The sequence below is a fragment of the Terriglobales bacterium genome, assembly GCA_035487355.1.
In the GTDB taxonomy this organism is placed as follows: domain Bacteria; phylum Acidobacteriota; class Terriglobia; order Terriglobales; family Acidobacteriaceae; genus QIAW01.
Map to the genome: position 1 here is coordinate 1 of DATHMF010000035.1, position 50995 is coordinate 50995.

Genomic DNA, 50995 nt, shown 5'->3' on the forward strand with positions numbered 1-50995 from the left:
GCACGAAAGCCATCAGCCCCTACTCCCCGGCCAACAAGCAAGACACACCAGAAGACAAACCAGATCTAGCCCGGCAAAACACCGTCAGCCCCGAATCCGCCGCCGGTGCAAATCAGCAAACGCCCCAGCGCTATGAACGGATCCTGCACGGAAATTCTCCCTCTCCCCCGTTCACAATCCCAAAGCCGGAGAATAAAGCCCCGCAGCGAGAAGGCCTACGCCACCCCGACCGGAGTGACATGCGTACGCTTTGAGAAAAAAAGGCAGATTCAACAGGTTTTAAAAAAAAGCATTCCCAGGAATGCAGGGCCAAAGATTAAGGATGAGGCCCTTCGGTCTTTGAAAATTCATAAGAGCAGTATCCCGTCGCTAGAGCGATTTGCCTATGCACGCCTCCGCGTCCTCTGCGGTGAGTTTTTGTTTTTGGCTAAAAGCTAAGAGCCAAAGGCTAAGGGCTTCTTTTCCGCGACCCAAGCAAGCAGGGTGGCCCCCCTAATTGAATCCGCGAAATCTGCGGCGAGCTTTTTGTTTTTGGCTAAGAGCTAAAGGCTAAGAGCTAAAAGCTTCTTGAGCTGAGTGCTAATTACAACTCCCTGGCTGCTTTTTGCAGCTCCCGCCGCATTTCATCCAGCGAGCGCCGCAGCTCTTCCATTTGGGGTTTAAGTTACTTTTCCATCTCTACCTTGGTTTGCTCGCTGGCTTTGCGGATCTCTTCCCGCGCCTGGTCGCGCATCTGGGTTGCCTTCTGGCGGGCTTCGGTGCTGATGCGTTGCAGTTCGCTGCGGTTGATTTCAATGTCCAAATCTTCCAAATGAATTCCATCCCCTGGCCCCCAGAGGCTGGAGTGGTCTTTCGACCGCTCGGGAAGGGTCAAAGAGAAGCTTTGCTCGTGTTTATCGCGGATAACCCCAATCGTGATCTTGCCCGTGCTATGGGCGCGCAAGGCCATGCTCCAGTCACCGCGGTTGGCGATTTTTTCGCTTTCAACGCGCACAATCACGTCTCCGGCTCTTAATCCGGCACTCTCGGCTGGGCTGCCTTTATCTACTGAGCGTACCAGGATGCCGCCGCCATCTTTGACTCCAAAGAATTCGCCTAGTTGCGGGGTGAGACTCTCAACCTGCAATCCTGAGCGTACGGTGCGGATGACAAAGATGTCATTGTCCGGCGGTATGGAGATTTCCGGCATAACCGGTATCTGGGGCGGCGTTATCCGAATGTGCGGAATAACGATCTGTGTCATGGCCTTGGTGCGGTTTGCCAACTGAACTTGTAAGGTAAGCGGTTGCCCATCGCGGCTGAGGCCTAAGGCTACAGTCCGCCCTGAGGGAATCTCATGGATCAAGCGGCGCAGTTGTTCAACCCCTTCGACCCGCGTGCCGTTGAATTCCAGGATAACGTCGTGCTCTTTAATGCCGGCTTTGCCGGCGGGGGCATCCTGGTCTACCATCACCACTTCTACTCCGCGCTCTTCTTTCAGTTTGAGCGGGCCGACGCGCTCGGAGGTGATGTCCTGGGTATCAATGCCCAGATAAGAGCCACCGTAGTAGCTGGTACCTCCAGAACCCGGCTCGCCCGGTTCTGTAAGCTCCTGTATATCAATGCCCACATGGGAGCCGCTGCTCTGGGAACCGCCGCTTGCGGCAGAGCCCGCCTCGCCTGGCTCGTGACGGTATTCATCGTCCGCGGCCCAGGCCGAAAGGGATACGGCCATCACCATCAGTAGAATCTTGCTCAACAAGCTACGCATAAAACTTCTCCTGAAGAAGTCGGAATGAAGTAGAAGCTTACTTCATCCTTTATACTTCTTATTTCTCACTTCTCACTTCTTACTTCCGAAACCGTTATCTCGGCCTACGATCACTCGTAGACACGGTTCGTTTCAGCAACTCGATACTGCCGGTGCTGGTATGAATATGAAGCACCTTGCCGCCGCCATTTAAATTACCCTGGCAGTAGGTTTCTTTGGGGCCAAAATCGGGCCCCTCTGAGGAAATTTGCAGCTCCGGGAATTCGGAGCGGATCTTTTGCCACGAGGCTATATCAATGGCTGCCTGCACGGTCACCGGAAGGTCTGCGGGAAGATAGACCCGAATATCGCCTGCGCCGGTTTCCAGGCGCGAATCGGTGAAGTTGACGCCTTGTCCTATAAATTCAGCCGTAATCTGGCCTCCGGCCGTCTCAATCTGAGCGCCGCTCATCAGCTTGTAAAGCTCCACGCCGCCCCCGCTGGTCCTTGCCCTGACTGGGCCATTAGCAGAACTCAACTTGATCGGGCCTCCGCCCGTCCTCAGCGTGGCGCTGCCGCCTACGGTGCCGGCGCTAATGTTGCCGCCCCCGGTCTCTGCTGTCAGGTCGCCGCCACAGTTAGCAACCACAATCGGCCCGCCCCCCGTGTTCAGGTAAATGCTTTGGCTGCCCGAATCAACGTGGATGGCTCCGCCTCCACTATGGGCATGCACGGCTCCCTTGGCGGAGCGCAGGCTGATCTTGCCACCGCCGGTCTCCAGCTTGACCTCCGAACCCGCCGTCCCTACATCAACGGAACCGCCTCCGCTCGAGGCGTCAATGGCGCCGCCAATGTTATCAAGCGAAACGTTGCCCCCGCCAGTATCCGCGTCTACCCGCCCGTTGATGGAATTAACAGTAAGACTCCCGCCACCCGTGTGCGCGTTCACCAGATCAAGCGCCTGTGGAGTATGGATGTCAAAATCAGCGCAATACGAGCGCCCGCGGCCATAGTTCCTGGGACCCTGTCCGTAGAGGGTCACGGTATCGCCTTGCGTGCTGGCGGTGACCCGGATGAGATCAAACACGCGCTGTGCCTCCTGCTTCGATGCACTGTAGACCCGCTTCTTCACCGTATAGGAGATGTTGTTTGCCGTGCCGCCCTGGATGTGCACCGACCCCAGGTTTGTAATCAGCTTCAGATTGCGCTGCGCCGGCAGGCTTCCCGTGGTTTCTTCCACCCAGGCTTCGCCTTCGCGGTAAACTTTTGCCTCTTGCGCGACGGCTGCACCAACCAGTGCGAGGGCGGTCAGTGCGATTTGTATTCTCTTCTTCATGACGTTGGTTCCCTATTTAATGGTCGTGCTTTCCCTGTCTCTTTTGCTAATCAATATTCGGAAGCGAGGCCAGTGTACGCTCTGATTCGGAGCGGATGTACTCGTTATCGTGCCGCTTGGAGAGACGCTCGAAGGCGCTGCGCACCGTGCTGTCTGCCTTGACCGGTTGTAACAGCCGGATCGCCTCGGTACGCACCCCGGGATTGGTGTCATTCAGCAGAGCCTGGACAACAGCATCGCGGACCTGGACATCTTCTTTTACGTATTCCTCGAGCCCCTCCAATGCCTGCAAACGCACGCCGGGATTGTGGTCATCCAGCAATGCACGCATCATGGCCTGGCGCACCTGTGCTTCATCGCACTTTTGCGACAGGATAGCAACCGACTCTACCCGCACACCGGGGTTCTCCTGGGTGTGAGCGGCGTACAGCAGCAGCTTCTCAATGTCTGGATTGTTAATCGAACCTTGCGCGGATGAGGGTAGAAGCTTGTCGTAGCTGATTTGAACGCTGTTGGTGTTGGGGTCTTGGGTGATGCCACGAATTCCGGCAATGGAGGCTTCGGCAGATTGGCCATTTCCAATTTGGGCAATACCGCTAACCGGAGGCGTCTTAATTTTGAAGGCTGTCAGCACCCCTCCGGCAAAGCCCACAATCAGGATTGCTGCTGCCAGCGCGGGGGAAAATCTGATCTGCCGCAGCCAATCCACCGGGTCCCAAACCAGATGAAAGACCCATGCGCGCCAGCCGCGAGCAGTCTCGGCGGTTTCCAGGGCCTCTTGCAGGCTCATGCGCGAGGCCGCCAGCAGGTTGGGTGTTGGCTCGAGGGCCGGGGCAGCGCTTACATCTTTCCGAAACTGCTGCGCCGACTCGAGTTCCAGATTGCAGGCCGGGCAACGCTCGGCATGCTGCCGCATTTCAAAGAGTATGTCGTCAGGCAGCTCATCATAAACCAGCAAAATAACGTTTTGTTTAAACAACTCGCAGTTCATCGTTGACTCTCACTTTAGAGACGTAGCATGCTACGTCTCTACATAATTCATCTCATTTCAGACAGCGCACCACGCAACTTTTGTGTAGCGCGGAAGAGCGTATTCTTGGCTGTCTCTTCCGTCGTACTCAACATTTCGCCGATGGTGCGCAGTTTAAGCCCCTGGTAATGCTTCAGCTCAAATACCATGCGCTCGCGCGGCGTGAGCCGGTTTAAAGCCAGTCCAATCTTGTGGCCTAGCTCGCGGCGCATCAAGTCGCGTTCAGGATTGCTGTGCGAGCGATCATCGGCCACCTGGTCGATCAGGCTCAGCTCAGTGCCATCCTGCATGGTGGTCACCGGCGCTTCTTCTTTGCGCACGTTTTTCTTACGCAAGTGATCCAGGCACAGATTGGTCACGATGCGGTAGATCCACGTATAAAATGAACACTCGAAGCGGAAGCTGACCAGGTTGCGGTAGGCCTTGAGAAAGGCTTCCTGGTAGATGTCTTGCGCGTCTTGTTCAGAGGCGGTCAGTCGCAGCGCCAGGCGCAATACCGCATGGTCATATTGGCGCACCAATTCCTCGAAGGCTGCGCGATTGCCGCGCTGCGCCTCGCGTATCAGGACGTTATCGTCTACGCGCCTCAGAGCCTGGCTGACCATGGTTCCCCGTACGGGGGATGTATCCGCGGGACTGCTTATCACGCCCACCACATTTTCCATAACACTCATGGGTGGGGTTCCTGTCCGCCAACCTTCAATCCTAAACCCAAGATTGTCTCGGCCGGCATTTGTCTCAACCTGTGCTCCACCTTTCAGAAGACATCCAATTTTCGGTGTCTCTACTGGGCACTTGAATAGACGGCAGCAGAGCAGTTTCGTAAGCAAATTATGACAGGGAAAAACCTCTTATGGGAAGCGGTGGGAGAGGGCGTTGCGGTCCCGCCGAGCGGGATTTTGCTACCGAACTCCATAGATGGAAAGCCACCAGGGCGAATGTGGAAGCATAAAAGTAAATCGGGTGATTGAGCAATGACCCAATCACCCGATGACTCAATCGTTCAATCTATTCAGTGTCTGGCTTGATGGTGACTTTGATGGGTGCAGCGATGTCACGGTGCAACCTGATCTGCACGTCAAAATCGCCCAGCGTCTTCAATGGTTCCTCGAGCTGGATCTTGCGGCGATCAAGGTTAAAGCCGCGGGCTTCCATCTCCTGGGCAATGTCGGCCGAGGTCACGGAACCGAAGAGGTGGTCACGTTCACCCACCTTGCGCAGAAATGTAAGATGCACCGTCGCAAACTGTTTAGCCAGCGCCTCGGCATCGGACTTCTCTTTCACGGAACGGCGCACGGCCGCAGCCTTCATCTGCTCAATCACGGCGCGATTGGCCGGCGTGGCTTCAATCGCCAATTTGCGCGGCAACAAAAAATTTCTTCCGTATCCGTCGGCCACTTTCACGACGTCCCCGCGATGGCCGAGTTTTTGTACGTCTTCTTTTAATATGACTTCCATGCTGAACCTCCTATAAATTTCTTCGTTGGCCCACGTACACTCCATGCTGAGCGACAGCCGGGAGCCGAAGAGAATGGGCCGCTAGAATCTTGCTGCAAAGGGCAGCAACGCGATATTGCGGGCCTGCTTGATGGCCGCGCTCAACCGGCGCTGGTGCGGCGTGCAAACCCCGGTCAACCGGCGGGGAACAATCTTGCCGCGCTCGGCCACAAACTGCGAGAGCAGGCGCACGTCCTTGTAATTGATGGAATCAATTTTTTCCACGCAGAATTTGCACACTTTCTTGCGGCGGAAAAACTTGCGGCCGCCTTCGCCGCGTCCCGCTCCGCCGCCGGGCCGGCGTTGCGGACCGGGTTTGCTTTCAACTTCTGGTGCCTGGGTTGTCTGTACTTCTTCGTCTGCCATAACTTTTCCTCAATTCTATTCAAAAATCTGCCAAGCCTCTGCTGCCTGGGACGATTGGCAACGCCTGGCGTTAGAAGAGACGTAGCAAGCTACGTCTCTACGAAAAACCCTTGCAAATCCTAAACCGTAGCCGTTGCGGGCGCGCTGCCGGCTTCGGCCGCGGGCTCCGCTGCCGGGGCCGCAACCACACTCGCGGCCGGAGCCGAAGCCGAAGCAGGACTGCGCTTCACACGGCTGGCCCGAAGGGCCTTGATCTTGTCCAACCGCTTGTGCTCCTCATCCACGCGCACGCTGATGAACTTGATTACCGGTTCAGCGACGCGCAGACGGCGTTCGACCTCGTGGATCATCTCGCCGGTGCCTTGGAGCGTCAGCAGGATATACAGGCCTTCATTGAATTTGCGTACCGTGTAAGCCAGGCGGCGCTTGCCCATGCGTTCGGTGTGCTTCACCGTTCCGCCGGCTGTGGTCACGTTGGATTCCAGCGTGCCAATGAGCTTATCCACATCTTCGTCGGCCATATCGGGCCGGACAATAAACATTAATTCGTAAGTGCGTTGCATTTCGTATCTCCACGCTTCCCGAAAAACTGGAAGCTAAAATTCTGTCTGTACCTCAATACCGGTTTCACTTTGGCCCGGCGCCTCATCCGTCAACTAAACTTCATCGTCCTTTTCCCGCTGATTAAAGCGGTTCATGGCGCGGCCGACGCCTTCCTTGAGGATGACCTCAACCGCGTCAGCGGCGCGGTCTAAAACCAGGTCTATGGTTTCGTACTGCGCCTTCTTAAACTGCGAAAGCACGTAACCTGCGCCATCGCGAACTTTGTGCTCGGGCCCAATCCCTAAGCGGACTCGCACAAACTCCTGGGTGTTCAACGCGCCCATAATGGATTCCAACCCATTATGGCCGGCGCTCGATCCACGCTCTCGAATGCGCAGCGTACCCAGCGGAAAATCCAGTTCGTCATAGAGCACGACCAGATCTTTTGCCGGGTCAGCCTCGTACTTGCCCACCAGTTCACGCACCGCCATACCGCTCAGGTTCATGAAGGTTTCCGGCTTGGCCAGCAGAGCTTCTACTTCGCCGACCTTGACCTTCGCGGTAAGCGAATGGCAATGCCGGTTGATGACCCGCACACCATGTTTTTCGGCGATCCTGTCAATGGCCAGAAAGCCCATGTTATGCGGCGTGAACTGATATTCAATACCCGGGTTGCCGAGCCCGACGATCAATTTCATGTTCTATAAAGGCCCCGCAATCACGGATACGTAAACGCCTACTACTTCTTCTCTTTCTTCTCGCCCTTTTCCGGCTTGGCTTCGGCAGCCGGTGCAGCGGCAGCGCCTTCCTCGGTCTCCTGCTTGCCCTTCTTGATGACCTCGGGCTCGGCAGGAGTAGCGGCAGCAGCCTCGGCAACGGCGTCTGGCGTCGGCGCCGCTTCTTCTTTCACTGCGGTGATGTGCGCCACCGGCTGGTTTTCATCGGTCACAAATTTCATGTCTCCGGCGTGCGGAAGATCAGAGACGCGCAGCACTTGTCCGAAGACCAGCGCGGTCACATCGGCATCAATGTGGCTGGGGATGTTCGAAGGCAGACACTCAATTTCCACCTCGCGCAATATCTGCTCCAGGATTCCGCCCTGTGTCTTCACGCCTTCGGCGGTCCCCGTGAGATGGATCGGCACCTTGACCCGCAGCTTCTGGTCCATGGCGATGCGCTTCATGTCAATGTGCATCAACTTGCCTTTGATCGGTTCGTATTGCCAATCTACGATCATGGCCTTGGTGCTCTCGTCGCCGAGTTTCAGGTCGAAGATGGTGTTGTGTCCGGTCTCGGATTGCAGGATGTAGGTGATCTCTTTGGGATCAACGCTCACGGCCACGGTTTCTTTCTTGGCGCCGTACACCACCGCGGGAATCTTGCCGCTCACCCGCAGCCGCCGCGCTTCATTCTTGCCGCGCGATTCCTGGGTGCGGACCTGAGCTTCTATTGTTTTTTCGTTTTTTGCTGTTGCAGTTGCCATAAAAATTTAGCCTCTAGCTTCTAGCCACTAGCTGTGTCGAATTCTGGTGGCTCAGACAGAAATCCTTTCCTTCAAAATCTCGGTTCAAAATCTTCAGCCTGCGTCGCCCAAGCTCTAATACAGCTAGAGGCTAGAAGCTAGCGGCTGTCTTCTAAGTAAACAATGTGCTCACCGAAGTCTCTTCGTGTATAGACTGGATCGCCCGCGCCAGCAGGCCGGCGATGGAGAGCACTTTAATCTTGGGTTCGTTCTTGCCCGCGTTGGTCAGCGGAATGGTATTGGTCACCACGACCTCTTCCAGATGAGACGTGGAGATGCGCGCGATGGCCTCCCCCGACAGCACCGGATGCGATGCGCAGGCATACACCTTCATCGCCCCATTCTTGATGAGGGCTTCAGCCGTTTTCACCAGAGTGCCGGCGGTATCAATAATGTCATCCAGAATCAGGCAAGTACGGTCATGCACATCACCGATCACGTGCATCACTTCGGTCACATTCATGTCGGTGCGGCGCTTATCCACAATGGCCATCGGAGCTTCCATCTTTTTAGCGAAGAAGCGCGCGCGTTCCACGCCCCCGGCATCAGGTGAAACCACGGTCAGGTTTGGCAAATTCAGCTTGCGAAAGTGATCTACCAGCACCGGCGAAGCGAACAGATGATCCACCGGAATGTTGAAAAAGCCCTGAATCTGCGGAGCATGCAGGTCCACCATCAGCGCCCGGTTGGCTCCAGCGGTGGTTAAAAGGTCGGCCACCAGCTTGCTGGAAATTGGAACACGCGGCTTGTCCTTGCGGTCCTGGCGCGCATATCCGAAATACGGGATCACCGGCGTGATGCGCCGCGCCGAGGCGCGCTTCAGTGCATCAATCATCAGCAACAGCTCCATTAAGTGCTCATCTACAGGAAACGATGTGGGCTGAATCACGAAAACATCGGCTCCACGAACATTCTCCAGGATTTGTACGTAGACTTCACCATCGGAAAAACGCGTCATGTGCGCTTGCGCGCGCGGTAGATCCAGAAAATTGCAGACCTCATCGGTCAAAGCCTCGTTGGCCGAGCCGGAAAAAATCTTGAACTTGTCGTCGCGGCGTGCGCGCTGCGGCTTGCGCTCACTCTTAGGCTGCACTTTTGCCTTCTCCGTCGCTGTGCTTATTGTTGTTGCCATAGTTAATACTCAGTACTCGGTAGTACTCAGCCTCCAGGTTTCGCGATTTTGGGGGCTATATTGTCCAGCAACTCAACGTCGCTTGCAACACATTTAGTACTCAGTTTTAGTACTCAGTACCCGGTACTCAGTACTCAGAAGCCAACTTCGTCAGACCCTCTCATCTCAGAAATCCTGCTACGATTTAACTGAGTACTGACAACTGAGTACTTGTATTCTTGGCTGGGCGGCTAGGATTCGAACCTAGACAAAGTGCTCCAAAGGCACTTGACCTACCATTAGTCGACCGCCCAGTAGTTCACACCCAACTCCTTCGACTAACGTACAAAATTTCTGTGCCGGGGTCCCCGCCGCACGCTTCGTGCGGTGGGGTGGAATGGCACTTGACCTACCATTAGTCGACCGCCCAGTGGTCTTCATCAACTTCGACTAACGTTCATGAATTCTGTGACGAGGTTCCCACCGTGATCGTTTACCAGCAACCCTGCTGACAAACGACTACTTAAAAATTTTTCGCCAATATTCTCGCCGTGTCAACGTCATGGTTGCTTGCGCCGGAATGCCGTTTGCCGCCAGCTTTTGCGCGCCTTTTTGGGCAGCGGCCTTGCTGGCAAACAGTCCGTAGACCGTTGAGCCCGAGCCGGAGAGCGAGGCATACTGCGCACCCGCACCTTCAAGCACACGCTTCACGTCACGCAATTCGGGATGCTGAGGAAATACGACCCGCTCGAAGTCGTTTTCGATCCCGGCACGGACAAGGTCGAGAAGAGGTGCCTCGGCCCGGCCTCCGCCCTTTGCGGAGACGCCGGTTGCAGAACTACACAGCCAGGAAAAAACACCCAAGCTGAACCTATTTATTCTATCGAAGCTGTTGTTCTCAGTCAATTTTGGGGTAGGGGCAGTATAAGAAGTAGCAATATAAGAAGAAGGCTTACGCCGCCCGGATGGTGATGTATCCGCTTCCGCCATGAGTTTGTCCCAATCGGCAAATGCCTTTGGGGTGGAAACTCCAATCGCGGGGGTGGCAATCACGCAGGGGATGGCAGGCAAATCTGCCAACGGATAAACCTGTTCACCCCGGCCCAGCCCGAGAATTGTCCCGCCCACAAGAAATAAAGGGACATCAGATCCCACTTCAGCCGTAATGCGCAATTTCTCTTCGGGAGCAATCCGCGCTTTGAGGGCTTGTTCCATCGCCAGCATGGTGGCCACGGCATTCGATGAAGCTGCTCCCATGCCGCCCTGCACCGGAAGTTTTTTTTCGATGCTGATTGTGATTTTGGCCCGGGTTTTCAGGGAGCGCAGCACGCGCTCGGCAATGCGGTAACAGGTGTTGCTCTCATCGCAGGGAACTGCCGTATTGTGACAGCGGATTTCAATTCCCACACCGCGCCCCGCCTCAACCCGAACCACGTCATGCAGGGCAACGGTCTGATAGACGGTGTGCAAATCATGAAATCCGTCTTCGCGCCTGGCGCCAATGCACAGTCCCAAATTAATTTTGGCGAATGACCTGACCGCAACGGACATGAACTCATTCTAAACTGACTCATTGAGTCATCGGGTCATTGAATCATCGGGTCATTGCAGAATTGAGTAATTGTGTAATCGGGGAATTGCGGAATTGTAGTTGTGATTTGTGCATCGGCTCAATTACACCAATTACCAAATCCTGTAATGACTCGATGACCCAATGACTCAATGAATCAATTGTCATAGCCACGAGTAGCATCAGCAAAAGAAGGATTTTCAACTGATGTGGGTAATGCAGTTATCGAAAGATAAGGGCACTGAGAGGCACATGCCGAACCGAGATTGTGGGGTCGAGGTGCGACAGGCGTTTAACCCTCTCAGTGCGTTTCGTCAGGTTGCTGATTATAAACACACTTTCAGGCGGAAAGTCTCAGCTTTTATCTGAAGATCTTAAAACCGTTTAATGCAGGATTGAATCATTGAGTCATCGGATCATTGGGTCATTGAATCATCGGGTCATTGATTCACTGAAGATTTATTGAATCATTGAACATTGAGTAACAGTGCAATTTATTCAGTCTATCCCTGCCCTTAATTGACCCCAATTACACAACTACCAAATTCCTCAATGAAACAATGACCCGATGACCCAATGATTCAATTCTCTGTAAGTAAGTGGTTAAACCTAGATATTGCCGGAATCGGTACAAAGCAGTTGCATTCGTCTGAAAGCGGGGTAGAGTAGCTATATGTGCAACTCCAGTTTCGCCCGCATTTTATTGGTTTCCAGCATTCTGTCCGGCTTCCTGGTCTGGGGACAAACCCCTGCCACCTCAAGCCCTGCTCCCGCAAGCGGCGTAACCATCTCTGCCGCAACGGAACAGATTCCGCTGGCGGATTTGCAGGCGCTGGTGCAGAAGCAATTTGGCGCAGGATTTGAAGTTGTGACCGAACCGCCTTTGTCCAGGATTGGAGGCGCCAAAGTGCTCAACGACGAACCCACCCCCGCAACCTGGAGCCCGCTGTTGGTCGGTGATTTCGACGGCGACGGCGTAGAAGACGCTGTCATTATCGCGCGCAACAAAAATGCTCTCATCGAAAGTGATGCCTTTCACTACAAAGTGAGCGATCCTTATAACGCACACTTCGGATACGGCAATCCGGAAGTCACGATGGATTTCAACGCCCAGGACCCGGTTCATAACCTGGATCTGCTCATCATCCACGGCTCGGGTAAAGAGGGATGGCGCGCCGAAACCCCCAAGGCCAAATTTGTGGTCATCAATGTTCCTTTCGAGCTAGCCTCGGTGGCGCACGCCACGCTGAAAAAGAAGTCCGTGAACGCGATTCGCGTGGAAGAGAGCGACACCATGAGTTCACTCATCTTCTGGGATGGTAAGAAATACAGGTACATGCCCGGCGGCGGAACGCTGTAAAAGTTAAGAAGTATGAAGTCAGAAATACTTCTTACTTCTCATTTCTTACTTCGTACTTCCTCCGCGTCTCCGCGCCTCCGCGGTTATTTATAATTCCAAATCATGAACCTTGAAGAAAAACTGGCGGAGCTCAAACGCCGCGATTCCATCGCCCAGGCCGGCGGCGGTGAAGAGCGCCGCACCCGGCAGCACCGCGAGGGCAAAATGTCGGCGCGGGAGCGCATTGAGTTCCTGCTCGACGAAGGCACCTTCGAAGAAACCGACAAGCTGGTAACCCACCGCTGCAACGACTTCGGCATGGCCGAGCAGAAGCTTTACGGTGACGGCTTCGTGACCGGCTATGGACGCATCGAAGGCCGCCTGGTCTTCGTCTTTGCCCAGGATTTCACCGTCTTTGGCGGTTCGCTTTCCGAGACCAACGCCGCAAAAATCTGCAAGATCATGGATATGGCGATGCGCGTGGGCGCGCCCGTCATCGGCCTGAACGACTCGGGCGGCGCGCGCATCCAGGAAGGCGTGATGTCGCTGGCCGGCTACGCCGATATTTTTCTGCGCAACACCCTGGCTTCGGGAGTGATTCCGCAGATTTCCGCGATCATGGGACCGTGCGCCGGCGGCGCGGTGTATTCGCCGGCCATCACCGATTTCATCTTCATGGTCGATAAGACCTCTTATATGTTCGTCACCGGGCCCGATGTGATCAAGACCGTGACCCACGAAGAGGTCAGCAAAGAACAGCTTGGCGGCGCGGCCACCCACAACGAAGCCTCGGGCGTGGCCCAGTTCGAGGCCCACGACGATGGCGAATGCCTGAGCATGATCCGCGAGCTGTTGAGTTTTCTTCCCTCAAACAATGTTGACGACCCGCCGCGGCGCAGCGCCACCGATCCAGCGGACCGCGCCGACGAAAAGCTCGATTCTCTGGTGCCCACTGAATCCAATCAGCCTTACGACATGAAAGATGTAATCCACGCGGTGGTGGATGACGGCGATTTTTTTGAAGTCCACGAGCACTACGCGAAAAATATTCTGGTGGGCTTTGCCCGGCTCAACGGACGCAGTGTCGGTATCGTCGCCAATCAGCCGGCGTTTCTAGCGGGCACGCTCGATATCAACGCCTCCGTCAAAGGCGCGCGCTTTGTGCGCTTCTGCGATGCCTTCAACATTCCGCTGATTACCTTCGAAGATGTCCCCGGATTTCTGCCGGGCACGCAGCAGGAGTTCGGCGGCATCATCAAGCACGGGGCCAAGCTGCTCTATGCTTTCGCCGAAGCCACCGTCCCCAAGATCACGGTCATCACCCGCAAAGCCTATGGCGGGGCTTACTGCGTGATGTCGAGCAAGCACATCCGCACGGATGTGAATTACGCCTGGCCCACGGCAGAGATCGCCGTCATGGGACCCGAGGGCGCGGTGAATATTGTCTACAAACGCGAGTTGGAAAAAGCCGCCAATGGTTTCACTAATCCGGAAGAGCGCGAAGCCGCCCTGGCCGCCATGCGCAAAGAAAAGACCGAAGAATTCCGCGACCGCTTCGCCAACCCCTACATCGCAGCCGAGCGCGGATACATTGACGCCGTCATCGCTCCAAGAGAAACCCGCAAAAAACTGATCCAGGCGCTGGAGATGCTAGACGGCAAGCGCGACAAAAACCCGCCCAAAAAGCACGGCAACATACCGCTGTAAGGGATACCAAAAAATTCTGGTAGAGACGTAGCATGCTACGTCTCTGCGTCAACCTTCCAAGCTGCCATCCTGAGCGGAGTCCGAGCGACGCAGGAGCGAGGACGAAGTCGAAGGACCCCGAGAATGCTTCGGTTGCCCAGGTTGCGTCAAGGCATTTTCTGAAGAGCACTCGCGGCCTTTACTTCCATATTTAAAATCCGCGTGAATCCGCGAAATCCGCGGTCAGCTTTTCTTTGTGCCCTTTGTGGTTAAATTTCCTGCTTTATCGCTGATAGGGAGTCTCCAGATATCTGCGGGCTTCGTCCAGAGCGCCCTGAGTATTGTCGTTGGTCTGAATTGCCTGCCGGTATTCGTTGACCGCCCGCTCGCGCTGGCCCACAATGTCAAAAATCTTGCCCAATCCGATGTGGCTCCAGACCTCTGTCCAGCGGGGGTCGTCGTCGCCGTTGATGCTCTCGCGGTATTCATTGGCGGCAGACTGATAGTTGCGCTGGAGATAAAACACCTCCGCCTTGCGGTAGTGGGCCAGCGAGCTTTTCTTGTTGATCTCGAGCGCTTTGTTGAACTCGCTCAACGACCCGGCTAGATCGCCTTGTGCCGTCAGCTCCTGGCCGCGGCGGATGGCCACCCGCACATGCAGATCGGGTGAATACTTCAGCACCCAGTTGTTGGGATCGAGCGTGAGACGGCGCGGCTGGCCAAAGGTTTCCACCGAGAACGATGACTGCGTCCCCGTGACTTCAATGCGCTTCATCTCGCTCTGGCCATCGGTATCAACCTTGAGTTCCAGTGGCATGCGGAACAAGTCCAGGTCCTGAGAAATCTGCCCCACGATGCGGAAGCCTTTGTCGGTTCGGGAGATCGTATGTTTCAATTTGAACTCCGGCGCTCCCGTTCCATCGATCCATTGCGAGAAGAAGGTGGTGAGCGTTTCTCCTGAATTCTTTTCCGCAATAGCCTCCAGATCGGCAACGCTGGCCGGTTTTCCCCTGAAGTCATCCATGAATTCCTTCATGCTCTTATCAAACGCGGCATCTCCGATCACCCAACGCAGCATGTGAAAGATCATGCCGCCCTTGTCGGTGGCCAGGGCCTGGAATTGAGGCGAAAACAGATCGAGCTTGCTAATGCTCGAAAGGGGCACGGTGTCATACGCTAGCGCGCCCACTGCCATGTCCTTGGTGGCATCTTCAAAAGCCTGCTGGCCGGCAGAATTCTGCACATACCGCATCTCCGAGTAGCGCGCACCGCCATCCGCCAGCCAGAGATCGTCCTTGCTGGCTGGACTTACCGAGACGCCCCACCACTGATGCGCGATGGTATCGGCCAGCAGCCGGTAGTTGGTTTTTTCCTGTATGTCGTGGCCGGCGATGGCGGCAATTTCCGGCGCCCACCAGGCGGGCACGGTATCATCCGGCAACTCGACCACGCGAAGAAACGGAGTGGTCGCCACGCCGTACATGCCGGAGAAATACTCCAGCTCTTTGCCGGCCGTCTCGGCATAAGCGGCCGCATACTGCTTTTTGTTGGGATGAACGAAAACCCTTACGTTTCCGCTGTCGGCCTCAACAAAAGGCCCGGCGATGATGGTGCCGGGAAAGCTGGGTTTTTGCCAGGAGAACGTGGCCACGTTTTTTTTCGCCGATGCCGGTTGAGCTGCCGCAGCCAGGCCGCTGCCAATAATAATGGTGCCTGCCGGTGCGGTGATATGGATGATCGCCGTAAAGCGGTCCATGCCATAGTTGGTAATGGGAAACCAGCGGCCGGGATAGAGCAGGTAGGTTACGTCCTCGCCCACGTAGGCGAGCTTCAGTCCTTCCACAGGACTATCGTCGGCATTGGCCAGCTTGCCTTCGTATTCGAAAGTGATGCTGCTGCTGTCGCCCTTGTTCAAACCGTTGGGCAAGGCGACGCGGACCACGTTGTCCTGAGGGATGCGCTCTACAGAAAGCGCCTTCCCGTTGGCATCCAGTATCTTGGTGATCCGGAGGGCGTTGTTCAACTCAAAACTGGCGAAATTTGTATCGCCGGTGACCAGGAACTTGACGCGCACACGCGCCGTGAGCTGGTGCGTCTGCGGTTCGATCTCAGCGTCAATCAGGTAGTCCTGCGCTTTGGCGCGTGCCCCTTCCGCTGCCAGAACTGGGGCGACAAAAGAAAAAATCAGGCCCAAGAGAATGTAAGTGCGCCGCAGGGCCTGTCGGACAGTTTGCATGAACGGGAATTCCCTTTGACTCCAAAGACGGCACGATTATACCCCCATCTTGTCTGCTTGCTTTTGGCCTTGTTGGTACGGCTTTCACCCGGAACCGACAACCTAGATCCTGCACTCTGGGGGGCCCCAGGCAAGCTTGGGTCTTGCCAGTCCATCGAATTCCCAGCTACCCGCTGAGAAATGTTTGCACTCTAATAAACTTTGGCTGCTGCAAAAATCGCGGACGGGATACACCCACGGCTTCGCCGGGGCAGACGGGGCAGGCCAAGCTCCAAGAAGTCGGCTCAATTGCCCGGATGGCTTGGCCGTATTTTGGGGGATCCCCCCACTTGCTAGCAGGTGGGTGAAGGGCCCCAAATCGCGTCTAACCCTCGTCATTACTGGCGAAAATCGATCCGGGGCGAGGGACTAGCTGCTCGTCTGCCGGAAGTGGTGAGAGCACATAAGAAGACAGCCCCAGGCTCGCCGCTCCAAGAATTTTCAAAGAACATTATGTCTGCGAAATGGCCTAGACCATCCCTCAGGTGAATGATAGACCACAATCGTTAAGAGATTAAGAGATTGGTACCACAATGATACCCATTTTAGGAACGGCTCCAAGCTGCCAAAGCCAAAGGCGGCCCTGGCAACCGGGCTTCCGCGGACCTAAGTTGTTGCTTGAGGAACGCTTTCAGAACAAGGGATGCTCAACCCCTGTTCTCGTCCTTCTACGTGTAAACGTAGAGAAGTTTGAGATTGGGGTTCGTGGCCGCCATGTGAACGAGATTACGAAGGTTGTCAAAGCCATCAGCCAAAACCCTATCGTCCGTTGGGCGCTCTATTCGGGATAGTTCTCTGTCGAAAGCTTCGACCTCATCTTGGGTGAAAAATTGACACCACTCACCGAGTTTGATTTCTGGAACTGGGCCAGTCACGTGCTTCGAACCAGTAAAATAGTCTTCGATCCACGTGGACTGAGAGTAGAGATAGTTGACGAGAGCGGTGCGACTCATGCTCTGCTCGGGATTGATCCCCAGATTTCGCGGAATGCAGAAGACCTCTAGCAGCTCGGGAGCAACCGAGTTTTCGACCAGGATGCGCATATCCTCGGGAGTGGTGACATCGCCTTTTTTTGGCTCTTTCGCTTTTGAACTGTAGTATTCCTTTCCAGTGAGAATAGCGATGTCTTCTTCATAAACTGCTTTTGGCCACCTGGGAGCCGACTGACCGATTGGCATCGAGTCGAGTTGCGTGATGGCATCTCTCAGCAGTTTCACCAAAGGCACGGTGTCTGCCTTGTCGACAAAGGTCCGATAGGCCGGCAATACGGATCCCTCATTGAGCTGTGGATCAAATAAATATATGAAGATGTCTACGCTCATGGTTTCCACCTTTGCATCCACTGCCTTATTTACTTTAATTACTTTAAGTTGATTCCCATCCTGCCCCATCGCACGATTGCTGAAGAGTGTTCCTACAACTAGACACCATAAGAACGATAGGAACCCCGTTAGATGCCAGTGCGTCGGTGATTGCCTCAAAGTCATCAGGGCTACTCTCTATCAATCTCATCCCGCGCATTCTGTACCTTATTAATCAAGTTCTGCGCCCTATCTCGCGCCTCGCCCGCTAGTCCAAGTTGAACCTGGATGTAGGCTCCGCCGGCTTGTGCTCGAGTTATAAGGTCTGCTCGCTGTCCCGGCTTCAGTTTACCCCAGGCAGTAGCATCTACTACCAACGTCGAAATCGCACTCCCACTCTTCCCAGCCTTGTTAATCGCCGCGGCCGTAGCAACAGCTTGGTCTACACCCGTACTGAATGAGCTAGCGCTGACCCCGGACTTAACCTCCACATACCTCACGTAGATGGTTGGGCTGAGAGTTATGTCATTACCCAGACCGACGGGATTGGAAGCAGTGGCCACGTTAAGCAGTTGGGGCGCAACCGGGAACAACGGACTATTCTGCATCCTAACACCGATGTCAGGATGAACATCAGGAAGGTCTATCGGCGATGGAGCGGGACCATCACCTTCTTCACGGATATGATCAATGACAGTGGCTTCGCCAGCCAGCCCCCGAAGTGTGTTACCGGCGCCCTCATTCAGGTTTGAGAGACTGCCAGAATTGAGGGCATCTTCGAAACCACCAGGACTGAAATTATTAGCGGCCAAAAGCACGCTGTTGAATGTGGGATCACTGCTCAAGGCAGCATTGACAGCCGCCGATTTAGCTAGTTGGGCTCCCTCTCCCGTATCGTCTATGAATTTCAGCGGATTGTTCCTAGTGTAGGTATATAAATTCCACGATTGAGGGTTCGCGGGATGCTGGTCCGCAAATGGCTTATCTGGGGTTAGGAATCGTCCAATGGGATTGCAGTAATAGCGGGCTCCAAAGTAGTCGCAGCCGGTTTCGGTGTCGCGTTCTTTGCCGGTGAACTTATAGTTGTTGCCGATGCCTAGGTCGGTAATTATGCGCTCGCCGCCGAAGGGATAGTAATCCGATTCCTCTTTGATGTTGCCTAGGGCATCCGTGACAACATCCGCAGAGCCGAGATGATCGCTAAAGTAGAACGTGTATCCGCTTGTCGCGTTGTACCGCGCCGTGCGCTTGCCGCCGAAGAAAACATACTCATTTTGCAGATTGCCGTTGAGGTCGGTTTCTTCTAACACTTCGCCCCCCGGTCCGTACCAATACAGAGTATTGGTGCTTCCAGTCTTTTTTACCCGCAGTCCGTCGGCGTCATAGTCATAAGAGCTGGTGAGACCGCCAACCGTCGCATAGGTCAGCCGGTTCTCTCCGTCGTAGACGTTAGAATAGCTGCTAGGAGGAGTAGCTGGGCAGGGCTGATTAGGATCAACAATGTTTCCGGCAGCGTCGTAGCACCAGTTTTGTGCCGCTTGATTTTTGTTATTGATCGTACTCACACCATTTACAGTCAAATCCAGGGCAGCGTCGGGTGGTACAACTGTCCCTCCGACGGTCTTTTTATACAGATTTCCCCAGATGTCATAGGTGTAACTTTGGTTCCAATTCGCGGAAGTGGCTGAAAGCAACCGGTTCAGGGCGTCATATTGGAAGCTCTGGGAGCGTGCGCTTTGGCCAATCTTGTTGTTGATTAACCGGCAGACGTTGCCGTTGTTGCCTCCATTACCGTTGCAGGAGTTGAAGTCATAACCCAGATCCAGCACATTGCCCAAGTTCGTGGAGTCAGTACACGGATTTGAACTGGACACAACGCCTGCACTGTTCGTAGCCAGACGGCACGGCTGCATGCGCAGGTTGTAGTAATCGGTGGTGGTCATGCCGCTGTTCACCACGCTGCTGAGTGCGCCCCAGGCGGTGTAATGCGCGCCTGTGGCGAAAGTGGTGGCGGTGTTCGCCGCAGAGATCGGCCTTTGGGCCTTATTGTAGGTATAGGTGACTAGCCGCCCACTGGGATACGTAACTGTCTTCAGAGAGCCATCAAGGTTGTAAGCGTAGCGGAATTCCTTGTTGACTTGCGTGGGAATGCGCTGGTTGAACTGAAGCTGGTAAACCGTGCGGCCTAGTGGGTCATAACTGTTCAGGAATCCTACCGAGTCTCCATTTCCTGTTGCCGCGTAATTGTATTCCGAGCTGAGGCGGCCCCATCCGTTCTGGATGGAAATTCCCCAGAGAGTGCTCTGATCATAGACGTAAACTACGCCTCCCCCTGAGGAGTAGGATTTCCCTGTCAGCCGGTTCAGCGCGTCGTAGCCGTAGGTAGTAGTGAGTGTGGCCGTGCCCGTCTGGTTGGGTGCCGGGGCGATCTTTGAGATCAGATTGCTGGCGTTATCGTAGGCGTAAGTTATTGTTCCGGACTCTGGATTGGTGGTACTCAGCAGACGCGAGAGCGAATCGTAGGAGAACAGGCGCGTACGCCAGTTCGCCGGACTAGGATCGCCGCCCTTCTGGTCTACGCGGACCAAGTTATCGAGCGTGTCGTACTGGTAGTCAGTCTCGTAGGTGAAATTACCGTTGGCATCCGGTTCCCAGACTGCGATAAGCCTGCCGAACGCATCGGTCTGACTGCGGCGCCGTTTGCCGGCCTGGTCGGTGACGGTGACAATCGGGAACTGTGAATAATCTGTGATGACGGTACTACCATCAGCGTTGGTAACCTGTGTCACCCGGCCCATTGCGTCGTAGGTGAATGTATCGCCAGGAGTGGAGGAAGAGTTGGAACAGGGGTAAGAGCTACTGTTCCAGCCCGGTCCCTGATATGGGTAGCGGACGAAGGACTTTCGGCCTAGGGCATCGTAGCAAGTGTCGCCCTGGTCGGTAATGTTGGCGCCCGGTTCGCCATTGCGCTTGGCCGTGCGGTTAACCCGGCCTATGCCATCGAACCCAGTCCATGATTCCGCCCAGGTGTTGGAAGCAGAGTCAATCAGGTCTTGCCGGTCAATGTAGAAGTTGGGGAAGCTGGCGAGATTGTCGTTGTAAAAATAGTTGGTCTGGCCGCCATCGGTACGGGTGACCTGCAACGGGCGGTTCAAGAAATCGTAGGTGAAGATTGTGCCGTTGCGGCTATTGGCTAGATCGTTTGTATCACGGGTGTGGGCCAGCAATCCGGTGCAAGGATAGTAGTAGTCGTATTGCTCTTGATAGTTCAGGGCATTGGTGACCTGTCGTAGATAGGCCTGTGTGTTGTACCCGCCTGGAACGCAGTTTCCGCCACCCCACCAGCTATCGGAATAGTCAAAGGTCGTCGAGTACCCCCGAGCGTCGGTCGTCTGCCGCAGATTTCCCAGGTCGTCGTAGTAATTGGTTGAAGTCGTCATGTACGTATTGCCCGGATTCAGCCAGTGCTGCACCTGCGTCAGGTTGCCGCGGGTGGTGTACACAGTGGAAAAGTTGCCATCGTGGTTGGGTGCCCCGCCTAAATCGCTTTGTACGCCTGTGCTGTCGTAGGTGTTGATGGTTTGGGCAGCGGTGGAGCCATTAGAAGCGATGACAGTCTGGACTGTAGCCCTTTCCACAATATTGCGACTAAAGTAGGCCGGATTGGACTGATAGAGGTAAGAGTATGTGGTCGTTCGCGTCGGCGTGCTGGACCCGTAGTCATATTCGCGGCGCGCGGCTATAGTCCCCACTGATCCGTGTGAGGAAGTTGCACTTGGAAGCGGGAAGTCGTTGCTGTAGTCTTGCTCTACTTTGGAGTTCTGACCATTTGGCCAGGTTGTGGTTGTACGGATGGGTTGGACCGCCCAAGCAACTGAAGAGAAATTTGGGTCTGTAGTTATATCTACTGAAGTACTCTGATAGTCGGTTGTTACTGTTTTGAGTACCACTCCTGCCGCACTAGAACCTTGGAAGTCCTGCGCACGAGTTTCATAGTAGGTACAATTATTCGGTACTGCAAACACCGTGAAAGCGTGAATGCTCTGGTTGCCTTGTGGATCAGTAACTGTTGTAGTGAGCGCGGGCCCGGTTGAGAAGCTGTAAGCATACGTAAATGTATGCGGACCAGTGCCGTCATTGGCGTCAATGGTTCGGCTCGTAACAACACGGCTTAAGTCAGTTATAGAACTACCACAAAGCGATAAGTTATCCCAGCTATAAGAGATCGTTCCTCCGGTTGGAAGCGTTATTTTCGTCAAATCGCCATAATTGACATTTGGAGGATCCCCAGGGCTACGGCTGTTATATTCGAAGCTCCAAGCGGTGCCGTTGGGAAGAACGATACTTTGAAGAGTCTCCCCGGTTGCTTGAACCTGAACATCTCCTGCAGGAAAGTTGGAAAGAATGCTGGCCTTTGCGTAACACAGCTTTACTGGGTAGCTACCATTTACTGCGCCGGGTAAAGTCCACAAAGTAGCTGATGTGATAGGCAACGGCCCTGTACAACCGCTGAAGTCCGATGTGGCGATGCCCAGTCTATAGACAAAGTAGCTCTCAGAACCGATAGGGTAAATAGGCCAAATCATCGTTCGACCTAATGTATCGGAAATCACCGGTGGTGCAGGAGGCAACCCGCCTTGCCATATGATCTGATTTCCATTCGGATCTTCGGCCAGAACAACAGGCGGAGCGGAACCGTTGTTAGCACTGTGATAGTTGCCATATCGGTCGAAGATTCCACTTGCTGGAGCGTCTCCGCCAACGGCGGAGCTACGGATGCCACTTCCATCGAATGACCTAAGCTCAGAAGTTGCAACAGACCCCGTATACATAAGATGATGGTTGCCTCCGTCTGGAGTCATGACATCTGCACGCGTGTACGAAGGCCACAACTGGGAATTTCGCCACTCATAAACTGCGACTGGGTCCTCTTCATAAGCCTGGTCCCAACCGATTTGCACGCCGGTGGGGCCCCCTCTCCAGTACCACAAGCAGTCTATTCCGGTGTTATCGCACTCATACTGCAGACGATAGCCTTTGCTGTTGGAGCCAAGGAACAAGTTCATTGTGAGACTTCCGCGCTGTGGAAGAGAATAAAAGGGAGCGTGCAGAATGAGGGCGCCACTCGATAAACTCACCGAATCGATGCCACCCTCTTGGTAAGAGCCGTAGGGTAAGAATCCCTTTTGGGTATTTGCGTTATCTTGTGCAAATAAAGCTAAAGAGAATGCGAGGACTATTACTATGCTATAAATGGCTCTGCTCATTTGGATATTTCCTCTTAAATTTTTACGGTTCTGCGATTGTTGAGGTTTCTACGACGCGAAAAAATGCTGAACATCTCGGCTGAAGTTATTTTCCTGCAGGCTTTCTTGAAGAACAGGCCAGAGGCTTGTTGCAAACAGTTAACCCGCAGTAGGGGCTCTGCGAAAAACTGCTAACACGCCTCTTAAGATAACGCTCGCGGATTATTTGTTCAATAGGATTAGCTATTTTTTAACAATAGTGACTTTTCTCGATAAAAAAGCACCAGCCCGTTCGAGGCTGGTGCTTTGAGAAGGGTAAATTTTCCCGAATCAGAACAATTCCCAAATCAGAACTTAAACTTCACGGCAAACTGAATCTGACGGGCCGAGCCGGAGTCACCGGTCGGGAAGCGGGTGCTGTTGATTATGCCAAATGGGTTCGGCTTGCCAGGAGTCACAACACTCAACACGGAGTTCACTGAGCCCGAAGTATTGGGTTGGCCAAAGTTGGGATGATTGAGTATGTTGAAGAACTCCACCCGCAATTCAGCCATCACTCGCTCGGTGATTTTCGTGTTCTTGATGAGCGAGAGATCCACGTTTTGGAAGCCAGGCCCAAGGAGCGAGTTCCGCTTCATGGTTCCGAAGCGGGTCGTTGGCTGACCCAAGACGGTGGTAAGGTTGGTGGGAACGGCGAAGAGGCAGCCCGTGGGAACTGGGGAGCCAAGGTTGCACACGGTGTTGCTTCCGTTGTTGGTGAACCACTGAACGAGTCCTGCATTGCCAGTGGTGACGTCTGTAATGATGTGATTAACGACACTGACAGGAGCCAGTTGGTCAGGCCGGATCGTGTTTCCTGCTGTACCTGTAAAGTTGGCCAACGTGACCACATTCACCGGGTTCCCGCTTTGGAATTGAGCAATGCTAGCGAACTCCCAGCCTTCGATGAAGCGATTGCCATGAAATGGCAGGTCGTAGAGGCCGCTGAGAACGAAGCGATGGCGAGCATCGTAGTCGGAGAGGCCGTAGTTCAGGCGCGGATTGGTGCTGTCTTCCAGTGGAACCGTTGTTCCTTGCTGCGAACCCAAGGAGTTGTCATCCAGCGACTTGGACCAGGTGTAAGAAGCACTGAACTCAAGGCCGTGCGAGATGCGCTTGGTCGCTGAGGCCCACAGGGCGTTATAACTGGAGTTGCTGGCATCATCAATCTCGGGGATATTGGTAAGCGTAGGACAGGTTGTTGCCGGTGCGACCGGGCAGGCGAATGACGAGCTGCTGGCAAGGGTTGTAAATGGGCGCACGATGTTGCTCGAAGTGGATATTGGAAACTCTATTTGATTCAGATTTCGCACCAGCCGCAAATGAGTTCCCTTTGATCCGAAGTAGCCGATCATGATTCCCAGCGTGGGCGTGACTTGCTGCTGAACGTTCAGGTTCCACTGCTGAACATAGGCATCTTTCAGGTTGTGGTTCACGGCGTTGGGTGAAAGCGTATTCGCTGCCGTTACCGCAGTGAATGCATTGGCTATATTTATGGTTCCTGCGAAATTAATCGGATTGGCAAAGGGCGGGTTGGAGGACAAAGGGGTCACCAGATTTGAGGTGGGCTGATCCACGGTGTAGCCATAAGCGGAGCGCAGGATGGTCTTCCCATCATGGAACAGGTCCCAGGCAAAGCCTACGCGCGGCTGCAAGTAGGCATTCTGGTTGTAAACATCGCCAACTCCCTTCCCCACTTGCACCAGCGAACTCGTCGCCGGATCAAAGTTCACAAAGCGGTTGCGTGCCTCGGTGGGAGACACGTTCCAATCCAGCCGCAAACCCAGGTCCAGCGTGAAATAGGGCAGCACTTTGTAATTATCCGTTACAAAGAAGCCCAGAGCATTGACAGCGATGCGGCTGGGACGGTTACCCGGCGTAACTACAAATTGGCTGGCAGTGCCCGCTTGAAAGGCGGCAAGGTTGTTGAAGGTGAATCTGCCGGTATCACCGGTGAAGCTGTTGCCATTGAAGCGGCGGAACTCGCCGCCGAATTTGATGCTGTGGTTGCCGTGCAGCCAGGTGATGGTGTCGGAGAGAACTGCCGTGCTGTCGCCGCGCCCCTGGGGGAAGCCGGAAGGCCCGCCAAAGTTAAGACCAACGCCACCGAGCCCGTTCACCTGAATTTGGGGCAATCCAATCGCAGTGGTGACTCCGTCGCTGATGCCGAAGGTCGCCGGATTGAGTGCCACGTTCGGTGCGAAGGTAATAAAAATGCGGTTAACCCCCAAGCGCGCCTCATTGACCCAATTCGACGAGAAGACGTGCGTCTCGTTCAACGTGAAGATCTGACGGCGCGAGTGGCGCGTATCGCCAAAGCCGGGAATGTTATTGCCCTGCAAGATAGGTTCCTGGCGCAGGTCCTGCTGCAACGCATAGTAGCCGTGCAGACGATCATTGCTGTTGAAGGAGTGGCTGATGTCAGCGGTTCCTTGATCAATGTTAACCGGGGCAAGGGCTGAGCTGATGAAGCTGGTACCCGAGTTTGGCAGTGGGATGAACTGCAGCAACTGCTGGATCACAGGACTGGTTACACCTGCGCGGTCAGTCGGCGACAGTACTGTGGCACTGGTATCAACTCCCTGACGTTGACGCAGCGCTTCATAGCTCAAGAAGAAAAACGTGCGATCTTTCCAGATCGGCCCGCCCACCGCGCCGCCGAAGTTATTGCGCTTAAAGGTGGACTGGCGAAGGTGTTGGCCGGTCGGGCTGGTTTCCTTATTGAAGAAGTTACGCGCATCAAAAGCGTGGTTGCGCACAAACTCAAAGATCTCGCCATGTAGGGCATTTGTTCCAGAGCGGGTCGCGATGTTAACGATGGCTCCTGAGTTGCGGCCGTATTCGGCGCCGTAGGTCTGATTATCAACCTTGAATTCAGAGACCGTATTGATCGAGGGTTGAAAGGTGATCTGGTTCTGCACCATGTCGTTCAGGTTGATGCCGTTAATCATGAAGTTGACGGCGTCTTCGCGGGAGCCTGCAGTGTTGAAAGAGAATGATCCCTGTCCGCGCAAAGGAGCAGTCAGGTTGCCGACCTGCGGAGGAGTTACGGAGCCAGCGACCAGCAGGCCCATATCCACAAAGTGGCGGCCGTTGAGTGGGATCTGCTGGACTGTGTTCTGGTTGACGACCTGGCCCACGCCGACGGTTGTCCCTTCAATGACCGGAGCTGCGCCGGTGACTTCGATGGTTTGGGAGACGTCGGTGACTTTGAGTTTGAAATCCTGTTCGACCGTGCGGGCCACTTCGAGGACCAGGTTGCTGGCCACGGCGGTCTGCATGCCCGTCGCCTGCGCGGTGATCCGATAGGTGCCTACGGGCAGCGAAGGCGCGATGTAGTTACCGGCACTGTCGGTCTGGGTAATGCGTTCTTCAGAGGTGGCCTGATTGTGGATGGTCACTTTGGCATTGGTTACAACCGCACCGGAGGAATCAGTGACGGTTCCCCGAATGGTGCTGGTGGATTGACTCCAGGCGGCGGGGATGCAGGCGAGCAAAGCAACAATAGCACCCAGGAACACAACACGTATGTTGGTAAACATAAAAGCTCTCTCCTAAGAACAGATTTGTTGGGCCGGTATTTTTCCGGCTATTTAAGTACTGAGTTTTGAGGGTCTACTGCAGCTCTGGGAATGCGATTTCACGTGTGGGATGCAGAGCATTATATACATGCATGAGACGTACCAAAGGGTGGGAACGTAAGCAGTTGATTTAGATGGGATTGTAAAGGTAGAAGGTAGGCGTGCCTACGGTTTTTAAGAGTTTTGGGGCTGGGATACTGAATTTGGTAGGCAAGGTTTTTTATGAGCGAAATTAATCCGGGGCTGAAGCCCAATTCCTATTTAAACTCTACCCCCGGCTAAAGCCGGGGGCTCCCACCTGCGCCGCGAGCGGCGCAAAATGAAACAAGCGATTAAATTTAAATAATGAAACAAGCTCTCTATAAACAAGCTCTTTATTCGACTTGGATATTTACCAAGTCTGGGGCTTGCGGCTTGGCTGCGGGGCGTTTTCCCCAGCGCACCAAATCCTGGGATTTAGAGTTCATGGCCGCCACGACTTTGCCGATCTTGACTGAACCTTCCATCAGGTAACGGGCAGGTAAAATACCGCCAACCTTGTGGTGACCAATTCTATGGGCCCCGATGCTGATGGCGCAGCCGCACTGGCTGCAATCCGGCGTGCCGCCGAATACGCATGGTTCAACGAGCTTCTTCAGATCAGCCGTATAGTTGATGGACATCCTGGAGAAAATGCACTCATCAGGACTTTGCGGCGGCGTCAGCATGGCTTCAGAGAGATAGTTGCTCCAAAGCAGTTTCTTGTAAGTGTTGGAGAGACCAACCAGTTCTGCGCTCAACTGCTTGCGCGATTCGGGGGTAAGCATCTCGGGCGTTTTCTCTCCCAATTGCGGGGTATAGGTGCTAACCCAAATGCGGTCAATCTCAGGCCGCTCACTCCAGAACTTTACATATTCCTCGCGGTAGTTAGGACGCTCCATGTTGTTCTGCACGATGGTCCAGTGAACGTTGACCTTGCGTCCCTCGATGTTCTTGAGGATGCGTTCGTAGGTTGCCGGCTTGCGGCGGATATCGTGATGTTCGGGCAAGCCGTCGATGGAAATCCCAATCGTCACCCGGGGCAGCTTCATCCATTCCATGGGAATGGGGATCACGGCGCTGGTCACGATGAGGGTGTACACGCCCATCTCGCTCAATTGGGGCAGGATACGGCTCAGTTCCTTATGGCGTACCAGCGGCTCGCCGCCCACCAGGGAAACCTGCAGCGGCTTATGTTTGCGTACCAGGCCGACCACGCCCTCTACGAGCTGGTCTCCGCGGAAATCGGCTACCTGGGTCAGGGTTACGTCACCACCTAAGTGGTCAGCCCCGTAGGCATAGCATCCAGGGCAGGTTAGGGGGCACTCGCGCGTAATCTCGATGGAAAGCATGGGAGCACTACCCGCAAGGATTCGTCCCCAAGACTTCATCAAATCTTTCCGGCGCATTGTTCAAAACCTTTCTTTGCCTCTACAACTGGCTTTAGTATGTGAGATATATGAATTAGGGCTAACCACTAAGTTTACGATAAATTGAGCGGTTAGGGAAAAAAACAGTAAGTTAAAATAATATCTGGATGTCAGAAACAGCCGAACTCAAGACCCATACGCCCATACGGCGAGCAGCCGATGTGGTACGCACAGCCCAGGTCGCCCAGGCGGCCAATGGAATATGCTACACCTCTTTGGGCGAAACCGCGCTAGCCGTGAACGAGCTGGAGCGCATGATCCTTGCCGTGCCCCGGTCCGTGGCCGCTGCGCTCGATAAAAAAGCCTATTACTTTGTGCCCCTGGTGATGAGCGACGGCGATGAAATCATGGTCGCAGAGCGCTATGATGTGGCGCTCAGTGACAAAGCTGATTGCCACCGTAATTTGGCCAGCGGTGACGCACAATGCATCTTTATTTCCACTCGCCTGATGGACGATAAATTTTCCGTCGCCTTTGAGTTTTACATCAACGTGGGCCACGCTTTTGTGGAGCGCGCCGGCGTCTCGCAGGCTTTTGCCGACCTGGTTTGGAAGCAGGTAGAAGAAAAAGCCCGCGGAGAAACCAGCCTGGATGCCCACGAATTCCGTAAGCTGGCAACCTCGGCAACGCCGGGCGCGGAGAAGGCAAAGAACGATTACTTTGCCGCGGCCTTCTCCGATGCCATCGCCATCTACCTGCTTGCCCTGCTGATTGATGAGGTGGATTACTACGAGCTGCGCGAGCGCGAGTACCCGCTGCTGGCGCCGGCGGCGTTGGCTGAGCGCCTGCATAAGATCCATGAACTGTTCCCAGCGAATCCGGGATTTGAATTCAATATCTACTACCGCAGACGACAGTAAAAACTTTAGTTGAACCACAAAGGGCACGAAGGAATACGTAAGGACACGAAGGGAAACAAAGGAAAGTCTTTGCACCTCTGATCCATGCTTTCCTTGCGTCTCCAATGAAATTTCTTATCTGCGCGGATCTGCGTTAATCTGCGGCTAGAATAATCCACAATGATTGCTCATCTGCGCGGAAAGCTGATTGCCAAGAGTCCGAGCCATGCCATTGTTGAAGCTGGGGGCGTAGGCTACGAACTTGCCATCACCATCCCCACGTATTCCGGTCTTCCTGCCTTGGACCAGGAGATCGCGCTCTATGTTTACACTCACGTCCGCGAAGATGCGCTGGCATTGTTTGGTTTTTTGCAGCGCGCAGAGAAGCAGCTCTTTGAAAAATTAATCGGCGTCAGCGGCATCGGCCCCAAACTCGGCATTACGATTTTGAGCGGCATGTCTGCCGAGGCTGTCGTGGCTGCCATCCGTGGAAACGACGTGGCTACGCTGACGCGCATTCCCGGCATCGGCAAAAAAACCGCCGAGCGCATGGTGCTGGAGTTGCGCGATAAGCTCGATCAATTTGCCGCGCCGCCGGTGACGCCCGTGGCCACGGCCATTGAGGAAGACGTGATCTCCGCCCTGGTCAACCTGGGATATCAGCGCTCCCTGGCAGAGCGCGCCCTGAGCCGCATTCCTTCTGCAAGAAATGGCGAGAAACAATCTTTCGAGGTGCTGTTTCGCGAAGCCCTGGCTACCATGGCCAAATAGCCAAGCACCAGAGTTAAGAGAAAACCTTAACGCGATTATTCCGCGGCCGGAGTCGGCGAGAGATGCGCTGCAATCATCTGCCAGCCGTCCCCACGCTTCTGATACACGTTGGTCACTCGCAAGCCACCCAGCTTGGGATCGTCAAACACCACAGTGCCCATCAGTACGGCACAATCGCCGGAGACGCGTACGGTTGATTCGCCCAGTGAAGATTTGGGAAAGCGGTTTGTGTTGGCCTCCAGCGCCGGAAGAATGTCATCTTTCGTAAGGACTTTGGCGCCAGATGAAGAACCGATGAAATCATCTGCTATCAGACCTCGAAGGGTGGTTATGTCGCCGGAGGCCTCTGCCGCGAGCCAACTGCGCTCCAGCTTGACGAGCTCGTCTTCTACGCTGGGAACGCGCGTCTGGGGTGCGGGCACACTCGATTGTGCCGCCGCCAAAGAACACAGGACAATACTCAGGCTCAGGAAAATGAACCAGTGCTTCATGGCAAACTCCTCCGTGAATTTGGGACCAAACTCAACTTGAGTTAAGAGACACCGCGCACACTTGAATTGTTCCCGCGTTGCGTCAAATTCAATGGTTGTGAATCTTTGTACATGTCCCTCTATCAGCAGCCAAAGTGCGCTATAGTTGCCCCATGCGCTTCCGTTGGACCCGGCCGTTTGCTGTTGCAGCTATGGTAGTAATGCTATGCCTGCCTTCATTTGCCATAATTCCCGTTTCCCCGCTGGTGTTGGCCAGGATCGGCAAGATGATTTGGGATGCGCTGACCTTCCGCCACAGGATCGTGGTACCACCGCCCAACGTTAAACTTAATCCCGATCAGATTGTGGATATTGCCGGCCTCTCGAGCGCAACCGCGTCGCAGAAATGCGAGAACTGGGCCTGGGCTGCGGGCCTGGAAACCATTCTGCATACGCAGAATGTGGACCTGAAGCAGAAATACTGGGTCATCAAGGCCGATGGCGGCGAGGTTTGCAAAGATAGCTTTGACCTGAGTTCGCTTCCCCAGTACATCAACGGAGAATATGTGCTCGATGACGGGCGTCACGTGCGCCTGGAGGCGACCACGGTCTCCGGACTGCCTCAGGGAGTAGATCCTTTTATTCTGGCGCCGCAGGCGGGACGTCCTCTGATGCTGATTTGGAAGGGGCACCCGTACCTTTATGTAGGAATGAATTACGACGAGTTAAGATTCGCCGATGGCCAGCGTGAATTTTCAGTTACGAAACTCAAGTTTCTCGACCCCTTTGCCTCTGATCCGGCGAAGCAGGTGGTCTACTTCGACCGCGAAAAAGACGACTTGGCGGATATCTCCGGCATGATGGACGTGATTGCCGAACCTATTGAAGGCACAAACTGGCTGCATCCGGAAAAGGAACTTGACCACCCCAGGGAAATTTTCTTCCCGAAATAGAAATAGCACTCAGCACTCAGCAGTCAGCACTCAGCATTCAGCCAAGGCCGATTCCACCGCGGAGGCGCGGAGACGCGGAGGATTGAGTCATTGAATCATCGGGTCATGCACGGCCTGTCCCACGGCATGCCGGGGCAAGCGGGACAGATTGAGTCATTGCAGAATCGAGTCATTGAACTGGCAAGCGTGATTAGTTAGCATTGCGGCCGAAGGTGAAGGCGACGCCAAGCCCCATGGTATCAAACGACGGATACGAATTATGCTCGTAGCTCCCAAGGAGGGCCAGATGGCGGCTGACTGCAAAGCTGGTATCGCCGCTGAGTCCAGAGCTGGCTCGAATGCCAGGGGCGGTGGCAACATCGGTCATATCAAAGCGGCGCATAATACCGTTGATCATGTGAGTCAGTTTGCCGTCCTTGGAGGGCGCCGTAGTCTGGTCGTAGACGTTTTGATTCGTCAGCGTCTCTTCGTAACCAGGAGCCTCGAAGCTTAATTTCGCGGGTTCGAAGTTCAACCTTGTTTGAAGCGGCGATGGGGCGTCTGGAATCGCAGACTGCTGTTGGACTGCCTGCTTGGGATTGAGAGCAGTACTTCCATCGTGAGCTGTTGCGGTGATCGGGAGATAGTTGTTGGCAATCAAAGTTGGCGTTTGGCTATTTGCCAATCTTGGCAACGATTGGGCAAAACATGATGGTGCCGCGATCACACTGATCAGCACAATCACGAAACGAAGTAATCTACGCATTTTGTCCTCCCTGCATCCGGCAGGTCTGTTCACTTGCTGTGGTGCTCCTGACATCGGCTGCAGGTGTTAACCCAATCCTAAGGGAAAGGTTGCCGATCCTGAAATTACTTTGGTTACGTTACAAAGGTAATACCCAAACAAGTTCACCACACAGACACAGAGGATTGAGTCATCGGGTCATTGAGTCATTGCTTCATTAAAGTAAACCAATAGCAACAACCATGATTCAAGTACACAATGACACAATCACTCAGTTTTCTCTGTGCCTCTGTGTCTCTGTGGTGAATGCTTCTCATTTGCCGATACAGAAACTGCTGAAGATCAAATTCAGAATGTCATCCGTTGTGGTGGCGCCAGTGATGGCGTCCAGCGGACGCAAGGCATTGTAGAGATCGAGCAGAAGCATCTCGTGAGGGATAGAGTTCCTGATCGCGGCCACGGCGGCATCGAGCGCGGCGAGCGAATCGCGCACCAGCCCTTGATGGCGGACGTTGGTCAGCATGCCACTTTCCTGTTGGGCGCCGTGATCGCCTGCGATTTGCTTCAGGATGGCCTCGCGCAGTTCTGAGATTCCTTCCCCGGTCACCGCCGAGGTGCGCAGTTGCGCGGGATTTCCAGCGGCCGGCGCTGCCTGTGCGGTTTTGTTTAAATGTGGCGCTTTGACCAAATCTGATTTGTTCTGCACGAAAATCGCAGAGCGGTTTTCCAGGCGGCCCTGCAAGGCCGCATCTTCCTCCGGGTGCAAGTTGCTCGCATCCAAAACTACCAGCACCAAATCGGCCTCGGCCAGGGCTTCGTAAGATTTCTGAATGCCGAGGCTTTCTGCTTCGTCAGCCGCTGTGCGGATTCCGGCCGTATCCACCAGGCGCACGGGGATGCCGCCAATGGCAACCGTCTCGCTCACCAGGTCACGGGTGGTGCCGGGCGTGGCGGTCACGATGGCGCGCTCGCGCTCCACCAGCCGGTTGAAGAGGCTGGATTTGCCCACATTCGGACGCCCTACAATCGCCAAGGTCAACCCTTCATGAACGATCTTGCCGTAGGCAAACGACTGCGCCAGCTCTTCGAGGGGCTCGCGCACGGCGGCAATGCGTTTGAGGATTTCTTCTCCCGGCAAGACGGAAACATCATCCTCGGCGAAATCCACTCCGGCTTCAAGCACGGCGATTAAATCTACCAGCTTTTGCTTGATCGGTTTGAGCCGTTTGGAGAGTGCGCCCTCAAGTTGCTGGGCCGCTACTTTCGCCTGAAAGAGAGTTTGCGAGTCAATCAGGTCGCGCACGGCCTCAGCCTGAGTGAGATCGAGCCTGCCGTTGAGAAATGCGCGCATGGTGAACTCGCCGGGCTCGGCCAGGCGCGCTCCGCGTTGCAAAGCAATGGCGACAATGTGCTGCAAAACTACAGGGGCGCCGTGGGCGGAGATTTCTACGATGTCATCGGTCGTGTAGGAGTGGGGCTTGGCAAAATAGGTGGCTACGACTTCATCAATACGTTCGCCTGTGGCCGGGTCAATCAACTCGCCAAACGAAGCGCGGCCGGGAGCAAGTTCATGACCTCCAACTTTAGAAGCAAGCCGCAGCATGGGTCCGGCGATGGCGCGCGCTTCGGGTCCGGCCAGGCGCACAACCCCGATGCCGCCGCGTCCGGGCGGGGTGGCGACGGCGACGATGGTATCGTCGAGGTTCACGGCTTTGATTGTAATGGGTGAGCCGGATGAGAGCGCCGTCGGGGCGCAAGCCAACTGTGAATATGCAGCAGCTATAGAGCCTTAGGAGATAAGCCGCGGCAAAAAGAAACCGGTGCGCCGGCGGTGCTCTTCGAAGGCAGCGCCAAATTCCTGCGCCAGCATCTTTTCTTCAACGCGGGCTTTTGTGTAGAACGCAATCCAAACCAGCGCGACTGCAATCACGGCGCGCCATTCTCCGATAGCTAATGCAGTTCCATCCAGAGCCAACAGGATCCCGGTATAGATAGGATGGCGCACGTAGGCGTAGGGGCCGTTGCGAATCAGTTCATGCTCTACCTTGATGGTGACCTTGCTGCTCCAATTTTGGCCCAGGCTGTAGCGCGCCCAAAAAGCAAAAGCAATGCCAAGGGCAGTGAGAATAAGTCCCGTTACCGCTACGAGTAGACTCTGAGGCCAAAGCCTTCGTCCGAGTACTCCCCAGAGCGAGGAGTGCGTGAAGAGCAGTATCCATGCTGCCCACAGCGGCGCCTGATACACAATTCGCGAGCCCATGGACTCTTGCGTCTTGACCGCCTTCAAACGCAAAGCTGAAATCAGCCAATACGCGAAAAAAATGATCCAAAGCGCGGTAAAAGCATTACTAATCAGGTCAGTCATACGAGATATCGATGATACTTGAACGTCAAAGCAGAAGCTTCAAACCGAGGGCTTACTTTGCCATGGAAGAGTAGGCAACAATTCCCACGACCACGACCACCAGGATGAGCAGCCCAAAGCGCCGCATGAATGGTATGGGCGAGGTATTCACCAGATTGCGGGCGTTCTCCGAGGCGATTTCGCGTCCACGGCGGCAGATGGTGCACATCTCTATAAATTTTTGGGAGGTGACCATGCCGAAGAAGAACCAAATGTGAAAATAACGGTAAGAGACGACCGTCTTGAAAGGCCGGTCGGCCTGGCAGACCGGACAGGAACGCATGCCCAAGTCGCCAAGTTCATGGGTATCGCCGCGAGTGCCGAAGATGATCATAGGGATTTTTGGAAAACGGCGATTCTACTTTAAAGTTGCATTCCGCAATGTAAAAACTTTTTAAACTTTCGTTCCCCTGGGGTTCTCCAGCGCGCTTCCGTTGGTTTTGTGCAAGCGAGCGAAGTTGGCCTGCATCTCTTCGTAAATGCGGTCTGCTTTGTGATGGAGCTGGGCGACTTCGAGTTCCGCCTTGAGGTTTACTTCATAATCCAGGTCGCCTTTGAGGCGGTCTTTGGCGGCCTGCCGGTTTTGCGACATCATAATGACCGGCGCCTGCAGCGCCGCCAGCATGGAGAGAAAAAGGTTCAGCAGGATGAATGGATAAGGATCGAAGGTGGCCTTCTCAGGCGCGAGCCCGTGTCGCGCTCCTTGTACGGTCAAATAGACATTCAATCCTACCCAAGCCAGCAATACGACGCCGAAAGAGATGATGAAGGTCCACGATCCGCCGAAGCTGGCCACGCGGTCGGCAATGTGCTGGCCCAGGGTAAGGCGCTCTTCTTCTTCCAGGTTCAGGTTGCGCGAGACGTGAGTGCGCAGCAGTTCATCGGTCGCGCGCAGGCGGCGGCCCATGACGCCGAGCAGGTCCATGGCGGCGTGCGGGTGCCGGGTTATGAGGTCGAGCAGGTCTCCGCGATCCATGACAAGAGTCTCAGTATCGTCGGTGGCAACCGCGGTTGCGGTGCGGGGACCGCCATCGAGCAACGAGATTTCACCGAAGACATCGCCGCTGAGATTCTCTGAGAGGATGATGGTGTCGCCGGTGCAGTCCTCCACGTAAACCTGCACACTGCCACGGCGGACAATATAAAGCGCGTCACCGGAGTCGCCGTAGGCAAAAACGATTGCGCCTTTATCAAAGTTGCGGACGTCAACCAGTTCGGCCAGAGTCTTGCGTTCTTCTTCGTCGAGCAGTTGGAATAAAGGCACCTCCGCCAGGAGGGCCAGATCAGCAGCCATAAATCAACCTCATCAAGATAGTCGTTCTCTCAGTTACTTATGATGCCAAGCCATCATGCCAACTCTTGCGGCAGAGTTCAATTGATAAACATTAATAGAAAATCGGACCTGAAAACCCTCTGCGGTGAGCTGTGAATCCGCTTGATCCGTGGCAGGTAGTTTTTTCTTAAGAACGCGCCCGAAACTGCCGCGCAAATTCCCGAATATCCTGGACCAGCAACTCCGGCTCCTCCCAGGCTGCGAAGTGGCCTCCTTTGGGCATGGTTGTCCAGCGGGCAATATCGTAAACCCGTTCGACCCAGCTTCTGACCGGGAACGGCTCTTCTTTCGGGAACCTGGCTACGGCGGTGGGAGTAGAAATCCTCTCCCCTTTGCCGAAGTGCAAAGGAGCCTGGCGGCGTTCAAAGTACAGGCGCATGGAAGAGCCCGTGGTTTCGGTGAGCCAATACAAGCTCACGTTGGCCAGCAAGTCGTCTTTGCTGAACCGGCGCTCCACGTCGCCGTCGCAGTCTGACCAGTCGCGGAACTTATCAATCAGCCACGCTGCCAGGCCCATGGGCGAGTCATGCAGGGCAAACGCCAGGGTTTGCGGTTGAGTGTTTTGTACGGTGCAGTATCCTCCCTTTTCTTCGAACCAGCGGGCGTCCTCCACTTGAGACCGGAGTTCTTCTTCCGTCATGGGCGACTCGGCCACATCCACGTAGGGGTGGTACGAACCCGGGATGTAGTTCAAGTGAAGACCGAGCACGTGCTCCTTGTGCTTCCAGGCAAGGACGGTGGAAACATTTGCGCCGAAGTCGCCGCCCTGCGCGAGGAACTTCGGGTAACCGAGTTCCTGCATCAGCTTTACCCAAATCCCGGCGATCTTGAAGGTATTCATTCCTGGCTGTTCGGGCCGGCCGGAAAAGCCGAAGCCTGGCAACGAAGGGACGACAACGTCGAATGAATCATTCGGGCCTGCTCCGAAGGCCTGTGGATCTGTGAGCAGCGGCACCACCCTCAACATCTCGATAAACGATCCGGGCCAGCCGTGGGTGAGCAGGATAGGCAGAGGGCGAGGGCCGCGTCCGTGGACATGGATGAAGTGAACTTGCAGCCCGTCGGCCTGAAAGCGGTAATGAGGCAGCTTGTTCCACTCCGCTTCATGCCGGCGCCAATCGAAGCGGTTCAGCCAGTAGTCGCGAATGGTGTGCATGTAGGCGAGATCGAGGCCATAGGCCCATCCCGAATGCGGTATCGCGTCCGGCCACCGGGTCCGGATCAGGCGCTCTTTGAGATCGGAGAGCGCTGCGTCAGAGATATTGATTTTAAAAGGTTCGATTGCCATGCGGGGTGTTGAGTTCCTTTTTGCATTGAAAATTGTACTCTGATCGACAGATTTCATTTTGCAGCACGCAATGCAGGATTACGTCCGCACGATAGAATCAAGAGGAATGTCGCTCTCTTTTCAAATCGAGGCCAGGTGCGGCGAGGCGCGTGCGGGCAGACTCATTACACCTCACGGTGAGGTGGAAACCCCGGTCTTCATGCCGTGCGGAACCCTGGGCTCGGTGAAGGGAGTGCCGCAGGAGATTCTGGAAGAGCTGGGTGTCGAGATTCTGCTGGGTAATACCTATCATTTATACCTGCGCCCCGGGGCTGCGCAGGTGCGGCAGCTTGGTGGCTTGCACAAGTTCATGTCCTGGGAGCGGGCCTTGCTGACCGATTCGGGAGGATTCCAGGTTTTCAGCCTGAGCCAACTGCGCAAGGTCAGCGAAGAGGGTGTGGAGTTTCGCTCGCATCTCGATGGCTCAACGCACATGTTCACTCCGGAGAGCACCATGGCGGCGCAGATTTCCCTGGGCGCCGATATCATCATGGCGTTCGATGAGTGCACTGAATTTCCCGCCGAGCGACGCCGCGCACAACAATCCATGGAGCTGACCGTGCGCTGGGCAGAGCGCAGCAAAAAACATTTTGAGGCGCACAAACATGAGGTTCCGTGGATATTGTCGGAGAACCGAGAAATCCCGCAGGGGCTAAAGCCCGCAAGCTTAGCGGGCTTTTCGGCACGACTAAAGTCGTGCCCTGATACAAAGCTCCGCGAAGAAAATGTGTCTGAGATGTCTGAGATAGTTTCTCAAAAGATAGTTTCTGGAAACTCGAAACTTGAAACTGGAAACTGCACGCAGTCCCTCTTCGGTATCGTGCAGGGCGGCATATACACAGATCTCCGGAAGCAATCGGCCGAGCAGATCGTCGCTATGGACTTCCCTGGCTACGCCATCGGCGGGTTGAGCGTGGGCGAGCCACGGGCGTTGACGGAAGAAGTCCTGCATTCCACCTTACCTTGCCTGCCCAAAGAAAAGCCCCGCTACGTCATGGGCGTAGGTACGCCTGAGGAGATTGTGCGCTATGCGCTCATGGGGGTGGACATGATGGATTGCGTGCTGCCCACACGCGCTGCCCGCCACGGGTTGCTCTATACCTCCGAGGGCAAGGTCAACATCAAGAATGCGCGTTATGCCCAGGACCAATCGCCGTTAGACCCCAATTGCGGATGCCGGGTCTGTGCCCGCTACACCCGCGCCTATCTGCGCCATCTGTATGCCAACGGAGAGGTGCTGGCCATGGTTCTGAACAGCATTCATAATCTAGCCTTCTATCTTGACACCATGCGCAGGGTGCGTCATTCTATAAGACTTGGGGATATCTCAGCGCTCCACTCTGCTATCCAGTCACGAGCCTGAACTCCCTTGGGTGAGCGCGCAGCGAGCGCCGAGAAAAGCGCGAGGGCGCAGCAAAGCTTTGCGGAGCCCTTAGATAGAAGCAGCAGCACGCCTTCCGTTCGAGAACCCTTGTAGAAAGGTCTTCCCCCGGGCTGGAAACGTGTGTTGGGTTGCGTGTGGGGCAGTTACCGGCTGGTTCGCCGGAGCTATTGAGTCCTGGAAAGAGACGGCTAGGTAGCCGGAACACTTCAAAATGGAAATTTCGCAGGTTATCGCAATGTTACAGGCGCCGGGAGGCGGTGCCGGCATCTATACCTTTCTGCCGGTTGTCGCCATGCTGGTGTTTGCTTATTTAATTTTGATTCTTCCGCAACAGCGCCGCCAGAAAAAATGGCAGGCCATGCTGGATGGCCTGAAGACCGGCGACAAGGTGATCACCAGCGGCGGCCTGCGCGGCACGGTCATCGCGCTGAAAGAGGATGCGGTGCATCTGCGCGTGCCCCCGGACAATCTTCGCATCGAAGTTTCCAAATCATCTGTCGTCTCTCTTGCGCAAGGGGAAGAGAGTGAGAAGAAGTAGTCATGATGCAGAGAAATTTACTCGGTAAAACAGCTTTTATCATCGCGGTCCTGCTCATTTTTGTTTATGGCATCTTCGGCATACCGCAAAAGTGGAATGGCGAAGGCCTGAAGCAGGCCCTGCTCGATCGCATTCACCTCGGCCTGGATTTGAAGGGCGGGACGCACCTGATTTTGCAGGTGATGGTGAATGATGCCGTAAATGCCGACTCGGATGTAACCACCGAACGGCTCAAAGAGTCGCTCAACAAGAACAATGTTGCTTATGGAGAGATTTATAAGCCCGACCCGGCCAATCATCCTGAGCAAATCGCCATCAAAGGCATCCCGGCCAGCGCCATCGCTAACCTTCGCAATAATGTTCTTGCCAGCTACCCGCAATATGACATCAGTACGGGCGCGGACAACAGCTACTTGCTTACCTTGAAGAGCACCCGGGTGAGCGAAATCAAACAACAGGCCGTAACCCAGGCCATTGAGACCATTCGCCAGCGCGTGGATGCTCTGGGCGTGAGCGAACCGTTAATCGAAGAGCACGGTTTGGGAAATTATCAGATTGTGGTCCAGCTTCCGGGAGTGGATCCGGACCGCGCCATAACCATTATTCAGTCCACCGCCATGCTGGAAGTCCGCGGAGCCATTGATCAGCGGGTTTATCCTTCTGAACAAGAAGCGCTGCAGGCGCACCCCGGCGGCCTGCCTCCCAATGCGGTCCTGGTTCACGGCAGCAGCATCGGGGCACGGGACACAGCACCCAAAGATTTAGTCTATGTTCTGAATCGCAGCTCGGTGATTACCGGCCGCGATATCCGCGATGCTGAGACTTCAACCAAGGATACCGGCGCACCCATCGTCAATTTTTACCTTACCAATGATGGAGGCGAGCGCTTCAAAGCCTTCACCGGCGCCCATGTAGGCGATTACATGGCCATCGTGCTGGATAATCGCGTGGTTGAGTTTGCCACCATTAAGTCGGAAATTGGAGATTCTGGATTGATCGAGGGAGGCTTCACCGCAGAGACCGCTAAAGACCTCACCATCAAGCTGCGCTCCGGTGCGCTGCCTGCGGGAATCCAAATTCTGCAAAAGGAGATTGTGGGTCCGTCGTTGGGCGCGGACTCCATCCGCCAGGGCGTGACCGCAGCGGTGATAGGCATGTCGGTGGTGATGCTCTTCATGCTTATCTATTACCGGTTCTCTGGAATCAATGCCGACCTGGCGCTGATTCTGAATCTAGTGATTCTGCTCGGGTTCCTGGGCTTCAGCGGCGCTACACTGACTTTGCCCGGCATTGCCGGCGTTATCCTGACCATTGGTATGGGCGTAGATTCTAACGTGCTCATCTTCGAGCGCATTCGGGAAGAGCTGCGCAATGGTAAAACCCCGGCTGCAGCCGTGGACCAGGGTTTCGGCAAGGCCTGGCTCACAATCATTGATACGCACGTGACCACGATTGTTTCTGCCTTCATTCTGATCATATTTGGCACCGGGCCGGTGCGCGGATTTGCAATTACCCTGTGCTTTGGTCTGCTGGCCAATATTTTTACCGCGGTCTTCGTCTCGCGCGTAATTTTTGACGCCGGCCTGCAACGCAAGGAGCGGGGTGAAGCATTAAGTATCTAAGTGAGGCATTGAGCTCAAACGACCCCAAGGGTCTAAATGCCAATGCAATCTAAGGATTGAACAAGTGGAATTTTTTAAGAATACCAACATAGATTTTCTCGGCAAGAAGTGGTACTTCCTGGCCTTTTCGCTGGTCTTCAGCATAGCCGGCGTGCTCTCAATCATGTTCTGGCACCACATCCCCCTGGGGGTGGAATTTAACGGCGGTACCCAGGTGGATGTGAAGTTTGCCAGTACGCCCGATCTGGACTTGATCCGCAAAGATCTGGATCGTGCCGGCCTGCACGACCCCCGCCTGCAGCCTTATGGTCTCGCGGCCAACCACGAGGTCCTGATTACTTTGTCGCAGAAAGAAACCAGCGAAGCAGCCCTTGACCAGGGCGAAAAACAAATCATTCAAGCGCTGACCAGCAATGCTCCCCAGGACAAGCTGGACCTCAATAACTCAAACCGGGACAGTATTGCCGACGCGCTCGTCAAGCGTGACCCGCTGCACCTGGGCGTCACTGTTGGCGGGCGCTACCAGGCTGAGGCGCAGAAGATTGTAGATTACCGTGACAAGGTAAAGGGCGGCGTGTTGAACAGCCTGGACGAACTGAAAACTGTAACGTCTCCTGAAGTCGTGAGCGCTTTGCAGAATGACTTTTTCCTCTCAAATTTTGGCGTGCGCGGCGTGGAAATTGTAGGCCCGCAGGTAGGCGCCCAGCTTCGGAAGCAGGCAATATTGGCGGTCCTGTATTCGCTGGCCGGAATGCTGGTGTACCTATGGTTCCGCTTTGAATTGATTTATGGCGTGGCTGCGGTGGTGGCGGTTTTTCACGATACTTTAATCACCATCGGCGCTTTCTCCTTGACGAATCAAGAGATTAGTCTTACGGTTATTGCCGCCATCCTTACGTTGATCGGCTACTCCATGAACGACACGATTGTGGTCTTTGACCGCATCCGTGAAAACGTGAAGCTGATGCGGCGTGAGAATTTGGCAGAGATTGTTAATAAAAGCATCAATCAGACCCTGAGCCGGACAATCCTGACCTCAGGGCTGACGTTCTTGACCGTGCTTTCACTGTATCTCTTTGGGGGTGAGGTACTTAAGGGTTTTTCTTTCGCTCTGGTGGTAGGAATCCTGATTGGTACTTACTCCTCGATTGCCATTGCGGCACCCATGCTGGTGGCCTATCAAGAGTGGCGCATTAGCCGATCTGGAAGACGCCTGGAGCCTGTGGCCATTGATTCCGGGCGCAAAGAAAAGGTTCGAGTCAAGGCGTAAATTGCACTAATATAGGTGTCTTAAATTAGGTGTTCTTACCAGCCCCCCTGGAAGGTTATAAGCAAAAGCAAGCAGAATTGAAAATTAATGGCTTTTTTACAGTGAAAAATGGGAACTTTATTGGGTATGTCTGGTGTCTAAGGTAATGGTGAATACCGAATAAACGGAGAGACACTCTGTTGACCCATTTCCTGGGAGATGAAGTATGTTTGAAGATAGCCTGATTGAATCGTCGGGTAGACTAAAAACCAAGCGCGGTTGGACGACATCATTCGCCACAGTCCTGCTGCTTCTTGTGATCTTTACCCTCTGTCTGATTCCGCTGATCTACACAGAAGTACTACCTAAGCAAATCATAGCGACATTCCTGGTGGCACCGCCGCCGCCTCCACCGCCACCGCCGCCAATGGCAGTCATCAAAGTAACGAAAATTGAGACCGAGTTGGAAAACGGCGCGTTGCGCACCCCCACCAAGATCCCTGAGAAAATCAAGATCGTGAAGGAAGAGGAAGCGCCACCTGCCGCCGCCGCGGGCTTTGTGCCCGGCGGAGTTACCGGCGGAGTCCCGGGTGGTGGTATGGGTGGAGTTATTGGCAGCCTGATCGGCGGCACCGGTAGCGTTCCCAAAGTCACTTTGAACCGCGTGCGCGTGTCGGGCGGTGTTGTAGAAGGCAACCTGATTCACAAAGTGGTGCCTCCGTATCCGCCGCTGGCCAAGACGGCCCGTATTCAGGGCACGGTCGTGTTGCATGCCATCATCAGCAAGCAGGGTAACGTGGAGAACCTGAATGTGATCAGTGGCCACCCCATGCTCGTGCAATCAGCTTTGGATGCCGTCAAGCAGTGGAAGTACAGACCGTATATTTTGAACGGCGAGCCGGTTGAGGTAGAGACGACGGTCACCGTCAACTTTAACCTGACGGGTGGAGCATAGAATATAGAATTTTGGGCAGAGATTGGGCAGAGATGAAGCCGCAACTGCCATGATTTGCATCTATCTTTCTTTGCATCTACCCTGGATGACCCTGTTTCCATAAAAAATTTGGAGCAAGGGAGTCTGGCATACCTGAGTTTAGATTTTTGTATTTAGAACCAAGGAGGAAGGACCATAATTATGTTTCTCGTTAATGTTGCAAGTTTAATGTTCACCCATGTTGCCGCTTTCGGCATGTGGATGTTCCAGGAGGGCCAGCAGCAGGTGGCTGGATTCGATAACCCACTGGCACTATGGGGCGCCATGGGCTGGTTTGCCCGCATCATCGTCATCATTCTGTTTGCCATGTCGGCAATTTCAATCGGCGTGATGATTGACCGGGCGTTTGCTTTCAGCGCTGCCCGCAAGCAGTCGCGTTCGTTCGCCCCGGCCGTGGCCGGTGCGTTGCGTGAAGGCAAAATTGACGAAGCCATTCGCGTGGCCGAGCGCAACAAGAAGAGCCATCTGGCAAAAGTTGTGACGGCGGGGCTGCAGGAATTCAAGGCCCACACCGAATCTTCTGACATTCCCGGTGAAGAAATCGAGGCTTCCAAGCGCGCCCTGGAGCGTGCCGAAGCCATTGTGCACGCCGAATTGAAGCGCGGCCTGGGTGGATTGGCCACCATCGGGTCCACTGCCCCGTTCGTGGGGTTGCTGGGCACCGTGGCCGGCATTCTGAACGCGTTTATCGGAATTTCAACTTCAAAGGCAACTGGTTTGGCGGCTGTGGCCGGCGGTATCGCTGAAGCCCTGGTCACTACGGCCATCGGACTGTTCGTGGCCATTCCCGCGGTCTGGATGTTTAACTACTTCACCAATAAAGTAGAAGCATTCGACGTCGAGATGGACAACAGCTCCAGCGAGTTGATTGACTACTTCCTGAAGCGCAGCGGCAAAATGCGCAAGTAAACGTAAGTGCCAGGAACAAAAATTAAGGTCTGACCTCCTCTCGGGTCCGGTGATTAAAAACCGGGCCCGAATCCATACTTTAGAGACAGATCGCAGGCAGGATTAAAAAGCTTATGGGAATTGCAAAAAGAGACGAAGGCAGCAAAGTCAACTCCAACATCAACGTGACCCCAATGGTGGACGTCATGCTGGTGCTGCTGATCATTTTCATGGTGGTGACCCCCATGCTTCAGAAGGGCGCCAGTGTGGACATGGCCAAGGCCGACAACCCGATTGCCATGCAAGATGCCGACAAGGAAGATGCTGTGATCGTGGCGGTACAACGCGATGGCGCGATTTACCTGGGCAACGACCGCATTACCATGGACCAGATCACCAACAAGGTGAAAGACAAGCTGGAGCGCAAGGCCGACAAGAAGGTGTATGTGAGAGCGGACGCTCACGCCAAATACGGTGTAGTTGTGGATGTGGTGGATAATGTCCGCTCCGCCGGCGTAGATCAGCTTGGTCTGCTGACGGAACAGAACAAGTCCACGACCCCGCCTCCTCCGCCGTCGGACGCCACGAAGAAGAAGACAGAGCCGACAACGTAAGGTTAGACCGCGCAGGATAAAACAGTTTAGGCTCTCCTTGCTGGTCGAATTCAGCCGGTGATGGAGCCAATGTGAAGGAGAATTTGTTATGGCAATGGCAGTGGGCGGGGGCAAAGGTGGCCCTTCCGCCGACATCAATGTGACTCCCCTGATTGACGTGTTATTGGTGCTGTTGATCATCTTCATGGTCATCACGCCGCTCACGCCCAAGGGATTGGATGCTCTGGTTCCGCAACCTCCGAAAGATCCGCAGAAGCAACAGGAGCCGAACGATCGCACCATTGTGGTGCAGGTGCTGAAAGGCAACGGCAACCGTCCCGACCTGAAGATCAACCAGGACCCGGCTACGTGGGACAATCTGTCCGATACTCTAAATAACATCTTTAAGACCCGCGCCGAGCGCGTCATGTTTGTCAAAGGCGATAAAGACGTGGATTTTCAGTATGTAGCCCAGGTGATTGATATCGCCCATGGTGTGGGTGTGGATAAAGTTGGTCTGATTACAGCCAAGATTGAAGCTGGCCAATAGTTTTTCTGAGAAAAAGGGAAAACCGGGCAGGCCAGCAGGCCGCGGACTTTTTTATGAATGGAACAGGGGAGATGATGAAGAACGTTATGAAAATATGCTTACGAGCCGTTCTAGTCGGGTTGCTCGCATGCATGGTGCTCTCGGCGACGGGCTGCGACAAGCTCAGGGCGCGCGACCAGTTGAACAAAGGCGTGCAAGCTTACAAGAACGGCCGCTTTGAGGATGCCATTGAGCACTTCAAGAATTCTGTGGCGCTCGATCCTGATCTCGGTGTAGCGCGTCTTTATCTGGCAACCGCCTACTTTGGCCAGTACGTGCCGGGCGTGGATACACCTGAGAACAATCGCAGCGCTGAACAGGCCATCGAGCAATATCAAAAGGTGCTGGAGAGCCAGCCCAACCAAACCAACCGCATCACTGCGCTCAAAGGTATTGCGTCGCTCTACTTCAACATGAAGAAATTCGACCAGGCCAAGGAGTATCAGCGAAAAGTGCTGGAGCAGGACCCCACAGACCCTGAAGCCTACTACTCCATCGGCGTCATTGACTGGACCAAAGCCTATTTCCCACGCCAGGAGGCGCGCCAAAAAATCGGGTTGAAGCCGGAAGAGCCCCTCAAGGATGAGAAAGTCTGCGAAGAACTCCGCGGCAAAAATGCGGAGACGGTCAAAGAGGGCGTGGATATGCTCAGCCAGGCCATGAAACTGCGAAAAGATTACGATGATGCCATGGCTTACCTCAACCTGATGTATCGCGAAAAAGCCGATATCGAATGCGGCGATCCGCTGCAGCGCACCATAGACCTGAAAACGGCCGATGGATACGTGGAACAGGCCATGGAAGTCAAGAAGCGCAAGGCCGAAGAAGAAAGCAAGCGGACCGGCGGCATCGTGATGGATGAGAACAAATAGCAGGCGAAAGAGCAGAATTTTTCCAGAAAGGGCCGGCAACGGCCCTTTCTTTTTTGCTATTGTTCTTTTTTGCCCTTCAGGGCAGCTTTAAAAGTGGCAGGTTTGCCAAGCCGGGAGACGATACGAAAGGGCAGAGAGTAGTAGAATAATTCTTTCCAGTTCTGTTCCTGGTGCCCCTGGAACCGTACCTGTTGTGTTCAAAAAAATCCTCATTGCAAATCGTGGAGAAATTGCAGTACGCCTGATTCGCGCCTGCCGCGAGATGGGTGTGCGCTCGGTCGCGGTTTATTCCGACGTAGACCGGACTGCATTGCACGTCCGTAAAGCTGACGAAGCCTATTACATTGGCCCGGCCGCTGCGACCGAATCTTATCTCTGCATTGATAAGCTGCTGCAGGTGGCCCGGAGTTGTGGAGCGGATGCCATCCATCCCGGCTACGGATTTCTCTCTGAAAATCCCCGCTTTGCCCGTGCGTGTACAGAAGCCGGCATCAAGTTTATTGGGCCCAAAGCGGAGGCCATGGAGATCATGGGTTCCAAGACCAGCGGGCGCCGGGCCATGCAGTCTGCCGGTATCCCGCTGGTTCCTGGTTCAACCACGCCCCTGTCGCGGGCAGAGGCCCTGCAGGTTGCCGAAGAGGTGGGTTATCCCGTCATGTTGAAGGCGGCAGCCGGCGGCGGAGGAAAGGGCATGCGCCTGGTGCGGGCCGCCAAAGAGCTGGAATCTGCCTTCGATGCCGCATCGAGCGAAGCTCTGCGCGCCTTTGGCAGCGCGGAAGTCTATATCGAAAAATGGATTGAAAATCCGCGCCACATTGAAATTCAAATTCTTGCTGACGAGCACGGCCATTGTGTTTACCTGGGAGAGAGAGAATGCTCTCTGCAGCGACGGCACCAGAAAGTTGTGGAAGAAGCCCCCTCCGCCGTGGTGGACCCCGAGTTGCGGCGCCGCATGGGCGAAGCGGCCCTGGGAGTGGCACAGGCGGCGGGCTATACCAATGCGGGCACAGTTGAGTTCCTGGTGGATGCGGAAAAGAAATTTTACTTTCTGGAGATGAATACGCGTTTGCAGGTAGAGCATCCCGTGACGGAGCTGGTGACCGGGCTTGACCTGGTGCAGCTTCAGATCAACATTGCCGCCGGCAAGCCCCTGCCTTTCGCCCAGGAGGATGTTCATCTGCGCGGACACGCCATTGAGTGCCGTCTCTACGCGGAAGATCCCGAGAATAATTTCTTTCCCTCTCCGGGAAAGATAACCCGGCTGATGACACCGGCGGGGCCCGGCGTGCGCGAAGACAGCGGGGTCTATGAGGGCTGGCAGGTCCCGCTGGAATACGACCCGATGCTTTCCAAGCTTATCGTCTGGGCGCGCACCCGCAAGCAGGCCATCGCCCGCATGGAGCGGGCCCTGGACGAATACTTTATAGGCGGCATTAAAACCAATCTCCCGCTCTTTCGTAAAATTTTGCGAGACCCCGGTTTTCGCAAAGCGGAAATTCATACCGGGTATCTTGACCAGATTCTTGCCCAATCGAATACAGCTACCCAGGGAAAAGAAGAGAAGGACGAAAACGACGAAACCAACCGGCGTGAGATTGCAGCGGTTGCAGCCGCGCTCTTTGCCGCCACGGGTAAGGGTGGGAGTCTGAATGGGACTGCCGCTGCCAAAGTACAAACACCACCGGCATGGAAGATGGTGGCACGCCGCGAGGGCATGCGCAATTAAATCGTGATCTATCAAATCAAAATCGAGGAGCGCACTTACCAGGTGCAATTAACACCCGGTAACAGTGATGGTGGCTGGCGTTGCAGCTTGCGTGAAAACAGTGAGGCCGAAGCACGGGAGTTTCAGCTCGATGCCAGAGAGACACAACCGGGGGTGCTCTCGCTTTTACTGGATGGCCGGTCGTATGAAATTAAACGTGAAATGACCCCGGCGGGAGTTATTGTCTCCGTAGAAAACCACCGCTATGCCGCTGAAGTAGGCGATCCGCGCTCATTGCGAACGCGCCGCGTTGCCGGCGACGGTGACAGCGGCCCGCAAAGAATAACCGCACCCATGCCCGGCAAGATTGTCCGCATCCAGGTTGCAGAAAAGGCCCAGGTTGAGCAGGGCCAGGGGATCCTGGTGATTGAGGCCATGAAGATGCAAAACGAATTGAAGTCTCCCAAGAAAGGCGTGGTGCGGAAGATTTTGGTTAAAGAAGGCATGACCGCCAACGCTGGTGAAGTGCTGGCAATTGTGGAATAGTTTCGAGTTTCAGGTTTCGAGTTTCAAGTGCAAAATTGTGAAACTCGAAACTATTTCTGTCCGTTGTTTTTCAGAATCTCATCGGCCAAGTAGTTTTCGACCCTGGCCTGGTTCAGGACGACTTCCTGGTAGGCTGCTCGCAGGAGCTGCTCCCGGGTCTGGCGTATTTGTTCGCGAATGTACTGTTGCACCCGGGGATCGTTCAAATCGCGCTGCCCAGCGGGCTCTTTGGAGATCAATTTCACAATCTGGTAGCCGGCGACCCGGTGGGCAGAATCGGTGAGCGGAACAATGCCGCTGATCTGGCCGGCGGCAAGTTTGCCCACGGCATCACGCGTAGCTGGATCGGTGCTGGTTTTCAGGGCAGATTCCTGGACAAATCCCAAGTCGCCGCCGTTTGCGCTGGTTTCCGAATCCTCGGAGTAATTCGAGGCAAGAGCGGCGAAATCCTCGCCGTTCTGCAGCCGGTTCAGGATTTGCTGGATCTTGGCTTTCGCCTGGGTATCGTTCTGCGCCTTGTCGTTCTTTAAGTTGTGCAACTGTGGATTGGGTGCGGAGGAGACAAAAATGTGGGCCAGGTGATAGACCGGCTCAATCCAGTTGAATTGGGTCTTATGCTGGTTATAGTAGTTGGCAATATCGGCGTCGGTGACGTTGATTTTGGAGTTGATCTCTTTGTTATAGACTTTCTCGATGGTTAACTGGCGGCGTATCCCTCGCTTCAACTCATCCAGGGTCAGGCCCTGGTCCTTGAGCCAGCGCTGAAATCCTTCTTCGGTATTGGGGGCCTTGAATTCATTGATCTTGCTGTCTACTTCTTCATCGGAGGCCAGCAGCCCAAGCTTTTCCGCCCGCTGCAGCACGATCTCTTCGGCAATCATGGACTTCACGATGTTCAATCGCAAGCTGTCGGCTTGAGCGCCTTCGGGAGGTTGCGCTGCTCCGGCGAGTTGCTGCTTGTAGTATCTATCCAAGTCTGACCGCAATAGCTTCTTGCCATTCACGCTGGCCACTACGTCACTCCCGTGGGAGGAGGAGGAGCAGCCCGACATATGGAAGAAGAACACGGCGGTGACGAGCGCAGCAACCAGCACCAGGAGCGCTAGAAATGAAACACGTTTTTTCAACCCATCCTCCTCGTGCGACGGTCCATGTTGCGTCTCCAATAGCTGTTCTGAATAAACAGACGGAATAGAATCACGGAATCACGTTACCTTGAATATCTGTTATTTTTTAGGGTCGGCGTCGGATGGAGATTTCGGATCATCCTTTTTGCCCGTATCCTGTTTCCCACTGGTTACGCCCACCCCGGCAGCCGGCACTGCCTTGGACCCAATTTCAGACTTGGCCTTGATCTCCGCTGCCGGCAGGGGGACGCCCGCTTTCTCCAAGGCGGCGTTCAGAATGCCGCGCAGATCGTCGGCGGGCACCGCACCATCAAGTTTGGTGCCGTTGACGAACAACGTCGGGGTTGCTTCCACCCCGAGGGTTTCTTCACCGTACTTGAGTGAATCGCGCACTGCGGTTTCATCCTGGGCCTTGACGCAAGCCTCCAGACGCGGCAGATCCAGGTTGTGCTTCTGGCCGTAGTCCTGGGTGGAGTGGTCGAGCGCGGCGAACTGGTCTGGCAACGGCTTTTTGTCCCCGCTGATCAGGCCCTGGTTCGCGTGTACGTAGTCGGAAAAAGCCCAGTAAGCGTCGCTACTCTGGGCGCCCAGGCAATTGGCGTCCACCGCCGCATGGATGGCCCAGGGATGAATTTCGAAAAGCGGGAAATCCTTGTACACAATCAGGATTTTGTCTTTGTATTCCGGCAGAACGTCGTTGAAGAGCGTTTGATACCCCTTGGCACAGTATGGGCACTCGAAATCGTCGTACACGATGACCTTGACCTTCGCATCCGCAGTGCCGCGTAAAGGGCGGCTATTTACAGCGAAAGGGTCTTTGCTCAAATCAATTTTATGAAGCTGGGCCAGGGTCATGCCGTCTTTGGACAGCAGAAAATCATTGGGACTTCTATGTCCATTCCCCACCAGCGTGACTGTGATCTGATCATAGCCGGAGAAGTCGCTGGGCTTGCGTGCGGTGATTTCCAACGTGACCGTGGCTGGAATTCTGAAGCGCGCCCGCAGGTTTTCTTCAATGCGTTGCTGCAGCGCTGGATCGTTAAGCAAAGAAACAGGGGGGGCAGAAGAAGCCGGCGCCGGAGTAGTCGGAGCCGGACTCTGGGCTTCGAGCGAAAGAGCAGCGAAGCACATGGCAATCATTAGATATTTCAAAATTGAATACAAGGGATTCACCTGGTTTGAAGTGTATTTAAATTATCTCACGGAAGGCCGATACCTCGGGTCTTGTAGGCTGGCAATCTATGGGCGCTTCATGGACCCGCAAATTGTTCCTAATCAGCGTAACACAAAGCTATGGGCTACCCGTCGAGCCGTGATATATGTCTCGAAACTTGCCGTCCAGATCAGTTATGAAACAGCCCTAATACACCCTCTCCTGGCGTCTCATGTTCCCGAAACTTCCGATATTGGCAATGGTAAATACAAAGCGGTATTGGTTTTCATTGCGCAGCGGACCGAGCGCCAGGCGGCGGTACTCCATGGTGATGCCGCAGCAATCCCAGTTGTAGGTGGCCTCTACCGACATGCTTTGGAAAAAACTTTGCTGCGCGTCGAACCCTGCCGATGCCGCCGCAGTAAGGCCGGTTTTTCTCGGGTTGCCATATCCACCTGACAGGCGGTACTGGTTGAAACGGAAGGGTGCTATCAAGGATTTGGCGACCAGCAACTGCCCCGGGCTCTGCAGCAGGTCATGTCCGGCGCCCATGAAGAAATTGCCGAAGTAGTAATAAAAAGATGTGTAGCTGGAACTGATGTGGCCTTTCTTCGTGTCATAAGCCAGTTGCCAGTCTATGGTGCTGGATGCATTTGGAAAGATGCGCACCCGGGAAATCACTGGAGAAAGATTGCGAGGATCGGTGAGAAAGGCAATGCCGGTAAAATCAACCGTAGAGCTGAGCACATTGCGTGTGCCGGGCACCAACGCACCGCCAAACGACCGGTTGAAATAGTATTTTTGTCCAACCTCCCAATTGGCGATTTCGCGCGCATTTTCGTTGGAGCAATTCTTCAAGGGCTCGTCTTTCAGAGATTTGCCCTTCTCCTCAGTAACTGCAGTGGGTTTTTCATCGCTGCAATGGGGATGCAGGCGCTTGCCGTAAAGGCGGTTGATCACTCCCACTTCGGCTTCGCTGGTATTGCTCACGATGTCGCGCTCGTCAAAGCGGAGGATCTGCGAAAAATTATCCACTCCCGTGACATAGCGATAGATGACACGGGGCTCGATGGTGTGTTTCAGCCGGTGCCCCAAGACTGGAGTTTCGTAAATACGCCCCAAGGCCGGAGGACGAATTTCGAGCGAGCCTTCAAAGTCGTGACGGTTGATTACATCCTGAGAGGGAACGGCGACTCCGCCGACCACATGTTGTTGCTCGGTGTAATAAGTGTCGCGGATGGCAATTTCGGGGCGGAAGGTCCAGCCTTTCCCCACCAGAGAATATGACAAGCGGG

The 50995-nt window shown here is 54.7% G+C and carries 43 protein-coding genes and 1 tRNA gene; 17 read left to right on the forward strand and 27 right to left on the reverse strand.

Translation table 11 applies throughout. From position 1 onward, the window contains the following. Positions 1 to 254: hypothetical protein (locus tag VK738_08665; GenBank protein HTD22712.1), on the forward strand; the 254-nt coding region annotated here is incomplete at its 5' end. Between the two features lie 410 nt (positions 255 to 664). Here the strand turns inward: VK738_08665 and VK738_08670 are convergent. The 12 genes from VK738_08670 to VK738_08725 all read right to left on the reverse strand — a co-directional run bounded on the left by VK738_08670 (position 665) and on the right by VK738_08725 (position 10685). Next, on the reverse strand, positions 665 to 1750 hold the full coding sequence (locus VK738_08670; protein ID HTD22713.1) for a PDZ domain-containing protein: 1086 nt from the start codon (positions 1748 to 1750) through the stop codon (positions 665 to 667). A 94-nt stretch (positions 1751 to 1844) separates the two neighbouring features. After that, positions 1845 to 3065: a hypothetical protein gene (locus VK738_08675; protein HTD22714.1), complete on the reverse strand. Its 1221-nt coding sequence runs from the start codon at positions 3063 to 3065 to the stop codon at positions 1845 to 1847. A gap of 46 nt (positions 3066 to 3111) precedes the next feature. Next, positions 3112 to 4056, reverse strand: coding sequence for a HEAT repeat domain-containing protein (locus VK738_08680; protein ID HTD22715.1), 945 nt, complete (start codon positions 4054 to 4056; stop codon positions 3112 to 3114). 47 nt (positions 4057 to 4103) lie between these two features. After that, positions 4104 to 4769 carry a sigma-70 family RNA polymerase sigma factor gene (locus VK738_08685; GenBank protein ID HTD22716.1) on the reverse strand — a complete coding sequence of 222 codons (666 nt, stop codon included), beginning with the start codon at positions 4767 to 4769 and terminating at the stop codon, positions 4104 to 4106. Positions 4770 to 5103: 334 nt separating this feature from the next. Beyond that, positions 5104 to 5553, reverse strand: coding sequence for a 50S ribosomal protein L9 (gene rplI / locus VK738_08690; protein HTD22717.1), 450 nt, complete (start codon positions 5551 to 5553; stop codon positions 5104 to 5106). A gap of 81 nt (positions 5554 to 5634) precedes the next feature. Continuing rightward, the gene (rpsR, locus tag VK738_08695) at positions 5635 to 5958 is read right to left on the reverse strand and encodes a 30S ribosomal protein S18 (GenBank protein HTD22718.1); all 324 of its coding nucleotides are present in this window, start codon (positions 5956 to 5958) and stop codon (positions 5635 to 5637) included. Between the two features lie 119 nt (positions 5959 to 6077). Beyond that, a complete protein-coding gene (gene rpsF, locus VK738_08700; GenBank protein ID HTD22719.1) occupies positions 6078 to 6521 on the reverse strand; it encodes a 30S ribosomal protein S6 in 444 nt (147 codons plus the stop codon). A 93-nt stretch (positions 6522 to 6614) separates the two neighbouring features. After that, positions 6615 to 7199, reverse strand: coding sequence for an aminoacyl-tRNA hydrolase (gene pth / locus VK738_08705; protein HTD22720.1), 585 nt, complete (start codon positions 7197 to 7199; stop codon positions 6615 to 6617). 41 nt (positions 7200 to 7240) lie between these two features. Continuing rightward, positions 7241 to 7984, reverse strand: a complete 744-nt coding sequence (locus tag VK738_08710; protein HTD22721.1) for a 50S ribosomal protein L25 — start codon at positions 7982 to 7984, stop codon at positions 7241 to 7243. 151 nt (positions 7985 to 8135) lie between these two features. Next, the gene (locus VK738_08715; protein HTD22722.1) at positions 8136 to 9155 is read right to left on the reverse strand and encodes a ribose-phosphate pyrophosphokinase; all 1020 of its coding nucleotides are present in this window, start codon (positions 9153 to 9155) and stop codon (positions 8136 to 8138) included. A gap of 219 nt (positions 9156 to 9374) precedes the next feature. Next, positions 9375 to 9448: transfer RNA gene (locus VK738_08720), tRNA-Gln, on the reverse strand. A gap of 205 nt (positions 9449 to 9653) precedes the next feature. Beyond that, on the reverse strand, positions 9654 to 10685 hold the full coding sequence (locus tag VK738_08725) for a hypothetical protein (GenBank protein ID HTD22723.1): 1032 nt from the start codon (positions 10683 to 10685) through the stop codon (positions 9654 to 9656). A 692-nt stretch (positions 10686 to 11377) separates the two neighbouring features. Here VK738_08725 and VK738_08730 point away from each other — a divergent pair. Both VK738_08730 and VK738_08735 read left to right on the forward strand, forming a co-directional pair. Next, positions 11378 to 12064 carry a hypothetical protein gene (locus VK738_08730; protein ID HTD22724.1) on the forward strand — a complete coding sequence of 229 codons (687 nt, stop codon included), beginning with the start codon at positions 11378 to 11380 and terminating at the stop codon, positions 12062 to 12064. A 102-nt stretch (positions 12065 to 12166) separates the two neighbouring features. After that, positions 12167 to 13750 (forward strand): acyl-CoA carboxylase subunit beta, encoded by a 1584-nt coding sequence (locus tag VK738_08735; protein ID HTD22725.1) that lies wholly within the window; start codon positions 12167 to 12169, stop codon positions 13748 to 13750. A 262-nt stretch (positions 13751 to 14012) separates the two neighbouring features. Here the strand turns inward: VK738_08735 and VK738_08740 are convergent, their stop codons facing one another. The 5 genes from VK738_08740 to VK738_08760 form a co-directional block, all read right to left on the reverse strand. Continuing rightward, complete coding sequence (locus VK738_08740; GenBank protein ID HTD22726.1) at positions 14013 to 15965, reverse strand: M1 family aminopeptidase; 1953 nt, start codon at positions 15963 to 15965, stop codon at positions 14013 to 14015. 707 nt (positions 15966 to 16672) lie between these two features. Then, complete coding sequence (locus tag VK738_08745) at positions 16673 to 17326, reverse strand: hypothetical protein (protein HTD22727.1); 654 nt, start codon at positions 17324 to 17326, stop codon at positions 16673 to 16675. Positions 17327 to 17496: 170 nt separating this feature from the next. Next, positions 17497 to 22371: an RHS repeat-associated core domain-containing protein gene (locus VK738_08750; protein ID HTD22728.1), complete on the reverse strand. Its 4875-nt coding sequence runs from the start codon at positions 22369 to 22371 to the stop codon at positions 17497 to 17499. A gap of 527 nt (positions 22372 to 22898) precedes the next feature. Continuing rightward, complete coding sequence (locus VK738_08755) at positions 22899 to 26132, reverse strand: carboxypeptidase regulatory-like domain-containing protein (GenBank protein HTD22729.1); 3234 nt, start codon at positions 26130 to 26132, stop codon at positions 22899 to 22901. Positions 26133 to 26545: 413 nt separating this feature from the next. After that, a complete protein-coding gene (locus tag VK738_08760; GenBank protein ID HTD22730.1) occupies positions 26546 to 27598 on the reverse strand; it encodes a radical SAM protein in 1053 nt (350 codons plus the stop codon). Between the two features lie 128 nt (positions 27599 to 27726). Here VK738_08760 and VK738_08765 point away from each other — a divergent pair, with 128 nt between their 5' ends. After that, entirely contained in the window at positions 27727 to 28479 is a 753-nt protein-coding gene (locus VK738_08765) for a hypothetical protein (protein HTD22731.1), read from the forward strand. 159 nt (positions 28480 to 28638) lie between these two features. Then, positions 28639 to 29229, forward strand: a complete 591-nt coding sequence (ruvA, locus tag VK738_08770) for a Holliday junction branch migration protein RuvA (GenBank protein ID HTD22732.1) — start codon at positions 28639 to 28641, stop codon at positions 29227 to 29229. 35 nt (positions 29230 to 29264) lie between these two features. Here ruvA and VK738_08775 read toward each other — a convergent pair whose 3' ends face one another. Next, a complete protein-coding gene (locus VK738_08775; GenBank protein ID HTD22733.1) occupies positions 29265 to 29720 on the reverse strand; it encodes a nuclear transport factor 2 family protein in 456 nt (151 codons plus the stop codon). A 134-nt stretch (positions 29721 to 29854) separates the two neighbouring features. On the opposite strand from VK738_08775, the gene VK738_08780 reads away from it, so the two are divergent. After that, entirely contained in the window at positions 29855 to 30652 is a 798-nt protein-coding gene (locus tag VK738_08780; GenBank protein HTD22734.1) for a hypothetical protein, read from the forward strand. Positions 30653 to 30842: 190 nt separating this feature from the next. Here the strand turns inward: VK738_08780 and VK738_08785 are convergent, their stop codons facing one another. The 6 genes from VK738_08785 to VK738_08810 all read right to left on the reverse strand — a co-directional run bounded on the left by VK738_08785 (position 30843) and on the right by VK738_08810 (position 36401). After that, the gene (locus VK738_08785; protein ID HTD22735.1) at positions 30843 to 31397 is read right to left on the reverse strand and encodes a hypothetical protein; all 555 of its coding nucleotides are present in this window, start codon (positions 31395 to 31397) and stop codon (positions 30843 to 30845) included. A 292-nt stretch (positions 31398 to 31689) separates the two neighbouring features. After that, on the reverse strand, positions 31690 to 33138 hold the full coding sequence (gene mnmE / locus VK738_08790; protein HTD22736.1) for a tRNA uridine-5-carboxymethylaminomethyl(34) synthesis GTPase MnmE: 1449 nt from the start codon (positions 33136 to 33138) through the stop codon (positions 31690 to 31692). A 27-nt stretch (positions 33139 to 33165) separates the two neighbouring features. Continuing rightward, entirely contained in the window at positions 33166 to 33741 is a 576-nt protein-coding gene (locus tag VK738_08795) for an isoprenylcysteine carboxylmethyltransferase family protein (GenBank protein HTD22737.1), read from the reverse strand. Between the two features lie 52 nt (positions 33742 to 33793). Continuing rightward, positions 33794 to 34114 carry a hypothetical protein gene (locus VK738_08800; protein HTD22738.1) on the reverse strand — a complete coding sequence of 107 codons (321 nt, stop codon included), beginning with the start codon at positions 34112 to 34114 and terminating at the stop codon, positions 33794 to 33796. Positions 34115 to 34174: 60 nt separating this feature from the next. Then, positions 34175 to 35074, reverse strand: coding sequence for a DUF1003 domain-containing protein (locus VK738_08805; protein ID HTD22739.1), 900 nt, complete (start codon positions 35072 to 35074; stop codon positions 34175 to 34177). A gap of 166 nt (positions 35075 to 35240) precedes the next feature. Then, a complete protein-coding gene (locus VK738_08810) occupies positions 35241 to 36401 on the reverse strand; it encodes an epoxide hydrolase (GenBank protein HTD22740.1) in 1161 nt (386 codons plus the stop codon). 106 nt (positions 36402 to 36507) lie between these two features. Here VK738_08810 and VK738_08815 point away from each other — a divergent pair, with 106 nt between their 5' ends. The 11 genes from VK738_08815 (at position 36508) to VK738_08865 (ending at position 47420) form a co-directional block, all read left to right on the forward strand. Next, complete coding sequence (locus VK738_08815; GenBank protein ID HTD22741.1) at positions 36508 to 37803, forward strand: tRNA guanosine(34) transglycosylase Tgt; 1296 nt, start codon at positions 36508 to 36510, stop codon at positions 37801 to 37803. A 232-nt stretch (positions 37804 to 38035) separates the two neighbouring features. Then, positions 38036 to 38362, forward strand: a complete 327-nt coding sequence (gene yajC / locus VK738_08820) for a preprotein translocase subunit YajC (GenBank protein ID HTD22742.1) — start codon at positions 38036 to 38038, stop codon at positions 38360 to 38362. Between the two features lie 2 nt (positions 38363 to 38364). After that, positions 38365 to 39984, forward strand: coding sequence for a protein translocase subunit SecD (gene secD / locus VK738_08825; protein ID HTD22743.1), 1620 nt, complete (start codon positions 38365 to 38367; stop codon positions 39982 to 39984). A gap of 64 nt (positions 39985 to 40048) precedes the next feature. Continuing rightward, entirely contained in the window at positions 40049 to 41254 is a 1206-nt protein-coding gene (gene secF, locus VK738_08830; GenBank protein HTD22744.1) for a protein translocase subunit SecF, read from the forward strand. 205 nt (positions 41255 to 41459) lie between these two features. Further along, on the forward strand, positions 41460 to 42188 hold the full coding sequence (locus VK738_08835; protein HTD22745.1) for an energy transducer TonB: 729 nt from the start codon (positions 41460 to 41462) through the stop codon (positions 42186 to 42188). 180 nt (positions 42189 to 42368) lie between these two features. Then, positions 42369 to 43136 (forward strand): MotA/TolQ/ExbB proton channel family protein, encoded by a 768-nt coding sequence (locus VK738_08840; protein HTD22746.1) that lies wholly within the window; start codon positions 42369 to 42371, stop codon positions 43134 to 43136. A 113-nt stretch (positions 43137 to 43249) separates the two neighbouring features. Then, complete coding sequence (locus VK738_08845) at positions 43250 to 43729, forward strand: biopolymer transporter ExbD (GenBank protein HTD22747.1); 480 nt, start codon at positions 43250 to 43252, stop codon at positions 43727 to 43729. An 88-nt stretch (positions 43730 to 43817) separates the two neighbouring features. Beyond that, complete coding sequence (locus VK738_08850) at positions 43818 to 44258, forward strand: biopolymer transporter ExbD (protein HTD22748.1); 441 nt, start codon at positions 43818 to 43820, stop codon at positions 44256 to 44258. Between the two features lie 86 nt (positions 44259 to 44344). Next, the gene (locus VK738_08855) at positions 44345 to 45169 is read left to right on the forward strand and encodes a tetratricopeptide repeat protein (protein ID HTD22749.1); all 825 of its coding nucleotides are present in this window, start codon (positions 44345 to 44347) and stop codon (positions 45167 to 45169) included. 193 nt (positions 45170 to 45362) lie between these two features. Then, on the forward strand, positions 45363 to 46895 hold the full coding sequence (gene accC, locus VK738_08860; GenBank protein HTD22750.1) for an acetyl-CoA carboxylase biotin carboxylase subunit: 1533 nt from the start codon (positions 45363 to 45365) through the stop codon (positions 46893 to 46895). A 3-nt stretch (positions 46896 to 46898) separates the two neighbouring features. After that, positions 46899 to 47420, forward strand: a complete 522-nt coding sequence (locus tag VK738_08865) for a biotin/lipoyl-containing protein (GenBank protein HTD22751.1) — start codon at positions 46899 to 46901, stop codon at positions 47418 to 47420. Between the two features lie 50 nt (positions 47421 to 47470). Here VK738_08865 and VK738_08870 read toward each other — a convergent pair whose 3' ends face one another. From VK738_08870 to VK738_08880, 3 genes are all read right to left on the reverse strand, one after another. After that, on the reverse strand, positions 47471 to 48547 hold the full coding sequence (locus VK738_08870) for a SurA N-terminal domain-containing protein (GenBank protein ID HTD22752.1): 1077 nt from the start codon (positions 48545 to 48547) through the stop codon (positions 47471 to 47473). Positions 48548 to 48646: 99 nt separating this feature from the next. Continuing rightward, complete coding sequence (locus VK738_08875; GenBank protein ID HTD22753.1) at positions 48647 to 49687, reverse strand: thioredoxin domain-containing protein; 1041 nt, start codon at positions 49685 to 49687, stop codon at positions 48647 to 48649. Positions 49688 to 49907: 220 nt separating this feature from the next. Beyond that, positions 49908 to 50995: hypothetical protein (locus tag VK738_08880; GenBank protein HTD22754.1), on the reverse strand; the 1088-nt coding region annotated here is incomplete at its 5' end.

Bases quoted from the DNA above. Each gene is read 5' to 3' on its own strand.
- VK738_08840 (HTD22746.1), top strand. From the start codon at position 42,369: ATGTTTCTCGTTAATGTTGCAAGTTTAATGTTCACCCATGTTGCCGCT.
- VK738_08815 (HTD22741.1), top strand. From the start codon at position 36,508: ATGTCGCTCTCTTTTCAAATCGAGGCCAGGTGCGGCGAGGCGCGTGCG.
- VK738_08725 (HTD22723.1), bottom strand. From the start codon at position 10,685: ATGTCCGTTGCGGTCAGGTCATTCGCCAAAATTAATTTGGGACTGTGC.
- VK738_08850 (HTD22748.1), top strand. From the start codon at position 43,818: ATGGCAATGGCAGTGGGCGGGGGCAAAGGTGGCCCTTCCGCCGACATC.
- VK738_08670 (HTD22713.1), bottom strand. From the start codon at position 1,750: ATGCGTAGCTTGTTGAGCAAGATTCTACTGATGGTGATGGCCGTATCC.
- VK738_08805 (HTD22739.1), bottom strand. From the start codon at position 35,074: ATGGCTGCTGATCTGGCCCTCCTGGCGGAGGTGCCTTTATTCCAACTG.
- VK738_08740 (HTD22726.1), bottom strand. From the start codon at position 15,965: ATGCAAACTGTCCGACAGGCCCTGCGGCGCACTTACATTCTCTTGGGC.
- VK738_08755 (HTD22729.1), bottom strand. From the start codon at position 26,132: ATGTTTACCAACATACGTGTTGTGTTCCTGGGTGCTATTGTTGCTTTG.
- VK738_08685 (HTD22716.1), bottom strand. From the start codon at position 4,769: ATGAGTGTTATGGAAAATGTGGTGGGCGTGATAAGCAGTCCCGCGGAT.
- rpsF (HTD22719.1), bottom strand. From the start codon at position 6,521: ATGCAACGCACTTACGAATTAATGTTTATTGTCCGGCCCGATATGGCC.
- VK738_08810 (HTD22740.1), bottom strand. From the start codon at position 36,401: ATGGCAATCGAACCTTTTAAAATCAATATCTCTGACGCAGCGCTCTCC.
- VK738_08680 (HTD22715.1), bottom strand. From the start codon at position 4,056: ATGAACTGCGAGTTGTTTAAACAAAACGTTATTTTGCTGGTTTATGAT.
- VK738_08715 (HTD22722.1), bottom strand. From the start codon at position 9,155: ATGGCAACAACAATAAGCACAGCGACGGAGAAGGCAAAAGTGCAGCCT.
- rplI (HTD22717.1), bottom strand. From the start codon at position 5,553: ATGGAAGTCATATTAAAAGAAGACGTACAAAAACTCGGCCATCGCGGG.
- VK738_08750 (HTD22728.1), bottom strand. From the start codon at position 22,371: ATGAACTTGTTCCTTGGCTCCAACAGCAAAGGCTATCGTCTGCAGTAT.
- VK738_08675 (HTD22714.1), bottom strand. From the start codon at position 3,065: ATGAAGAAGAGAATACAAATCGCACTGACCGCCCTCGCACTGGTTGGT.
- VK738_08775 (HTD22733.1), bottom strand. From the start codon at position 29,720: ATGAAGCACTGGTTCATTTTCCTGAGCCTGAGTATTGTCCTGTGTTCT.
- secD (HTD22743.1), top strand. From the start codon at position 38,365: ATGATGCAGAGAAATTTACTCGGTAAAACAGCTTTTATCATCGCGGTC.
- VK738_08845 (HTD22747.1), top strand. From the start codon at position 43,250: ATGGGAATTGCAAAAAGAGACGAAGGCAGCAAAGTCAACTCCAACATC.
- VK738_08760 (HTD22730.1), bottom strand. From the start codon at position 27,598: ATGCGCCGGAAAGATTTGATGAAGTCTTGGGGACGAATCCTTGCGGGT.
- ruvA (HTD22732.1), top strand. From the start codon at position 28,639: ATGATTGCTCATCTGCGCGGAAAGCTGATTGCCAAGAGTCCGAGCCAT.
- VK738_08765 (HTD22731.1), top strand. From the start codon at position 27,727: ATGTCAGAAACAGCCGAACTCAAGACCCATACGCCCATACGGCGAGCA.
- VK738_08800 (HTD22738.1), bottom strand. From the start codon at position 34,114: ATGATCATCTTCGGCACTCGCGGCGATACCCATGAACTTGGCGACTTG.
- VK738_08735 (HTD22725.1), top strand. From the start codon at position 12,167: ATGAACCTTGAAGAAAAACTGGCGGAGCTCAAACGCCGCGATTCCATC.
- pth (HTD22720.1), bottom strand. From the start codon at position 7,199: ATGAAATTGATCGTCGGGCTCGGCAACCCGGGTATTGAATATCAGTTC.
- VK738_08745 (HTD22727.1), bottom strand. From the start codon at position 17,326: ATGAGCGTAGACATCTTCATATATTTATTTGATCCACAGCTCAATGAG.
- VK738_08855 (HTD22749.1), top strand. From the start codon at position 44,345: ATGAAAATATGCTTACGAGCCGTTCTAGTCGGGTTGCTCGCATGCATG.
- yajC (HTD22742.1), top strand. From the start codon at position 38,036: ATGGAAATTTCGCAGGTTATCGCAATGTTACAGGCGCCGGGAGGCGGT.
- VK738_08730 (HTD22724.1), top strand. From the start codon at position 11,378: ATGTGCAACTCCAGTTTCGCCCGCATTTTATTGGTTTCCAGCATTCTG.
- rpsR (HTD22718.1), bottom strand. From the start codon at position 5,958: ATGGCAGACGAAGAAGTACAGACAACCCAGGCACCAGAAGTTGAAAGC.
- VK738_08795 (HTD22737.1), bottom strand. From the start codon at position 33,741: ATGACTGACCTGATTAGTAATGCTTTTACCGCGCTTTGGATCATTTTT.
- VK738_08710 (HTD22721.1), bottom strand. From the start codon at position 7,984: ATGGCAACTGCAACAGCAAAAAACGAAAAAACAATAGAAGCTCAGGTC.
- VK738_08875 (HTD22753.1), bottom strand. From the start codon at position 49,687: ATGATTGCCATGTGCTTCGCTGCTCTTTCGCTCGAAGCCCAGAGTCCG.
- VK738_08835 (HTD22745.1), top strand. From the start codon at position 41,460: ATGTTTGAAGATAGCCTGATTGAATCGTCGGGTAGACTAAAAACCAAG.
- VK738_08785 (HTD22735.1), bottom strand. From the start codon at position 31,397: ATGCGTAGATTACTTCGTTTCGTGATTGTGCTGATCAGTGTGATCGCG.